Annotated in this window: 47 protein-coding genes and 4 tRNA genes (1 of these 51 cut by a window edge); 23 read left to right on the plus strand and 28 right to left on the minus strand. The window is 61.2% G+C overall.

Annotated features, from left to right (window positions below):
• Positions 1–346: the 5' portion of a MarR family winged helix-turn-helix transcriptional regulator gene (locus tag J1N02_RS02220; RefSeq protein ID WP_027606249.1), read on the minus strand. It extends 131 nt beyond the left edge of the window; 346 of the gene's 477 nt are visible here — the first part of the coding sequence; its start codon is at positions 344–346; the stop codon falls past the left edge of the window.
• Between the two features lie 145 nt (positions 347–491).
• On the opposite strand from J1N02_RS02220, the gene aceE reads away from it, so the two are divergent.
• Positions 492–3152 (plus strand): pyruvate dehydrogenase (acetyl-transferring), homodimeric type, encoded by a 2661-nt coding sequence (gene aceE / locus J1N02_RS02225; protein ID WP_421147109.1) that lies wholly within the window; start codon positions 492–494, stop codon positions 3150–3152.
• A gap of 1 nt (position 3153) precedes the next feature.
• Here the strand turns inward: aceE and J1N02_RS02230 are convergent, their stop codons facing one another.
• Entirely contained in the window at positions 3154–3936 is a 783-nt protein-coding gene (locus J1N02_RS02230) for a DUF2242 domain-containing protein (protein WP_027606248.1), read from the minus strand.
• Between the two features lie 89 nt (positions 3937–4025).
• Positions 4026–4922, minus strand: a complete 897-nt coding sequence (locus J1N02_RS02235; protein ID WP_146477089.1) for a LysR family transcriptional regulator — start codon at positions 4920–4922, stop codon at positions 4026–4028.
• Positions 4923–5040: 118 nt separating this feature from the next.
• Between J1N02_RS02235 and J1N02_RS02240 the strand changes: the two genes are divergently transcribed.
• The gene (locus tag J1N02_RS02240) at positions 5041–6246 is read left to right on the plus strand and encodes an MFS transporter (protein WP_421147110.1); all 1206 of its coding nucleotides are present in this window, start codon (positions 5041–5043) and stop codon (positions 6244–6246) included.
• Here the strand turns inward: J1N02_RS02240 and J1N02_RS02245 are convergent.
• From J1N02_RS02245 to J1N02_RS02295, 11 genes are all read right to left on the minus strand, one after another.
• The gene (locus J1N02_RS02245; protein WP_108574214.1) at positions 6193–6717 is read right to left on the minus strand and encodes a GNAT family N-acetyltransferase; all 525 of its coding nucleotides are present in this window, start codon (positions 6715–6717) and stop codon (positions 6193–6195) included. The two genes, J1N02_RS02240 and J1N02_RS02245, sit on opposite strands and share 54 nt — an antisense overlap.
• 99 nt (positions 6718–6816) lie before the next feature.
• Entirely contained in the window at positions 6817–8691 is a 1875-nt protein-coding gene (locus tag J1N02_RS02250) for a SurA N-terminal domain-containing protein (protein ID WP_027606244.1), read from the minus strand.
• A 230-nt stretch (positions 8692–8921) separates the two neighbouring features.
• Entirely contained in the window at positions 8922–9194 is a 273-nt protein-coding gene (locus J1N02_RS02255; RefSeq protein WP_003174819.1) for an HU family DNA-binding protein, read from the minus strand.
• A 149-nt stretch (positions 9195–9343) separates the two neighbouring features.
• A complete protein-coding gene (gene lon, locus J1N02_RS02260; RefSeq protein WP_027606243.1) occupies positions 9344–11740 on the minus strand; it encodes an endopeptidase La in 2397 nt (798 codons plus the stop codon).
• Positions 11741–11902: 162 nt separating this feature from the next.
• On the minus strand, positions 11903–13186 hold the full coding sequence (gene clpX, locus J1N02_RS02265; protein ID WP_003238279.1) for an ATP-dependent Clp protease ATP-binding subunit ClpX: 1284 nt from the start codon (positions 13184–13186) through the stop codon (positions 11903–11905).
• A gap of 112 nt (positions 13187–13298) precedes the next feature.
• Positions 13299–13934, minus strand: coding sequence for an ATP-dependent Clp endopeptidase proteolytic subunit ClpP (clpP, locus tag J1N02_RS02270; RefSeq protein ID WP_003174822.1), 636 nt, complete (start codon positions 13932–13934; stop codon positions 13299–13301).
• 91 nt (positions 13935–14025) lie between these two features.
• Entirely contained in the window at positions 14026–15336 is a 1311-nt protein-coding gene (gene tig, locus J1N02_RS02275; protein ID WP_027606242.1) for a trigger factor, read from the minus strand.
• Between the two features lie 397 nt (positions 15337–15733).
• A tRNA-His gene (locus tag J1N02_RS02280) sits at positions 15734–15809 on the minus strand.
• A 77-nt stretch (positions 15810–15886) separates the two neighbouring features.
• Positions 15887–15971: transfer RNA gene (locus J1N02_RS02285), tRNA-Leu, on the minus strand.
• Positions 15972–16027: 56 nt separating this feature from the next.
• Positions 16028–16103, minus strand: a tRNA-His gene (locus J1N02_RS02290).
• A 32-nt stretch (positions 16104–16135) separates the two neighbouring features.
• Positions 16136–16212 (minus strand) — tRNA-Arg (locus tag J1N02_RS02295).
• Between the two features lie 275 nt (positions 16213–16487).
• On the opposite strand from J1N02_RS02295, the gene folD reads away from it, so the two are divergent.
• Both folD and pbpG read left to right on the plus strand, forming a co-directional pair.
• Positions 16488–17342: a bifunctional methylenetetrahydrofolate dehydrogenase/methenyltetrahydrofolate cyclohydrolase FolD gene (folD, locus tag J1N02_RS02300; protein ID WP_027606241.1), complete on the plus strand. Its 855-nt coding sequence runs from the start codon at positions 16488–16490 to the stop codon at positions 17340–17342.
• A gap of 207 nt (positions 17343–17549) precedes the next feature.
• Complete coding sequence (gene pbpG, locus J1N02_RS02305; RefSeq protein WP_027606240.1) at positions 17550–18473, plus strand: D-alanyl-D-alanine endopeptidase; 924 nt, start codon at positions 17550–17552, stop codon at positions 18471–18473.
• 43 nt (positions 18474–18516) lie between these two features.
• Here pbpG and J1N02_RS02310 read toward each other — a convergent pair whose 3' ends face one another.
• Positions 18517–19179: a C39 family peptidase gene (locus tag J1N02_RS02310; protein ID WP_027606239.1), complete on the minus strand. Its 663-nt coding sequence runs from the start codon at positions 19177–19179 to the stop codon at positions 18517–18519.
• Between the two features lie 211 nt (positions 19180–19390).
• On the opposite strand from J1N02_RS02310, the gene J1N02_RS02315 reads away from it, so the two are divergent.
• Positions 19391–19552 (plus strand): hypothetical protein, encoded by a 162-nt coding sequence (locus J1N02_RS02315; protein WP_166655314.1) that lies wholly within the window; start codon positions 19391–19393, stop codon positions 19550–19552.
• On the opposite strand, the gene J1N02_RS02320 is transcribed toward J1N02_RS02315, so the two are convergent.
• On the minus strand, positions 19549–19959 hold the full coding sequence (locus J1N02_RS02320; RefSeq protein WP_065927021.1) for a hypothetical protein: 411 nt from the start codon (positions 19957–19959) through the stop codon (positions 19549–19551). The genes J1N02_RS02315 and J1N02_RS02320 overlap by 4 nt on opposite strands.
• Positions 19960–20166: 207 nt before the next feature.
• Between J1N02_RS02320 and J1N02_RS02325 the strand changes: the two genes are divergently transcribed.
• Genes J1N02_RS02325 through J1N02_RS02335 form a run of 3 tightly spaced genes read left to right on the plus strand, consistent with a single transcriptional unit; the run spans position 20167 to position 25949 of the window.
• Positions 20167–23388 (plus strand): efflux RND transporter permease subunit, encoded by a 3222-nt coding sequence (locus J1N02_RS02325; RefSeq protein ID WP_421147111.1) that lies wholly within the window; start codon positions 20167–20169, stop codon positions 23386–23388.
• Positions 23378–24547 (plus strand): efflux RND transporter periplasmic adaptor subunit, encoded by a 1170-nt coding sequence (locus J1N02_RS02330; protein ID WP_115488538.1) that lies wholly within the window; start codon positions 23378–23380, stop codon positions 24545–24547. Before J1N02_RS02325 ends, J1N02_RS02330 begins: the two co-directional genes overlap by 11 nt.
• Entirely contained in the window at positions 24531–25949 is a 1419-nt protein-coding gene (locus tag J1N02_RS02335) for an efflux transporter outer membrane subunit (protein WP_421147112.1), read from the plus strand. The genes J1N02_RS02330 and J1N02_RS02335 overlap by 17 nt, the downstream gene beginning before the upstream one ends.
• A 107-nt stretch (positions 25950–26056) precedes the next feature.
• Here the strand turns inward: J1N02_RS02335 and J1N02_RS02340 are convergent, their stop codons facing one another.
• Both J1N02_RS02340 and J1N02_RS02345 read right to left on the minus strand, forming a co-directional pair.
• Positions 26057–26509, minus strand: coding sequence for a hypothetical protein (locus J1N02_RS02340; protein WP_421147113.1), 453 nt, complete (start codon positions 26507–26509; stop codon positions 26057–26059).
• Positions 26487–26825 carry a polymorphic toxin type 44 domain-containing protein gene (locus J1N02_RS02345; protein ID WP_421147119.1) on the minus strand — a complete coding sequence of 113 codons (339 nt, stop codon included), beginning with the start codon at positions 26823–26825 and terminating at the stop codon, positions 26487–26489. Before J1N02_RS02345 ends, J1N02_RS02340 begins: the two co-directional genes overlap by 23 nt.
• A 415-nt stretch (positions 26826–27240) precedes the next feature.
• On the opposite strand from J1N02_RS02345, the gene J1N02_RS02350 reads away from it, so the two are divergent.
• The gene (locus J1N02_RS02350) at positions 27241–27699 is read left to right on the plus strand and encodes an REP-associated tyrosine transposase (RefSeq protein ID WP_115488540.1); all 459 of its coding nucleotides are present in this window, start codon (positions 27241–27243) and stop codon (positions 27697–27699) included.
• Positions 27700–27820: 121 nt separating this feature from the next.
• Here J1N02_RS02350 and J1N02_RS02355 read toward each other — a convergent pair whose 3' ends face one another.
• Both J1N02_RS02355 and J1N02_RS02360 read right to left on the minus strand, forming a co-directional pair.
• Positions 27821–29104 (minus strand): Zn-dependent hydrolase, encoded by a 1284-nt coding sequence (locus J1N02_RS02355; protein ID WP_065940161.1) that lies wholly within the window; start codon positions 29102–29104, stop codon positions 27821–27823.
• A gap of 25 nt (positions 29105–29129) precedes the next feature.
• Positions 29130–30611: an NCS1 family nucleobase:cation symporter-1 gene (locus tag J1N02_RS02360; protein ID WP_421147114.1), complete on the minus strand. Its 1482-nt coding sequence runs from the start codon at positions 30609–30611 to the stop codon at positions 29130–29132.
• A 591-nt stretch (positions 30612–31202) separates the two neighbouring features.
• Between J1N02_RS02360 and hydA the strand changes: the two genes are divergently transcribed.
• From hydA to preA, 3 genes are all read left to right on the plus strand, one after another.
• The gene (gene hydA / locus J1N02_RS02365; RefSeq protein WP_027606230.1) at positions 31203–32642 is read left to right on the plus strand and encodes a dihydropyrimidinase; all 1440 of its coding nucleotides are present in this window, start codon (positions 31203–31205) and stop codon (positions 32640–32642) included.
• 93 nt (positions 32643–32735) lie between these two features.
• Positions 32736–34103 (plus strand): NAD(P)-dependent oxidoreductase, encoded by a 1368-nt coding sequence (locus J1N02_RS02370; RefSeq protein ID WP_421147115.1) that lies wholly within the window; start codon positions 32736–32738, stop codon positions 34101–34103.
• A complete protein-coding gene (preA, locus tag J1N02_RS02375; RefSeq protein ID WP_065927011.1) occupies positions 34103–35377 on the plus strand; it encodes an NAD-dependent dihydropyrimidine dehydrogenase subunit PreA in 1275 nt (424 codons plus the stop codon). The genes J1N02_RS02370 and preA overlap by 1 nt, the downstream gene beginning before the upstream one ends.
• Before the next feature lie 95 nt (positions 35378–35472).
• Here the strand turns inward: preA and J1N02_RS02380 are convergent, their stop codons facing one another.
• The gene (locus J1N02_RS02380) at positions 35473–36093 is read right to left on the minus strand and encodes a TetR/AcrR family transcriptional regulator (RefSeq protein WP_027606227.1); all 621 of its coding nucleotides are present in this window, start codon (positions 36091–36093) and stop codon (positions 35473–35475) included.
• Between the two features lie 115 nt (positions 36094–36208).
• Between J1N02_RS02380 and copC the strand changes: the two genes are divergently transcribed.
• The 9 genes from copC (at position 36209) to J1N02_RS02425 (ending at position 44600) form a co-directional block, all read left to right on the plus strand.
• Positions 36209–36574, plus strand: a complete 366-nt coding sequence (copC, locus tag J1N02_RS02385; RefSeq protein ID WP_098479131.1) for a copper homeostasis periplasmic binding protein CopC — start codon at positions 36209–36211, stop codon at positions 36572–36574.
• Positions 36575–36577: 3 nt separating this feature from the next.
• Positions 36578–37435, plus strand: coding sequence for a copper homeostasis membrane protein CopD (gene copD / locus J1N02_RS02390; RefSeq protein WP_421147116.1), 858 nt, complete (start codon positions 36578–36580; stop codon positions 37433–37435).
• A 191-nt stretch (positions 37436–37626) separates the two neighbouring features.
• Entirely contained in the window at positions 37627–38877 is a 1251-nt protein-coding gene (locus J1N02_RS02395; RefSeq protein WP_027606224.1) for an OprD family porin, read from the plus strand.
• A gap of 221 nt (positions 38878–39098) precedes the next feature.
• Positions 39099–39917 carry an NAD-dependent epimerase/dehydratase family protein gene (locus J1N02_RS02400; RefSeq protein WP_027606223.1) on the plus strand — a complete coding sequence of 273 codons (819 nt, stop codon included), beginning with the start codon at positions 39099–39101 and terminating at the stop codon, positions 39915–39917.
• Positions 39918–39947: 30 nt separating this feature from the next.
• Positions 39948–40823, plus strand: a complete 876-nt coding sequence (locus J1N02_RS02405) for an SMP-30/gluconolactonase/LRE family protein (protein ID WP_421147117.1) — start codon at positions 39948–39950, stop codon at positions 40821–40823.
• A 51-nt stretch (positions 40824–40874) separates the two neighbouring features.
• Positions 40875–41837: a TRAP transporter substrate-binding protein gene (locus tag J1N02_RS02410; RefSeq protein ID WP_027606221.1), complete on the plus strand. Its 963-nt coding sequence runs from the start codon at positions 40875–40877 to the stop codon at positions 41835–41837.
• Positions 41838–41903: 66 nt separating this feature from the next.
• Positions 41904–42431 (plus strand): TRAP transporter small permease, encoded by a 528-nt coding sequence (locus tag J1N02_RS02415; RefSeq protein ID WP_027606220.1) that lies wholly within the window; start codon positions 41904–41906, stop codon positions 42429–42431.
• Position 42432: 1 nt separating this feature from the next.
• The gene (locus tag J1N02_RS02420) at positions 42433–43713 is read left to right on the plus strand and encodes a TRAP transporter large permease (protein WP_065940170.1); all 1281 of its coding nucleotides are present in this window, start codon (positions 42433–42435) and stop codon (positions 43711–43713) included.
• Positions 43713–44600, plus strand: a complete 888-nt coding sequence (locus tag J1N02_RS02425; RefSeq protein WP_414887543.1) for an aldose 1-epimerase — start codon at positions 43713–43715, stop codon at positions 44598–44600. Before J1N02_RS02420 ends, J1N02_RS02425 begins: the two co-directional genes overlap by 1 nt.
• A gap of 176 nt (positions 44601–44776) precedes the next feature.
• Here the strand turns inward: J1N02_RS02425 and J1N02_RS02430 are convergent, their stop codons facing one another.
• The 3 genes from J1N02_RS02430 to J1N02_RS02440 all read right to left on the minus strand — a co-directional run bounded on the left by J1N02_RS02430 (position 44777) and on the right by J1N02_RS02440 (position 48270).
• Positions 44777–45922, minus strand: coding sequence for an HlyD family secretion protein (locus J1N02_RS02430; RefSeq protein WP_368963982.1), 1146 nt, complete (start codon positions 45920–45922; stop codon positions 44777–44779).
• The gene (locus J1N02_RS02435; RefSeq protein WP_141606772.1) at positions 45919–47562 is read right to left on the minus strand and encodes an MFS transporter; all 1644 of its coding nucleotides are present in this window, start codon (positions 47560–47562) and stop codon (positions 45919–45921) included. Before J1N02_RS02435 ends, J1N02_RS02430 begins: the two co-directional genes overlap by 4 nt.
• Positions 47563–47694: 132 nt before the next feature.
• Complete coding sequence (locus J1N02_RS02440; protein ID WP_414887542.1) at positions 47695–48270, minus strand: TetR/AcrR family transcriptional regulator; 576 nt, start codon at positions 48268–48270, stop codon at positions 47695–47697.
• Positions 48271–48447: 177 nt separating this feature from the next.
• Here J1N02_RS02440 and J1N02_RS02445 point away from each other — a divergent pair, with 177 nt between their 5' ends.
• Together J1N02_RS02445 and J1N02_RS02450 are read left to right on the plus strand one after the other, a co-directional pair.
• Positions 48448–49236 (plus strand): SDR family NAD(P)-dependent oxidoreductase, encoded by a 789-nt coding sequence (locus J1N02_RS02445; RefSeq protein WP_092354632.1) that lies wholly within the window; start codon positions 48448–48450, stop codon positions 49234–49236.
• A 29-nt stretch (positions 49237–49265) separates the two neighbouring features.
• Positions 49266–50264 carry an NADP-dependent oxidoreductase gene (locus J1N02_RS02450; RefSeq protein ID WP_414887541.1) on the plus strand — a complete coding sequence of 333 codons (999 nt, stop codon included), beginning with the start codon at positions 49266–49268 and terminating at the stop codon, positions 50262–50264.
• A 202-nt stretch (positions 50265–50466) separates the two neighbouring features.
• Here the strand turns inward: J1N02_RS02450 and J1N02_RS02455 are convergent, their stop codons facing one another.
• From J1N02_RS02455 to pqqA, 4 genes are all read right to left on the minus strand, one after another.
• Entirely contained in the window at positions 50467–51945 is a 1479-nt protein-coding gene (locus J1N02_RS02455) for a DASS family sodium-coupled anion symporter (protein ID WP_414887540.1), read from the minus strand.
• Between the two features lie 71 nt (positions 51946–52016).
• The gene (locus tag J1N02_RS02460) at positions 52017–53393 is read right to left on the minus strand and encodes a hybrid sensor histidine kinase/response regulator (RefSeq protein WP_027606212.1); all 1377 of its coding nucleotides are present in this window, start codon (positions 53391–53393) and stop codon (positions 52017–52019) included.
• Positions 53377–54540, minus strand: a complete 1164-nt coding sequence (gene ercA / locus J1N02_RS02465; RefSeq protein ID WP_027606211.1) for an alcohol dehydrogenase-like regulatory protein ErcA — start codon at positions 54538–54540, stop codon at positions 53377–53379. The genes J1N02_RS02460 and ercA overlap by 17 nt, the downstream gene beginning before the upstream one ends.
• 127 nt (positions 54541–54667) lie before the next feature.
• Positions 54668–54739, minus strand: coding sequence for a pyrroloquinoline quinone precursor peptide PqqA (gene pqqA, locus J1N02_RS02470; RefSeq protein WP_010209364.1), 72 nt, complete (start codon positions 54737–54739; stop codon positions 54668–54670).
• Positions 54740–54873: the final 134 nt, after the last annotated feature.

The raw sequence follows: 54873 nt of genomic DNA on the forward strand, positions 1-54873 counted from the left end.
CCGTACTTTCGTAGATCTTCCACATTTTTTTACGCAACGCCCGGCCGGCATCGGTGATAGATGCAAAGGCCGCGCGGCCATCGCCGTCGGAGCGTGAACGCAGCACCAGGCCGTCCTTTTCCAGGCGATCTACCAGGCGCGTGAGGTTATAGCGCTCGATGGCCAGCACATCGGCCAATTCGTGCATGCGGCGGGTGCCTTCGGGGCCGCTTTCAAGGCCCCACAGTGCGTCGTACCAGGCGTAAGGCGGCAAGTCGGCGGCCGCCAGGCGGCGCTCGATTTCACGGATGACGGTTCTGTGGGCCCTGACAAAACGGAACCATACATCGGGCTCTTTCGACGACATGCAACACCATCCGGCGGATTTCAAGAAGGTTGCAATAGTAGCTCATCCCGCGCTAGATTCGGCCTTGTAGTTGCAATTGCAACAACTTTGACGACACTCCCACAAGGAGCCCGTCACTTGAAATCCGCCTACCCTGGAGCCTCACATGACCTCGAATAACGCAGTCGGACGCGACGTCGATCCACAGGAAACCCGCGAGTGGCTGGAGTCCATCGAATCGGTGCTGTCCACCGAAGGCCGCCCGCGCGCCCATTACCTGATCGATCAGTTGCTGGATTTCGACGTGGCGCGGCATGGTGACTTCTACGGGCGGGTGACCACGCCTTACGTCAACACCATCCCGGTGGAACGCCAGTTGCCCTACCCCGGCAACCTGGTCATCGAACGCCGTATCAACGCGTTTATCCGCTGGAACGCCATGGCCATGGTATTGCGTGCAGGTAAACACTCCGGTGTGGGTGGGCATATCGCCACTTATGCGTCAGCCGCTGTGCTGTACGACGTAGGTTTCGACCACTTCTTCCGTGGCCGCACCGACAACTTCGACGGCGACCTGGTGTACATCCAGGGCCACTCCTCCCCAGGCATCTACGGCCGTGCCTACCTCGAAGGCCGCATCAGCGAAGCACACCTGGATAACTTCCGCCGCGAAGCCGGTGGCGAGGGCATTTCGTCCTACCCCCACCCACGGCTGATGCCGGACTTCTGGCAATTCCCCACCGTGTCCATGGGCCTCGGGCCGATCACGGCGGCCTACCAGGCGCGCTTTATGCGCTACCTGGAGTTTCGTGACCTCAAGCAACACCAGGGCCGCAAGGTCTGGGCATTCCTCGGTGATGGCGAAATGGACCAACCGGAATCCCTGGCCGCCATTTCCCTGGCCGGACGCGAGAAACTCGACAACCTGATCTTCGTGGTCAACTGCAACCTGCAACGCCTGGACGGCCCGGTACGCGGCAATGCCAAGGTGATCCAGGAGTTCGAAAGCCTCTACCGCGCCGCCGGGTGGAATGTGATCAAAGTGATCTGGGGCGGTGGCTGGGATGCACTGCTGGAAAAAGACACCAGCGGCCTGCTGCGCCAACGCATGATGGAGTGCGTGGACGGTGACTACCAGAACTACAAATCCCAGAACGGCGCCTACGTGCGCGAACATTTCTTCGGCAAATACCCGGAGTTGCTGGCACTGGTTGCAGACCTGTCCGACGACGATATCTGGAAACTCTCACGGGGCGGCCATGACCCGGACAAGGTCTACAACGCCTATGCCGCCGCCGTGCGCCACAGCGGCCAACCGACGGTGATCCTGGCAAAGACCGTCAAGGGCTTTGGCATGGGCGAAGCCGGCGAAGGCCAGAACATCAACCACCAATTGAAGAAGATGGGCGCCGACGCCGTCAAAGCCTTCCGCGACCGCTTCGGCCTGGAAGTGCCCGATGAGCAACTCGCTGAAATTCCGTACCTCAAGCCCACCGCCGACAGCGAAGAAGCCCGTTACTTCGCCGCGCGTCGCCAGGCCCTGGGCGGCTATGTACCCGCGCGCCACACGGCGGTCGAACCGTTGCAGATCCCCGAACTGAGCGCCTTCGCCACTCAGCTCAAGGACACCGGCGAGCGCGCGATATCAACCACCATGGCCTTCGTGCGCATCCTCGGTACGCTGCTGAAAGACCCGCACCTGGGCAAGCTGATCGTGCCCATCGTACCGGACGAATCACGCACCTTCGGCATGGAAAGCCTGTTCCGACAGATCGGCATCCACTCCGCCGTCGGCCAGCTCTATACCCCACAGGACTCCGGGCAACTGAGCTATTACAAGGAGAGCAAGGACGGACAGATCATGCAGGAAGGCCTGAATGAGTCCGGCGCCATTTCCTCGTGGATCGCAGCAAGTACGTCCTACAGCAATCACGGCCTGATGACCGTGCCGTTCTATATCTTCTATTCGATGTTCGGCTTCCAGCGCGTCGGCGACCTGGCCTGGGCGGCGGGCGATGCACGGGCGCGTGGTTTCCTGCTGGGTGCCACGGCCGGGCGCACCACGCTGATGGGCGAAGGCCTGCAGCATGACGATGGCCATAGCCATATCCTGTCATCGGTGATTCCGTGCTGCGTATCCTATGACCCGACCTTTGCCTACGAACTGGCGGTGATTATTCGCGAAGGCATGCGGCGTATGTATGTCGAACAGGAGGATATTTACTACTACATCACCCTGCTCAACGAAAACTACCCGCACCCGGCGATGCCCGAAGGTGTGGAGGATGGCATTGTTAAAGGCATGTACCGCCTGAGCGGCAGCCAGCACGCCAAGGTGCAACTGATGGGCAGCGGGTCGATCCTGCGCGAAGTGATCGCAGCCGCCGACCTGCTCGCCAACGACTTTGCCGTGCAATGCGACGTTTGGAGCGTGACGAGCCTGACCGAGTTGCGCCGTGACGGACACGCGGTGGAGCGCTGGAACCTGTTGCACCCCGAGCGTGAGCCGCGCGCGAGCTACGTCGAGCGATGCCTGGCCGGGCAAACGGGACCGGTGGTGGTGGCGACGGATTACGTGAAACTGTTCGCCGATCAGATCCGTCCGTTCGTGCCGGGCCGACGCTTTGTCGCACTGGGCACTGATGGCTTCGGGCAATCAGACACCCGGGAAGCCTTGCGCGCGTTCTTTGAGGTGGACCGCCACTTCATCGCCCTGGCTGCCCTGAAGGCACTGGCGGATGACGGCGTGATCGGTCGCGACAAGGTCAGTGAAGCGATCAAGCGCTACGGGATCAACGTCGACAAGGCTGACCCCGTAGCGGTTTGATTTACTGCGCAGGCGTCGGCAGCGGCGGAATCGCTTCTGTCGGCGGCGGCAGGTCCGGCGTGGTGGCAGCGGGTGCGGGTTCGGCCTGCGGCGCAATCGGTGCAGCCTCAGGCGCGGGCACAACCGGCTCCGAGGCAGCCGGTGCGGCAGGCTCTTCCTTCGGCGCCTCGACTTTCTCTGCAGCCGGTGCGGCCTTCGGCTCCGGCACACCCAGGTCGGCCTTGGGCTGCTCGGGGATATGCTCGGCCTTCTTCACTTCCTGTGGCAGGAACACATCCACCAACGCAAAGTAACGGTCGTAGAACTTCGGCGCGGACACCGTCTCACTGGCCACCTTCACCATCGAGTCATCGGTAGAGCCGATCGGCATCGACACCGACCCCAGCACGCCCACACCCAGGCTTGCGGAGTTGTTGACCTTCTTCAGCGCATAACGATCCTGCAGGGCATTGGCGAACATCGTCGAGTGGTTCTTGCCTTTGCCATCATCGGCGCAGACCACGTTGAAGCTGATCTGCAGGTGCGTTTCGCCGGTCTGCTGGAAGCTCTTGTTACCCACGACCAGTTTCGGATCGCTGCTGGTGATGATGTAGCCCTGGCTCAGCAAGGCGCGCCGCGCGGCCTCGCACGCCGCTACATCGGTAACCGGATAATCCCGGGAAAATGTACCGGAGTCGTCGAAGTTTTCATGTTCATAAATAGCGGTCTTGGGTGACGAGCAGCCCGCGGCGCCCGCCAGCACCAGCGCCAGCCCGAGGCTACGCAAGTGGAATGATGTCGACATTGATATTCCTGAGGAAAACGGTCTGGGCGGTATTGTGCAACAGAACGAGGCCTTGGCGCGCACATTCCTGTCGGTAAAACGTCACAGGGTTACGCACCGGGGCCTGCTGGGAAAAGCCCGGCGCACATATGGTCAATAAATACGCGGAGCTTGGCCGATGTATGGCGACCGGGCCACAACATCCAGAAACTGCCCCGATGCTCCAGGTAGTCATCCAGCACCCGTTGCAAGCGCCCCTCGTCCACGGCCTGGTTGACCATGTAGTCCGGCAGGCAGGCAATGCCCAAGCCCTCGAGCACCACATGCTTGAGAGACTCGATGGTGGTACTGACCAACGGCGTACGCAACAGCGGTTCCGCAGCCCCCGGGGCAAGGCGCAACGGCCAGGGCTCAAGCTTGCCCGTGGCGCAGAACTTGTGGCGCAGGCAGGCGTGGCCATTGAGGTCCTGCGGTTGCTGCGGCGTGCCGTGTTGGGCGAAGTAGCCCGGTGTGGCGACGAGTACCAACTGGTAGTGGCCCAGGTGGCGGGCCATCAAACGCGAATCTTCCGGCTTGCCGGTGCGAATCACTGCATCGAAACCTTCCTCGATCACGTCCACCATGCGGTCGGAAAAATCCACGTCCAGCTCGATCTCCGGGTAGGCGCGCATAAAGTCACTGAGCACCGGCATCAACAAGCCGCGCACCTGCGGCACACTGATGCGCAACTTGCCCCGTGGCGTTGCAGCGGCGTCCGTCAGTTCCTGCTCGGCCGCTTCCACCTCAGCGAGAATCCGCCGCGAGCGCTCAAGGAACAGCGCACCTTCACTGGTCAAGGTGATACTGCGCGTGCTGCGGTGAAACAGCCGCACGCCCAGGCGCTCTTCCATCCGCGCAATGCTTTTGCCCACGGCCGACGACGACACCCCCAGCACGCGGCCGGCGGCGGTGAAGCTGAGCGTCTGCGCCACCTGCACAAATACCGACAGGCTGCCCAAGCTGTCCATGATCTGCCTCCAGCAATTACGGACACCGGCGTCCGATAAGTTCGGAACCTTAGCCTGTTTTTCCGCCAGTCACAGCCCCCTACTCTGCCTGCTTGCCCTTTTACCTGGATAAAACGTCATGAGCAGCAGCCCTTCACTCACCGCATCAGCCCAGCGGGATTCCTTACCCCTGGGCGGTTTACTGGCCCTGGCCAGCGCCGGCTTTATCACCATCCTCACCGAAGCCATGCCCGCCGGGCTTCTGCCGCAGATGGGCGAAGGCCTGGGCGTGTCACCCGCCCTGGTCGGCCAATTGGTTACCCTCTACGCCCTTGGCTCCCTGCTGGCAGCCATCCCGCTGACGCTGCTGACCCGCGGCTGGCGCAGGCGGCCCTTGCTGCTGCTGGCCATTGGCGGGTTTGCCTTGGTCAACAGCGTAACCGCGCTGTCCAGCCATTACGGGCTGACCCTGGTGGCACGCTTTTTTGCCGGGGTCTTCGCCGGGTTGCTGTGGGCGCTGCTGGCGGGGTATGCGAGCCGAATGGTGGCGCCACACCTGCAAGGTCGCGCCATTGCCGTGGCGATGCTGGGTGCACCGCTGGCACTGTCGTTGGGTGTACCCGCGGGTACCTTCCTCGGCACCGCCGTTGGCTGGCGCTTGAGCTTTGCGATCATGACCGGGCTGACCCTGGTACTGCTCGTCTGGGCACGCTGGCAACTGCCGGACTTTGCCGGCGAACGGGCGGATAAACGCCTGGGGCTGCGCGAGGTGCTGAACCTGCCGGGCGTTCGTCCGGTGCTATGGGTGACGTTTACCTACGTGCTGGCCCATAACATTCTGTACACCTACATCGCCCCGTTGCTGGTGCCCGCCGGGGTTGAGGCAGACGTTGACCGAGTGCTGCTGGTGTTCGGCCTCTCGGCGGTGCTGAGCATCTGGCTAGCAGGTGTATTGATTGACCGGTGGCTGCGCGCTTTGCTGCTGACCAGCTGTGCGCTGTTTGGCCTGATCGCCCTGGCGCTGGCGTTGTGGATCAATGTGCCGGCAGTCATCTATATCGCCGTGGCGTTATGGGGCCTGGCGTTCGGCGGTTTGCCGGCATTGCTGCAAACCGCACTGGCCCAATCGGCGGGCAAGTCGGCGGATGCCGCACAATCCATGCTGGTGACCGTGTGGAACCTGGGGATAGCCGGTGGCGGCCTGGCGGGTGGTGTATTGCTTCAAGGTTGGGGCGCCACGGCCTTTCCTTGGGCGGTTGTGCTTCTGATGCTGCTGGCCTGGGCCGGTGCATCACAGACGGCGCCCCAGCAGTTGGCCCGGCCACCCCGCCAAGTCGAACGTTGAAATGCGCTGGTAACCACAGGACTCATAAAAACGCACCAGATCCCCTGTCCCGCCGCCGTAGCAGTCCACACGCAAGCCCGTGACTCCTGCTGCGCGGGCCTGGTCATCGGCAAAGGCCATCATGCGCCGGCCAAGGCCGCGAACACTCGGGTCACGCGCGGCAATCAACAGGCGCACATACACCTCGGGCTCAGTCGCCGACGGTACATATGGCATGGGATCGCCCAACACCAGCGCTCCTCGGAGATGCCCCTCGGGGTCCTCGACAACCCAGGCCCCGGGCAACGCGCAGGCTTCAGCCACTTGCGCGACCCGCCGGGGCGACGCCGACCAGGGATCGGTGCCCCACTGATGGGTATTGCCCCTGCCAACGAACCAGGCGATCACCTCGTCGAACACCTGCAGCACGGCAGGAACATCCGCCACGCTGGCGCGGCGGATCAGCAAGCCATCCATTCCTTGAATCAACACGCTTGGAACTCCTGGGTCGACGATACCGAGTACCCAGTCTAGCGCACATAAAAAAGCCCCCGGTCTTTTCAGGCCGGGGGCTTCTTGTTCAAAGCGACATCAGTACTTCTTGATATCAGCCTTGGTTTCCAACTGCTTGCGGTACGCCGCGAAGTCCTGCTGGCCGACACGGGAAGCGAGGAAGCGGCGGTATTGCGCCTTTTCTTCGTCCGTTGGGGCAGCCGCTTCGTTGACGCCGTTCAAGCGCACGATCACCAGGCTGCCATCAGCCAGGGTCACGGTGGTGAAGGTCGGCTTGTCCTTGGCCGCAGGCTTGGGCATGCGGAACAGGGCTTGCAGCACGGCCGGGTCAATCGCTTCCTGGCTACGGGTAGCCGCTTCAGTGACTTTCCAGGCCTGGCCGTCGACCGGCTGGTTCAGCGGGGTCTTGCCATCACGCAGGCTGGCGATCAGCTCGTCAGCGTGAGTCTTGGCAGCCGCGCTGGCGCGCTCCTTGGCCATCTGTGTGCGAATCGCCGCAGCAACGCTTTCCAGCGGCAGTTGCGCCGGTTTGCGGTGCTCTTTGGCACGCAGCACGATGATGGTTTCCGGGTCCAGCTCGATGGCGCTGCTGTTGGCACCCTCATCCAGCACTTCCGGGCTGAACGCAGCGGTGACCACGGCGCGGTTGGCCGCAACACCGTCACCACCTTCACGGCCAAACGGCGCGGAGGTGTGTACGGTCAGCTTCAGGTCCGATGCTGGTTGGGCCAGGTCGGAGGCTTCGAATGCCGCATCTTCCAATTGCTTGGTTGCTTCGACAAAACGCTGCTCGACCTGTTGGGTCTTGAGCTCGCGGGTCAGCTTGTCTTTCAGGCTGGCGAACGTCGGCACTTGCGGTGCTTCAACGCCCAACAGCTTGATCAAGTGCCAACCGAAGGTGCTGCGCACCGGTGCAGATACCTGGTCCTTGTTCAAGGCGTACAAGGCTGCTTCAAAGTCCGGGTCGTAGACGCCAGGGCCGGCAAAGCCCAGATCGCCGCCATTGTTGGCCGAACCTGGATCCTGGGAGAACTCCTTGGCCAGGGCCTCGAACTTCTCACCCTTGGCCAGGCGCGCCTGGATTTCTTCGATCTTGGCCTTGGCTTGCGCGTCGGTGACCTTGTCGTTGACTTCAATCAGGATGTGCGCGGCACGACGCTGTTCAGCAAGGTTGGCGGTTTCTTTCTGATAGGCAGCCTGCAGTTCATCGTCCTTGACGCTGACCTGATCGAAGAAGGAAGACTTCTTCAGTTCCAGGTAGTCGATGACCACCTGGTCCGGGGTCATGAACTCCTTGGCGTGCTGGTCATAGTAAGCCTTGACCTCGTCGTCGGTGAGTTTCACCGCCGCAGGGTTGGCCTTGATATTGACGGTAGCGAAATCACGGGTCTGTTTTTCCAGACGGGCGAATGCCAGCACTTCGGCGTCGGTCACGAAACCGCTGCCGGCGATGCCTGCGCGAACCTGGCCAATCAGCATTTCCTGGGTCAGCATCTGACGGAACTGCAGACGGCTGTAGCCCAACTGACGGATCACCTGGTCAAAGCGTTCGGCGTTGAACTTGCCGTCCACCTGGAATTCCGGGGTCTGCAGGATCACCTGGTCCAGTGCAGCTTCGGAGAAGCCAAACTTGGAGTCGGCGGCGCCTTGCAGCAGCAGCTTGCGATCGATCAGGCCCTTGAGGGCCGCTTCGCGCAGCAGTTTTTCGTCCAGCAGTGAAGCATCGAAATCCTTGCCCAGCTGTTGCATCAGCTGGCGACGTTGCATGTCGACGGCCTGGCTCAGTTCAGTCTGGGTGATTTCTTCACCGTTGACCTTGGCCACGTCCTGCTTGGTGTTGGTCGAAGCCTGGAAAATGGCCTCGATACCGGTGAACGCCATCAATGCGACGATGATCCCGATAATGGTCTTGGCAATCCAGCCTTGTGAATTGTCCCTGATATTTTGCAGCATGCGTCCCCCAGAAACGGTTGAACTTCAAAAATTGGCAACCGTGGAGCGTGGGTAGAGTCCGGATAGAAGAAAGGCGCATCCGAGGATGCGCCTTCTCGTAACTGGCGGAGCGGACGGGGGGTTGAATCTACACCCCCGGCTTGGCGACCCGATGGATACTTGGGTCAGCTTTCGCTCCGCTGCCAGGCCAGACCTGCGTCCGACCCGGGTAGCAAAGGCTTGATCGAAGCTTAGTTAACCGCTTCTTTCAGGGCTTTACCGGCTTTGAAACCTGGTTTCTTGGCAGCAGCGATTTGCAGTGCTTTGCCAGTCTGTGGGTTACGGCCAGTGCGAGCTGGGCGGTCAGTCACAGAGAAAGTACCGAAGCCTACCAGTACCACGGAGTCGCCGGCCTTCAGAGCGCCAGTGACGGATTCGATTACTGCATCCAGCGCACGGCCGGCAGCAGCTTTCGGGATATCAGCGGATGCAGCGATAGCATCAATCAGTTCCGACTTGTTCACTCTAAGTCCCCTTATATATCTATTGAGTATGATTCTAAGTTTTTTGGTAAACAGCAAAAACCAGTGCTGAATGGCCTACAGACACTTAAGAGCCGCTTTATAACAAGGGCTCTAAAAAGCTGTCAAGGAAGCCCCCAGGCTTATTCACATTAATGCGTGCTAATTCTTTCCTTGGAATCAGACTCTCGTTTTTCGTCCTTTGCAACTATCTCCGGAACCACATCCGGCAAGGGCTCCGGCGCGTATTGCAGCGCAATTTGCAGGACCTCGTCAATCCATTTAACCGGTTTAATCTGAAGATCCTGCTTGATATTGTCAGGAATTTCCTTCAAGTCGCGAACATTCTCTTCAGGAATGATCACAGTCTTGATGCCCCCGCGGTGTGCAGCCAGCAATTTCTCTTTCAGGCCACCAATGGCCAATACCTGGCCACGCAGGGTGATTTCCCCGGTCATCGCGACATCGGCGCGCACCGGTATGCCGGTCAATGCCGAAACCAGGGCCGTGCACATGCCTACGCCAGCGCTCGGGCCATCCTTCGGTGTAGCCCCTTCCGGCATGTGGATGTGGGTGTCGTGCTTCTCGTGGAAGTCCAGGGGGATCCCCAGGCTCCTGGCGCGGCTGCGCACCACGGTCTGCGCGGCGGTAATGGATTCGACCATCACGTCACCGAGGGAGCCGGTCTTGATCAACTGGCCCTTGCCGGGGATCACCGCAGCTTCGATGGTCAGCAATTCGCCGCCCACCTGGGTCCACGCCAGGCCAGTCACCTGCCCTACCTGATCCTGCTGTTCTGCCAGGCCGTAACGGAATTTACGCACACCCAGGAAGTGCTCAAGAGCGTCGGCCGTGACCTTCACCGAGAAGCGTTTTTCCAGCGCGTGCTCCTTGACCGCCTTGCGGCAAATCTTCGCGATCTGGCGCTCAAGCCCCCGTACACCGGCCTCGCGAGTGTAGTAGCGCACGATGTCGCGGATCGACTCGACGTCGAATTCGATCTCGCCCTTCTTCAGCCCATTGGCCGAAATCTGCTTGGGCGCGAGGTATTTGACGGCGATATTGATCTTCTCGTCTTCGGTGTAACCCGGCAGACGAATCACCTCCATCCGGTCCAGCAATGCCGGCGGAATATTCATGGAGTTGGAGGTGCACAGGAACATTACGTCGGACAGGTCGTAGTCGACCTCCAGGTAATGGTCGTTGAAATTGTGGTTCTGCTCAGGGTCGAGCACTTCCAGCAAGGCCGATGCCGGATCGCCGCGCATGTCGCTGCCCATTTTGTCGATTTCATCGAGCAGGAACAGCGGGTTGCGCACACCCACCTTTGTCATTTTTTGAATCAATCTTCCTGGCATCGAACCGATGTAAGTCCGGCGATGACCACGAATTTCCGCCTCATCGCGCACGCCACCGAGGGCCATGCGCACGAATTTACGGTTGGTGGCATTGGCGATGGACTCGGCCAGGGAGGTTTTACCTACCCCAGGCGGGCCAACCAGGCAAAGCACCGGGCCACGAATCTTCTTCACGCGCTTCTGCACGGCGAGGTATTCGAGGATGCGTTCTTTGACCTCTTCAAGGCCATAGTGGTCGGCATCAAGGATATCTTCGGCACGGGCCAGGTCCAGGCGTACCTTGGTCTGAGCCTTCCACGGCACCTGCACCAGCCAGTCGATGTACGAGCGCACCACGGTGGCTTCGGCCGACATCGGCGACATCTGCTTGAGCTTGTTCAACTCGGCGGTGGCTTTGGTCAGGGCGTCTTTAGGCAGGCCGGCAGCATCGATGCGCTTTTTCAGCTCTTCGATTTCGTTGTGGCCTTCCTCGCTGTCGCCGAGCTCCTTCTGAATGGCCTTCATCTGCTCATTCAGGTAGTACTCGCGCTGGCTGCGCTCCATTTGTTTTTTGACACGACCCCGGATGCGCTTCTCGACCTGGAGCAGGTCGATCTCGGCATCCAGCAACGCCAGCACGTGTTCGACACGGGCCGACAGGTCAATGATTTCGAGGATGTCCTGCTTCTGCTCGATCTTCAGCGCCATGTGCGCGGCCATGGTGTCGACCAGGCGGCTTGGCTCATCGATGCTATTGAGGGAAGACAGGACTTCAGCCGGGACTTTCTTTCCCAACTGCACGTACTGCTCGAACTGCGAGAGCAGGCTGCGCACAAACACTTCGGACTCGCGCTCAGGGGCCTCGACTTCGTCGATCAGCACCACTTCGGCGCGCAGGTGGCCGTCCACCTCCATGAAACGCTCTACCGCACCGCGCTGCTCGCCTTCCACCAGCACCTTGACGGTGCCATCGGGCAGCTTGAGCAGTTGCAGGACAGTGGCAATGGTGCCGACGCGATACAGGGCATCTTCGCCTGGATCATCATCGGCAGGGTTTTTCTGGGCCAACAGCAGGATTTGCTTGTCGCCCGTCATCGCGGCCTCGAGGGCTTCGATAGACTTCTCGCGCCCCACGAACAGCGGGATAACCATGTGCGGATAGACGACGACATCACGCAACGGCAGGAGAGGCAATTCGATGGTTGTCTTCATGATTTCGCCTCTATGACAGTTGAAAAATAAGCTTGAAACCAAGATGGGGGCTGCGTGTAAAAAAAACAAGCTCAATGCTGGCAGTTACACGCAGTAAAAATCCTTATGAAAAACAAAGGAGCCCCTAGAGGCCCCTTCGTTTGTACCAAAACTGCGAAACGCTTACGCGTCTGGCGCAGCCTTGGCAGTCGGCTCACTGTTTTCGTAGATATACAGTGGCTTGGACTTGCCTTCTATAACGCTTTCGTCGATCACCACTTTACTCACCTCGGACTGCGAGGGGATTTCGTACATGGTGTCGAGCAATACACCTTCGAGGATCGAACGCAGGCCACGTGCACCGGTCTTGCGCTCCAGTGCCCGCTTGGCCACCGATTTGAGCGCGTCGGTACGGAACTCGAGGTCCACACCTTCCATCTCGAACAGCTTGGCATATTGCTTGGTCAGGGCGTTTTTCGGTTCGGTGAGGATCTGAATCAGAGCCGCCTCATCCAACTCGTCCAACGTGGCCAGGACCGGCAGACGGCCAACGAATTCCGGGATCAGACCGAACTTGACCAGATCGTCAGGCTCGACTTCACGCAGGGACTCGCCCACCTTCTTGCCTTCTTCCTTGCTGCGCACTTCTGCACTGAAACCGATGCCGCCACGGGTAGACCGTTGCTGAATAACCTTCTCCAGGCCGGAGAATGCGCCGCCACAGATAAACAGGATGTTGCGCGTATCAACCTGAAGGAATTCCTGCTGCGGGTGCTTGCGGCCGCCTTGTGGCGGTACGGAAGCAACCGTGCCTTCGATCAGTTTCAACAGGGCCTGCTGCACGCCTTCACCGGAAACGTCCCGAGTGATCGACGGGTTGTCGGACTTGCGCGAGATCTTGTCGATTTCATCGATATAGACAATACCCATCTGGGCCTTCTCTACGTCGTAGTCGCACTTCTGCAGCAGCTTCTGAATGATGTTCTCGACATCTTCGCCCACGTAGCCAGCCTCGGTGAGGGTGGTGGCGTCGGCGATGGTGAACGGAACGTTCAGCAGGCGAGCGAGGGTTTCTGCAAGCAGGGTCTTACCCGAGCCTGTAGGACCGATCAGCAGGATGTTGCTCTTGCCGAGTTCGACTTCGTCGCCTTTCTTGTCACGCTGGTTCAAGCGCTTGTAGTGGTTGTATACCGCTACGGCCAGAACCTTCTTTGCACGCTCTTGACCAATCACATACTGATCAAGGATGCCGCTGATTTCTTTAGGCGAAGGCAATTTATGCGCGCTGCTTTCGGCCTGGGCTTCCTGCACCTCCTCACGGATGATGTCATTGCACAGGTCGACGCACTCGTCGCAGATAAAGACCGAGGGGCCGGCAATCAATTTGCGCACTTCATGCTGGCTTTTGCCACAGAAGGAGCAATAGAGCAGCTTGCCGTTGTCCTCGCCGTTGCGGGTGTCAGTCATTCGTTCGATCCAAATCCGATAGGCTTGCAACACAAGATGAAGGCTTATGCGGGCTTTTTCAAGCCCGCAGATGATCGGAAAACCCGACCAGCCCTATTTTGAGCGGCTTATATTAAGCGGGGCGCTTTTCGATCACTGCGTCGATCAACCCATATTCACGTGCGGCTTCGGCGCTCATGAAGTTGTCACGGTTGGTGTCGCGCTCGATTTCTTCCAGGGTGTGCCCGCTGTGCTTGGCCATCAGCGTGTTGAGGCGTTCGCGGATGAAGAGGATTTCCTTGGCGTGGATTTCAATGTCCGACGCCTGCCCCTGGAAACCGCCCAGTGGCTGGTGAATCATCACACGCGAGTTCGGCAGGCAGTAACGCTTGCCCTCGGCACCTGCGGTCAGCAGGAACGCGCCCATGCTGCAGGCCTGGCCAATGCAGGTCGTCGATACGTTCGGCTTGATGAACTGCATGGTGTCGTAGATCGACATGCCCGCTGTCACCGAACCGCCCGGCGAGTTGATGTAGAGATGGATGTCCTTGTCCGGGTTTTCCGCTTCAAGGAACAGCAGTTGCGCACAGATCAGGTTGGCCATGTAGTCCTCTACCGGGCCCACCAGAAAGATCACTCGCTCCTTGAGCAGGCGCGAGTAGATGTCGTAGGCGCGTTCGCCACGAGCGGACTGCTCGACAACCATCGGGACCAGGCCGCCTGCGGCCTGGATATCAGAGTTCTGCTGAATATAGGAATTACGGAACATGCTCTGCAGTTACTCCCAAATAGTCATGTCTTGAAAACGCATAAGCCAGCGCGAGGCTGGCTTATGGTTGAATTTCCAACGAGTTGGACAATCAGTCGGCTTGTGCTGCTTCCGCCGGCTTGACTGCTTCTTCGTAAGAGACCGCTTTATCGGTCACCTTAGCCTTCTGCAGAACAGTATCCACAACTTGTTCTTCCAGCACAACCGAACGTACTTCGTTCAGCTGCTGGTCGTTCTTGTAGTACCAGGCCACGACCTGCTCAGGCTCCTGGTAGGCCGAAGCCATTTCCTGGATCATTTCGCGGACGCGATCTTCGTCAGGCTTGAGGTCGAACTGCTTGACCACTTCAGCCACGATCAGACCCAGCACCACACGGCGCTTGGCTTGCTCTTCGAACAGCTCGGCCGGCAGTTGGTCTGGCTTGATGTTGCCGCCGAACTGCTGGACAGCCTGTACGCGCAGGCGATCCACTTCGTTGGACAGCAGGGCCTTAGGCACTTCGATCGGGTTGGAGGCCAGCAGACCATCCATGACCTGGTTCTTGACCTTGGACTTGATAGCCTGGCGCAGCTCGCGCTCCATGTTCTTGCGAACTTCGGTGCGGAAGCCTTCGATACCTGTTTCCTTGATGCCGAACTGATTGAAGAACTCTTCGTTCAGCTCTGGCAGCTTAGGCTCGGAAACGCTGTTGACGGTCACGGTGAACTCGGCGGCTTTGCCAGCCAGGTCCAGGTTCTGGTAGTCAGCAGGGAATTCCAGGTTCAGGACACGCTCTTCGCCGGCCTTGGCGCCAACCAGGCCGTCTTCGAAGCCAGGAATCATGCGGTTGGAACCCAGCACCAGCTGAGTGCCCTTGGCGGAGCCGCCAGCGAATGCTTCGCCGTCAACCTTGCCAACGAAATCGATGTTCAGCTGGTCTTCGTTCTGGGCAGCACGGTCGACCACTTCGAAACGGGTGTTCTGCTTGCGCAGGATTTCCAGCATGTTGTCCAGGTCCGAATCAGCCACTTCGGCGCTCAGGCGCTCGATAGCGATACCGTCGAAACCGGCCACTTCGAACTCAGGGAACACTTCGAATACGGCAACGTATTCCAGGTCCTTGCCCGCTTCCAGGGACTTGGGCTCGATCGAAGGCGAACCAGCCGGGTTCAGCTTTTGCTCAACCACTGCTTCGTAGAAAGAAGCCTGGATCACGTCACCGACGGCTTCATTGCGTGCATCAGCACCAAAACGGCGCTTGATTTCGCTCATTGGCACTTTGCCTGGACGGAAACCAGCGATCTTGGCCTTTTGGGCAGTCTGCTGCAGACGCTTGTTGACCGCAGTCTCGATGCGCTCAGCCGGCACGGTGATGCTCATGCGGCGCTCGAGAGCAGTAGTATTTTCAACAGAAACTTGCATGGATATTCCTCGTTGCACAGACGTTAGCCGGCCATTTCCGACCCCAATCAAGGGCATGCATTCTAGTGGGTCAAACTCAAGAAGTCACCCTACTGGAAATACGCCCGTAAACAGCCGGCAATTTATCGGTACGAAGGCACTGTCGCGCCCCGCCCCGGTGACAAATAAAGCCAATCACGCCAGGGCTCTGCGCCGCCCCTCTATATATAGAAGGGATCGTCGCCCATCTCCCTGACGGCCTACCTCGCAATGAAGGCAGATAACAATGCAGTATCATCGAGACACATAAATACGATGAAACGCATCGCCATCGCGACCCACAACCCGCAGCCACGAAAAACCGAACCGCCAAAACCAAAAAAGGCGCCAGACTGTTAAATCTGGCGCCTTTCGAATATGGGGTGGACGAAGGGGATCGAACCCTCGACAACGGGAGTCACAATCCCGTGCTCTACCAACTGAGCTACGCCCACCATATTGCGTTAACAAAGAAACCAAACTACTTCTTTGTCTAACCCCACCCTGCATGTAAACCGAGTAAGGCCTTATTTGGTGCGGATGAAGAGACTCGAACTCTTACGCCTCGCGGCGCTGGAACCTAAATCCAGTGTGTCTACCAATTCCACCACATCCGCGCTTGAAGCTCTTAAAGCAAAGGCGCCAGACGGTTAATCTGGCGCCTTTCAAAATATGGGGTGGACGAAGGGGATCGAACCCTCGACAACGGGAGTCACAATCCCGTGCTCTACCAACTGAGCTACGCCCACCATATAGCGCTACTTGTGCCAAAGCTGCCTAATGGCGCACCCGGCAGGACTCGAACCTGCGACCATCCGCTTAGAAGGCGGATGCTCTATCCAGCTGAGCTACGGGCGCCTTATTAATCTGTACTCTTGGAGGATTACAAACTAAGTGCTTCCAGCCTTGCAGAACAACCATTCTGCTCGACCTTCTTAACCAGTGCTAGGCTGTGCCCGACAAGTGCGACGAATAGTATAGAGGGCCTGGAAACCCGTCAAATCTTTTTTGAAAAAAATTCATTTTATTTAAGGGGTTAGGCCAATTTGCGGACCAAGCGCCTTTGCCCTCACGCCGTGGCGTGCGAGAATGCGCGCACTTTTCCTCCCCCTCTCGATGGTTAATCACGCGTAATGACTGCACAACTTATCGACGGCAAATCAATCGCCGCCAGCCTGCGCCAGCAGATCGCCAAACGAGTCACCGAGCGCAGCCAGCAAGGCTTGCGCACGCCTGGCCTCGCGGTGATCCTGGTCGGCAGCGATCCTGCCTCTCAGGTTTATGTCTCGCACAAGCGTAAAGACTGTGAAGAGGTCGGCTTTCTTTCCAAGGCCTACGACCTGCCTGCCGACACCACCCAGCAGGCCCTGACCGACCTGATCGACAGCCTCAACGACGACCCGGCGATGGACGGCATCCTCCTGCAATTGCCATTGCCCGCGCACCTGGACGCGTCCAAGCTGCTCGAGCGCATCCGCCCTGACAAAGACGTCGACGGTTTCCATCCTTATAACGTTGGCCGCCTGGCGCAGCGTATCCCACTGCTGCGCCCGTGCACGCCCAAAGGCATCATGACCCTGCTGGAAAGCACCGGTGTCGACCTGTACGGCCTTGATGCCGTCGTCGTCGGCGCGTCCAACATCGTGGGCCGCCCAATGGCCATGGAGTTGCTGCTGGCCGGCTGCACCGTCACCGTGACCCACCGCTTCACCAAGGACCTGGCCGGCCACGTTGGCCGTGCCGACCTGGTCGTCGTGGCCGCCGGCAAGCCGGGCCTGGTCAAGGGCGAATGGATCAAGGAAGGCGCCATCGTCATCGACGTGGGCATCAACCGCCAGGAAGACGGCAAGCTGGTCGGCGACGTGGTGTATGAAACCGCCCTGCCCCGCGCTGGCTGGATCACCCCGGTGCCGGGTGGCGTTGGCCCGATGACCCGTGCCTGCCTGCTGGAAAACACCCTGTACGCCGCAGAAACCCTGCACGGTTAATAACCAGCCGTACTGAAAAAGCCCTGCCTTATCGCAGGGCTTTTTATTGCCCGGAAGAAAAGCTGTTTTTTCTTAGTTTTTAAGCACTTTCGTCCGGTTTTAGAAGAACATTCGACAGTCTCTCGTCCATACTCCTAAAATGTAACGCCATTTATCACAAAACCCGTTTCCCAACGGTATTTCTTACTTTTTAGCGAGTTCATCCGCGTGAAAATTCGTCTTTCCATTGTCAGCCTGTTTTTTGCGTTCACCGGCACCTTTGCACACGCTGCCGACTCCGCCCTGGCGCCGCGGGATCCCTCCAAACTGCAGATCGCTTCCGGCAGCGCCATGCTGGTGGACCTGCAGACCAACAAGGTCATCTACGCCAGCAATCCCGACGTGGTAGTGCCTATCGCCTCGGTGAGCAAGCTGATGACGGGCCTGATCGTGCTTGAAGCCAAGCAGAACATGGACGAGTACATCGACATCAACATCACCGACACGCCAGAGATGAAAGGCGTGTTCTCCCGCGTGAAGATCGGCAGCCAGATGCCGCGCAGGGAGATGTTGCTGATTGCCCTGATGTCCTCGGAAAACCGCGCCGCCGCTAGCCTGGCGCACCACTATCCGGGCGGCTACGCGGCCTTTATTGCCGCGATGAACGCCAAGGCCAAGGCCCTGGGCATGACCAGCACCCATTATGTCGAGCCCACCGGCCTGTCGATCCACAACGTGTCCACCGCCCGCGACTTGAGCAAGCTGCTGGCCTATGCGCAAAAATTTCCGATGCTGAGCCAGTTGAGCACCACCAAGGAAAAGACCGTAGCGTTCCGCAAGCCCAACTACACCCTGGGTTTCTCCAATACCGACCACCTGATCAACCGCGCCAACTGGGATATCAAGCTGACCAAGACCGGTTTCACCAACCAGGCCGGTCATTGCCTGGTGCTGGTCACCCGCATGGGTAATCGTCCCGTGTCGCTGGTGATCCTGGATGCTTTCGGCAAATTCACCCACTTTGCCGATGCCAGCCGTATCCGTAGCTGGGTCGAGACCGGCAAGGGCGGCTCGGTGCCGGACGTCGCGCTGCGCTACAAGGCTGACAAGAACCTGAAGAACCGCGCGAATGCCGCCGAAGTCCGCCGTTAAGGAACACCGAGAACGCATTTAGGAGGGGCTCGCCCCTCCCATTTTATTTGTGTTCCGCCAACACCTTGAGCGCCTGCGCTGCCGCCCGCTCCTGCCCGGCCTGGGCCGTTGCGTTCGCCGAATCCCGCCAGCGCTGCGCATCCACATTGGCCGGTAATTGGCTCGGGCGCTGGGTGACGATTGCCCAGTGCCCGGCACTGCTCCACTTCGACTCAAAGTCGCTGAAGCTCATCAGCAGGCGTCGGTCCATGCCTGAACGCAACAGCACCGTGCTTTTCTGCTGGTTGAAACCCACCACCACCACGTAGTGCGCGTCAGACAACAGGCCGCCGCCAATCCGCGCCATCACCGGGTAACCCGCCGCCACCTGCGCCAGTACCGCGGTCAGCTTGGCATCCAGCGGGTACACCATCAGCCCGTACTCACGGGCCAGCACCTGCATGTTGCGCTCCAGGTCCGCTTCACCGCCCGGCAAATGCAACGGTTTATCCAACAAGCCCGGTGTCATCACAATGCCTTGTTGCGACAGCATGCTGGCTAATGCTGTAGGACCACTCTGATAAGCCTCGCTGCGAAAGGTCGGCACACCATTGAGTTCGACACGTTCCGGCAGGCCCGGAAGTTTCGACGGCTGCCCGGAACAGGCCGCGAGCCCCAGGGCACAGGCCAGCAACAAGGATGTTTTAAGGTTCGACCGTAACCGCAATTTTTTACTCTCTTGATCAACTGCCGGTGAGGGCCCTGATCATAGGACGCTCTGCCACGCGGGTATAGCCCATAGGCTCAGTAAAGCGTCGCGGTTAGAGCAAACGAGTTGGACGAACACGACCATTGGTCAATAGCAGGCAACCGCCGGGTAGCTAGACTGTCCATTGAGAAGACTGTGTGTGCCCCCTGCGGGGCGAAAGGAGGCCAAAATGAGCCTTGCAACAACGATTTTCCTGTTGATCTGCGGTTGGCTGGCGGTAGCCGGCGCCATGTTGTGGGGGGTGTTGCGCATTACCCGCCGGCACCATCACCCCCACGTCAAACCTGAGGCACCCGCCAAGCCCCATAGAGCGGCGGTGCACCACGCCTAGCCAGGCATGCAATTGAAATCCTGAGTCGCCGCGACTTCTTTACCGTGCCCGTCCATCAGGGATGCGCGCACGGTGGTGCCCAGGCTCGACTCCACCAGGGTGTAATGCTCACCCGCCTTGAAATCCTTGTACTCGACCCGACCCTGGCAGTCCTGCTGGTTGTCGTCGCCTGCCTCTTCCTCGAACAACGTCACGTCCAGGCGGTGATCCCCGGGGGTCACCTCGAAAAAGCGCCCGTCGTCGACACGCTTGCCGTCCACACGCTCGGCCATCAGGTCGTTCGGCGCTTCTTCTTTCAAGCCGATCCAGGCTTCGCTGGGGTCCGCCTTGGGAATCGGGCCGGCACAGGCCGACAACAACAAAACAGCCCCCAGGGCGGGGATCAACAATAAAGGTTTGAGTGACATGGCAGGGCTCCAAAGAACATCAGTTAAAAGACAAGTCGTCCGATGGGGTGCAAGCTTGGGCAGCCACGCCTTGTAGAACAAATGAATCCATATGAAACGATCTTCAGCCCTTACCTAAATGTTCCTTCACCTGGCTGAAAGGCGCGTGTTAGGTGGGTCAGGCAAGACTGCCGGGGTTTGCAATCCTGCTCCCTCGGAGGTTCACGCATGCTCGGGCTGGTAAAGACCGCACTGCAAAAGCCGTACACGTTTATCGTGTTGGCCATATTCATCTGCATCATCGGGCCGATGGCGGCCCTGCGAACCCCCACCGACGTGTTTCCCGATATCGGCATCCCTGTGGTCGCCGTGGTCTGGCAGTACAACGGCCTGTCGCCGGACGCCATGGCCGGCCGGGTGATCTACACCTATGAACGCTCCCTGAGCACCACCGTCAACGACATCGAACATATCGAATCGCAATCCCTGCCCGGCATGGGCATCGTGAAGATTTTCTTCCAGCCCGGCGTCGACATCCGCACCGCCAACGCCCAAGTGACCGCCGTATCACAAACGGTGCTCAAGCAGATGCCACCGGGCATCACGCCACCGCTGATCCTCAACTACAGCGCCTCCACGGTGCCAATCCTGCAAATGGCGTTCTCCAGCCCCACGCTGTCGGAAGCCAAAATTCGCGACCTGGTGCAGAACAATATCCGCCTGCCCCTCAGCGCCCTGCCCGGCCTGGCCATGCCCACGCCGATGGGTGGCAAGCAGCGGCAGATCACCCTCGACCTCGACCCCCAGGCGCTGGCGGCCAAAGGCTTGTCGGCCCAGGATGTGGGCAATGCCCTGGCGCTGCAGAACCAGATCATCCCGGTGGGCACCGCCAAACTCGGCCCCAATGAATACACGATCCTGCTCAACAACAGCCCCAAGGCCATCGATGAGCTCAACGACCTGCCGATCAAGACCGTCGACGGCGCGCTGATCACCATCGGCCAGGTTGCCCACGTGCGCGACGGTTCGCCGCCGCAGACCAACATCGTGCGCGTCGACGGCCATCGCGCGGTGCTGATGCCGGCGTTGAAAAACGGCAGCATTTCCACCTTGTCGATCATCGACGGTATCCGCCAGATGCTGCCGCGCATCAACGAAACCCTGCCGCCGTCATTGAAGACCTCGTTGCTGGGCGACGCCTCGGTATTCGTCAAGCAATCGGTGGGCAGCGTGGCCCAGGAAGGCATCATCGCCGCGCTGCTGACCAGTGCGATGATCCTGCTGTTCCTCGGCAGCTGGCGCTCCACGATCATTATCGCGGCGTCGATTCCCCTGGCGGTACTGTCGGCCATTGCGCTGCTGGCGGTCAGCGGGCAGACCCTCAACGTCATGACCCTCGGCGGGCTGGCGTTGGCCGTAGGGATCCTGGTGGACGACGCCACGGTGACCATCGAAAACATCAACTGGCACCTGGAACAAGGCAAGGCGGTGAAGACCGCGATCCTCGACGGTGCCGCGCAAATTGTCGGCCCGGCGTTCGTCTCGCTGCTGTGCATCTGCATCGTGTTCGTGCCGATGTTCCTGCTGCAAGGCATCGCCGGTTATCTGTTCCGGCCGATGGCGCTGGCGGTGATCTTTGCCATGGCCAGCTCATTCATTCTTTCGCGCACCCTGGTGCCGACGCTGGCGATGTTCCTGCTCAAGCCACATATGCCGGAGCCAGGTGCCGGACATCACCCTGAAGACGAATTCATCAACCACCATGAGGGCGAGCAGCACAAGAAACCGCGCAATGCCGCGCTGCAAGCCGTGCTGAATTTCCAGCAAGGTTTCGAGCGTCACTTCTCGAATATCCGCGACACCTACCATGGCCTGCTGACGTTGGCCCTGGGCAATCGCAAGGGTTTTATCGTCGGCTTCCTTGCCTGTGTGCTCGCCTCATTCCTGCTGTTGCCCAGCCTGGGCCAGGACTTTTTCCCGGCGACGGATGCCGGCGCGCTGGCCCTGCATGTGCGCCTGCCGCTGGGCACGCGTATCGAAGAAAGCGCCGCCGCCTTCGACCGCATCGAAGCGCGGATCCGTGAAGTGATCCCCGCCGAAGAACTGGACACCATCGTCGATAACATTGGCATTCCGCTCAGCGGCATCGACATGGCCTACAGCAGCAGCGGTACCATCGGCCCGCAGGATGGCGACATCCAGGTCAGCCTGAAAAAGGGCCATGCGCCTACCGCGGACTACGTGAAGAAACTGCGTGAAGCGCTGCCGCAGAGTTTCCCTGGCAGCCACTTTGCGTTCCTGCCGGCGGACATCAGCAGCCAGATCCTCAACTTCGGCGCGCCGGCGCCGCTGGACGTGAAAATCTCCGGGCGCAGCGATGCAGAAAACCGCGCCTATGCCGTCGAGTTGGAACGTCGCCTGCAACACGTGCCCGGTATCGCCGACCTGCGCATCCAGCAGTCCACCGGCTACCCGTCGCTGCAGGTGAATGTCGACCGCATGCGCGCCAACGGCCTGGGCATTACCGAGCGGGACGTGACCAACAGCATGGTGGCGTCGCTGGCCGGCAGTTCGCAGACCGCGCCGACCTTCTGGCTCAACCCGGCCAACGGCGTGTCCTATTCCATTGTCGCCGCCACCCCGCAATACCGCCTCGACAGCCTGCCGTCGCTGGAAGCGCTGCCGGTCACCGGCGCCGATGGGCAGTCGCAGATCCTCGGCGGCGTAGCAACTATCTCCCGCGTGCAAAGCTCGGCGGTGGTGACCCACTACAACATCGAACCGACCCTGGACCTGTACGCCAACGTGCAGGGCCGCGACCTCGGCGGCGTAGCCCGCGACGTGCAAAAGGTGCTGGATGACACCGCGCATCTGCGCCCCAAAGGCGCGACGATCAGCCTGCACGGGCAGATCGATGCGCTGCATGAGGCCTTCAGCGGCTTGAGCCTTGGCCTGCTGGGTGCGGTGGTGCTGATCTACCTGCTGATCGTGGTCAACTTCCAGTCGTGGGCCGACCCGTTCGTCATCATCACCGCGTTGCCGGCGGCGCTCGCAGGCATCGTGTGGATGCTGTTCCTCAGCGGCACCTCCTTGTCGGTGCCGGCGCTCACCGGCGCCATCCTGTGCATGGGCGTCGCCACGGCCAACTCGATCCTGGTGGTGAGCTTCTGCCGTGAGCGCCTGGCCGAACATGGTGATGCGTTGAAAGCCGCCATGGAGGCCGGTTACACGCGCTTCCGCCCGGTGTGCATGACCGCCCTGGCGATGATCATCGGCATGTTGCCCCTGGCAATTTCCGAGGAGCAGAACGCCCCGCTCGGGCGCGCCGTCATCGGCGGTTTGATCTTCGCGACCCTCGCCACATTGTTGTTTGTTCCCGTGGTCTTCAGCCTGGTCCACGGTCGTCACCCTACTCGCGCAGTTGCAGGAGAAACCCCACATGTCGTCTGATCACAAACCCTCGCGCAAGCGTCTGATGCTCATGGGTGTCGGCGGCCTGACCCTGGCCGCCCTGTTGGTCGCCAACGGCCTGCATGCCCGCACGCTGCACGAACAATCGGTCACGGCCTGGACCGAGACCGCCGCCATCCCGCACGTGATGGTGTTCCAGCCCCGGCAGAATGTGGCCGGCGATACCTTGCGCCTGCCGGCGCACCTGGAAGCCTGGAGCAAGGCGCCGATCCACGCCCGGGTCAGCGGTTACCTGAAGGATTGGAAAGTCGATATCGGCAGCCGGGTCAAGGCCGGGCAAGTCCTCGCGGAAATCGACAGCCCCGACCTGGATCAACAGCTGGCGCAGACCCATGCACGCCTGGTGCAGGAACAGGCCAACGCACGCCTGGCCGAAACCACCGCCACGCGCTGGCAAAACCTGCTGGCCAGCCATTCGGTCTCGCGCCAGGAGGCCGATGAAAAAACCTCCAATGCCGCTGCCGCCAAGGCCAACGCCGAGGCCGCCGCTGCCGACTACGCCCGGCTGTCGGCGCTGGAAAACTACAAGACCCTTCGCGCCCCGTTCGCCGGCACCATCACCGCGCGCAACACCGATATCGGCCAGCTGATCAAGGCCGACACCGACAGCGATCCGGAACTGTTCAACATTGCCGACACCCATCAATTGCGCCTCTACGTACCGGTGCCGCAGAACTACGCAGCGGTCATCCATCCGGGCCTTGAAGCCGAGCTGACCGTGCCCGAGCACCCCGGCAAGCATTTCAAGGCGCGCCTGATCGGTGACTCCACCGCCATCGACCGCCGCTCCGGCACCCTGCTCGCCCAGTTCGTCGCCGACAACCCCGACGGCGAGCTGCTGCCCGGTGATTATGCCGAGGCCACCCTGCCGATTCCGGCCGATACCCATGGCGTGAGCATCCCGGCCAGCGCCCTGATCTTCCGCGCCCAGGGCACCCAGGTGGCGGTGTTGGACGGGCAGAACCGTGTGCACCTGCAGCCCATCCATATCGGCCTCGACCTGGGCGAACGCCTGGTGATCGACCAGGGCTTGAAACCCGCCGACCGCATCGTCGACAACCCGCCCGATGCCCTGCGCGAAGGTGATCCCGTGCAGCTCGCCGATGCCTCCGGAGGTGCGCATGCGCATAAGGCTTAAACCGCTCGCCGCATTGACGCTGCTGCTCTTGCAGGGTTGCTCGATGGCGCCGACCTACAAGGTGCCGGCGATCGACCTGCCGCCCCACTACCGCGAACAGACCAGCGATGGCCCCTGGCACAGCGCGCAGCCGTCCGACCAACTGGCACCCGAATGGTGGAAGCTCTACAACGATTCGCGCCTGAATGACCTGCAACAGCAGCTGCTCAAGGCCAACCCGGACCTGGCGGCGGCGCTGGCGCACTTTGATGCTTCCCAAGCGTATGCCAGCCAACTGCACGCAGGCCTGTTCCCGCAGATCACCGCCAGCGCGCAACCGCTGCGCCAGCGGCAATCGGATTCGCGACCGTTGCGGGGGGATACGCAACCGTCGGTGTACAACAGCAACATCGCGGGGTTTTCCTTGAGCTATGACCTGGACCTGTGGGGCAAAATCCGCAACCAGGTCGCGGCCGGCGATGCCCAGGCGCAAGCGTCCGGGGATGACCTGGCGGTGGCACGCCTGAGTTTGCAGCGTCAGTTGGCGACCTTGTACGTGCAGCTCAATGGGCTGGATGCACAGAGCCGGATTCTCACTCGCTCGCTGGATGATTTCAGCCAGGCATTGCAATTGACCCGCAGCCGCTACGAGGGCCAGATAGCCTCGGAGCTGGACCTGACCCGTGCGCAAAATCAACTGGCGCAGGCCAGGGCGCAATTGGATGAAGTGCGCGGCCAACGCAACCTCACCGAGCACGCCATCGGTGAGTTGGTGGGCGTGGCAGCCAGCGACTTTACCTTGCCGCCCGGCCAGCAACTGATCGCCCTGCCGGAAATTCCGTCACAGTTACCAAGCCACCTGTTGCAACGTCGCCCGGATATTGCAGCGGCAGAGCGCCGGGTGTTTGCGGCCAACGCAAATGTCGGCGTGGCCAAGGCGGCGTGGTACCCGGACTTCAGCTTGACCGGGTTGATTGGCGGGCAGACACAGGGCGTCGGCAATCTGCTGTCGGCGGGCAATCGGTATTGGGCGCTGGGACCGTTGGTGAACCTGCCGATCTTCGACGGTGGCCGCTTGAGCGCCAATGAACGCCAGGCCAAGGCCGAGTTTGAAGAGGCGTCGGCGCAGTACCGTAGCCAGGTGCTGAAGGCCGTGCGCGAGGTGGAAGATAACCTGGCGCAACTACGGGATTTGCAGCAGGAGGCGCAGGATGAACAGGCGGCAGCGGATGCGGCGCAGCATACGCAATCATTGGCGATGAACAGCTATCAGGCGGGGGCGGTCAGTTACCTGGATGTGGTGACCGCGCAGACGGCGGCGTTGCAGGCGCAGCGGACATTGCAGGCGGTGCAGACGCGGCAGTTGCAGGCCAGTGTAGGACTCATGACCGCACTCGGCGGCGGCTGGCAACCTGGCGCCTGACATCACCCCAGGCACAGTGATAGCGGTGGAACAGCCAGTTTATCCGTAGCTGAGCCCCCCGATTGCGGTGATTCAGCCAATCTTCACTGACTGATCCACCGCATATTTCAGCCCTCAGGCCGACTATTAAGAAAAACACTCACCACTGTGTAATCACTACCATTGGCATGCCGATACAAGGTACTGCTGTGATAGTCGGATACATCCCCCGACACCGAAACCGTAATCGAACGGCTCTCGACATCAACTTTTACCGCCCCGTCACGCGTAACCAGAAACGGATTGGCATCTCTCAATACAGCCAATATTTCACTATCGGTTCCCAAGGTGCGGTAAACGTAATATCGGTAACTGAACGGCACAGTGGCCCCTCCGCGATCATCCTTGACGCCATAGATCGAAGCGTCATCACTGATCGGCACGCGGAGTACAACCTCCGTCAATTGCGGACGGCCCGGCGAAAGCAGCCAATCACCAGCGATATACACCAAGCAAAGCGCCAGCAAGATCGTTGTGACCGTTGAATAAAGCGACTTTCTAGTAGTTCCTGAACCTGGCATACCTGATTCCTTTCTTGATCCAATATTGGTCGACTGGATCGTCACCGAAAGGCGCATCCCCCCACCAACGACCAAACTCGGGTTTATCCGTACCCGCCCTGGTTTGAGCAAGTCCCGCTGCACGTAAAAGCACTTCTTCGCTGAAACCCGCGGCAATCCCCACGGCGCCATAGTGAAAGTTTCCAAACGCTTCATATTCTTTGGAAATTTGCTTGTAGTCCCACGGGCCGCGATTGCGGACCTGAATATAAAACCAAGAGTACATAAACGCTGAACCGGCTTTCAGTACATTCTTTTTATGAAAAGCGGTGGCCATATTTTCGTCAACCGATACACCAGGCGGTGGGTATAGGGTTCGCCATTGCATGCTTCCTCTGCATTAGGTTTTTGCGCGGCAGAACCTAACACCGGATAGCCAAGATGATGAGCGAGGAGAAGAGCAAAAGAGGATTCGTACGAAGGAATAAGACATGCCTTACACCACAGCCTCAAAGCAAGATACTTCCAAGTGCAATGAGGTTGCGGCAGCGTCAGTTCTGGCCTCATCGGGGGCAAGCCCCCTCCCACACTGATCCTGCGTCAGACACATAATGTATAAGCACTGCGGACCCCATGTGGGAGGGGGCTTGCCCCCGATAGCGTCCTCCCAGACACATCCTGCCAAAAGCCTGCCCATCAACCGCCTGCTCGCCAATCTAGCCTCTCTAAGCACATCTAGAGAGGGCCAAGGAATGGCAGATTTACCCGCTTCACACCGCCTGCGCATCGGTCGATTCAGCGAACCCGACCGTATCTACCTCATCACCACCAACACCCACGAACGCATACCGATATTCAGCAATTTCCATCTCGGTCGCCTGGTGGTCTGGCAATTTCGGTTAGCCCAGTACCAAGGGCTGGCCAATTCCCTGGCATGGGTCATCATGCCGGACCATTTCCATTGGTTGCTTGAGCTGAAAAAAGGCTCGCTGGCGGACTTGATGTGCCAGGTGAAGTCAAAAAGCACCAGGACCGTCAATGGCGTGAGTGGTCGCAAGGGCCGGCTCTGGCAAGAGAGCTTTCATGACCGGGCTCTGCGCAAGGAAGATGACTTGGTGAAAATGGCCCGGTATGTGGTGGCTAATCCATTGAGAGCGGGTCTGGTCGAGCGGATTGGCGACTACCCACTGTGGGATGCCATCTGGGTTTAACGTCAAGCACAGTTCAAATGTGGGAGGGGCTTGCTCCCGATTGCGGTAGGTCAGTCAGCTTATCTGTAACTGATACACCGCTATCGGGAGCAAGCCCCCTCCCACATTTTTTACCCGCATTTCAGGCGGCGAGTTTGCCGCTGGCGATGGCTGCCGATGCAGCCACCATGGCCCGCAACAACACCGCACACCCCGCCGCCAGGTCATCCGGGGCGGCGTTCTCGATTTCGTTGTGGCTGATGCCCCCTTCACACGGCACAAAGATCATCCCCGCCGGCCCCAACTCGGCGACGAAAATCGCGTCGTGCCCTGCCCCGCTGACGATGTCCATGTTCGACAAGCCCAGCCCATTGGCCGCATCGCGCACGGCGTCCACACAGCCTTTGTCGAAGTACAGCGGCGGGAAGTCAGCCGTGGGTTCCATTTCAAAACTCAGCCCATGCCTGGCACAGGTCTCGTCGATTACCTGGCGCACCTGGGCAATCATCGAATCCAACCGTGCCGGTTCCAAGTGCCGGAAGTCCAGGGTCATGCGCACCTCGCCAGGAATGACGTTGCGTGAACCGGGATACGCCTGCAGGCAACCGACGGTCCCGCACGCATGGGGCTGGTGCCCCAAGGCCGCCGCATTGACCGCCGCCACCACCGCCGCCGCGCCTACCAGGGCGTCCTTGCGCAGGTGCATCGGCGTCGGCCCCGCATGGGCCTCGACACCGCGCAGTTTCAGGTCGAACCACTTCTGCCCGAGGGCGCCGAGCACCACGCCGATGGTCTTTTTCTCATCCTCCAGAATCGGCCCTTGTTCGATATGCGCCTCGAAATACGCACCGACCTTGTGCCCACTCTCAGGACGGGTTCCCGCGTAGCCGATCGCATTCAGCGCATCACCCACGCTGACCCCGTCCGCATCGACCTTGGCCAGGGTATCCGCCAGGGTGAATTTCCTGGCAAAGACACCCGAGCCCATCATGCACGGCGGGAAGCGCGAGCCTTCCTCGTTGGTCCACACCACCACTTCCAAGGGCGCCTCGGTTTCGATCTTGAGGTCATTGAGCGTACGCAGCACCTCCACTCCCGCCAGCACGCCAAAGCAGCCATCGAACTTGCCACCTGTGGGCTGGGTATCGATATGGCTGCCGGTCATCACCGGCGGCAGGTCGGGATTACGCCCAGGGCGGCGCGCGAAGATATTGCCGATGCCGTCGACGGTCACGGTGCAACCGGCGTCTTCGCACCACTGCACAAACAGGTCGCGGGCCTTGCGGTCGAGGTCGGTGAGGGCCAGGCGGCACACGCCGCCCTTGGGGGTGGCGCCGAGTTTGGCCAGGTCCATCAGCGACTGCCACAAGCGGTCGCGGTTGATGTGCTGGTGGGTCGATTGCAGAACGTCAAGGGCAGCGTTCATGGGGATCTCCTCAGGCGTGTATTTCTTATGAATTGACAACCACCGGGCTGGCTCCACGCCCGGCATTCAGGCCGTAATACAACAACCCGCCCAACGCCGAACCGGTAAACCAGCCGTAGCTGTAGAACCAGCTGAACGCATCACTGCCCAGGGACAGCAAGGTCAGCACCACCGGCACACCGAAGGCGATAAAACCGCTCCAGTTCCACGCCGGGTACACGTCGTCGCGGTACAGGCCGGCCAGGTCCAGTTGTTGTTTGCGGGTGATGAAGTAGTCCACCACCATGATCCCGGCAATCGGCCCCAACAGGCTCGAATAGCCCAGCAACCAGTTGGAATACACGGTTTCCAGGCTCACATCCGAGACGATCAGGCCGAGTTTTTTCAGCAGTTCGTGGCCCATCAACGCCAAGCCCACCAACCCGGTGAGGATCACCGCCGTGGTGCGGTTGATCAGCTTGGGCGCGATGTTCTGGAAGTCGTTGGTGGGCGAGACGATATTCGCGGCGGTGTTGGTGGACAACGTGGCGACGATGATCAGCGCCATGGCCACGGCCACCCACACCGGGCTCTGGATATGGCCGATCAGGGTCACTGGGTCGGATACGCTGACGCCCACCAGTTTCACCGAGGCGGCGGTCATGATCACGCCGAGGGCGGCGAACAGGAACATGGTCAGCGGCAGGCCGAAAATCTGCCCGAGGATCTGGTCCTTCTGGCTTTTGGCGTAGCGGCTGAAGTCGGGAATATTCAGCGACAAGGTGGCCCAGAACCCCACCATCGCGGTAAGGCCGGCCATGAAGTAACCGGTCAGGCTCGCGCCTTCGGGCCGCTTGGGCGGGATTGCCATCAACTCGCTGATCGACACGTTGGGCATCGCCCATACCAGCAGGCCGATGCCCACCGCCACCAGCAACGGCGCCGAGAGGGTTTCCAGACGCTTGATCGACTCGGCACCGCGCAGCACCACCCACAGATTCAGGCACCAGAAAATCATGAAGCCGATCACTTCACCAGTGCCGCCGAGGGACTTCCATCCCTCGAAAATCGAGCCCAGGAACAGATGGATCGCCAGCCCGCCGAACATGGTCTGGATCCCGAACCAGCCGCAGGCCACCAATGCCCGAATCAAACACGGCACGTTGGAACCGAGGATGCCGAAGGACGAACGCAGCAACACCGGAAACGGAATGCCGTACTTGGTGCCGGGGAAAGCGTTGAGGGTCAGCGGGATCAGCACCACGATATTGGCCAGCAAGATCGCCATCAGCGCCTCACCCACCGACAGCCCGAAATACGCGGTGAGCACACCGCCCAGGGTGTAGGTGGGCACGCAGATCGACATGCCGACCCACAGCGCGGTGATGTGCCACTTGTTCCAGGTGCGTTCGTGCACCTTGGTCGGTGCCATGTCGTGGTTGTAGCGGGGGCTGTCGAGGACGTCGGGACCGGCGTCGAGTTCGTACAGGCCGTTGCGCTCAATGACTTGCGATCTGTTCTGTTGCATGGCCGCTCCACGGTTTTTTCGAATTATTGTTGCTCACCCCGCGCTGAATGCAGGGTGGCCGGAGTACCTCGTAAACAACATGACATCACGGGCCCGGCCAGCCATCACTGCACTCAATAACCGTGCCGACAACTGCCCTTGAACCCGCACCGCTTATATAACTGGCTGATGTTAATCAGCTTTCCGATTGTGCCTAAGGTACTTGCCGCGTGACTCAGGCTAAATAACGCGCAAGTTATCCGAACTGTCAGGACTCAATCTGGTGCACCACAATTATTTTTATTTACCGACCTCGTCAAGAGGCATCTCTCAAGCGTCTGATTTGCAATAAGAAATGTTGCTCATATTGAGAACCTGTCAAGTGCGTCAAAATGGTGAGAGGCCGCTGCATTTTGGTGATTTTGTATTTTTTACCTTATAAATCAACAATTTAAATTCAATATAAGCTTATAAAAAATCTTCTTGCCCAATCGAAAAACTCGGGCTAGTTTCTATTCCTGTCACCGATGACAGGAATTAACCGACCATCGGCGCGTAGCCATACAACACTTAGAACTGGCACAAGCCGGTCAAGCCTGTGAGGAACTCGACATGTCGCTGTTGATCCGTGGCGCCACCGTTATTACCCATGATGAAAGTTACCGCGCCGATGTTTTATGCGCAGGCGGTCTGATTCGCGCCATTGGCACGGACCTGGATATCCCCGCCGGCACTGAACAACTCGACGGCAGCGGCCAATATTTGATGCCCGGCGGCATCGACCCCCATACCCATATGCAACTGCCCTTCATGGGCACGGTGGCCAGTGAAGATTTTTTCAGCGGCACGGCGGCGGGTCTGGCCGGAGGCACCACGTCGATTATCGACTTCGTGATTCCCAACCCGCAGCAATCGTTGATGGAAGCGTTCCATCAGTGGCGGGGCTGGGCGGAAAAATCCGCGGCCGACTACGGCTTCCACGTGGCGATCACCTGGTGGAGCGAGCAGGTGCGCGAGGAAATGGCCGAGCTGGTCAGCCACCACGGCATCAACAGCTTCAAGCATTTCATGGCCTACAAGAACGCGATCATGGCGGCCGACGACACCCTGGTGGCCAGCTTCGAACGCTGCCTGGAACTCGGCGCCGTACCCACCGTGCATGCGGAAAACGGCGAGCTGGTGTACCACCTGCAACGCAAGCTGATGGCCCAGGGCATCACCGGGCCGGAAGCGCACCCGCTGTCGCGCCCGTCCCAGGTGGAAGGCGAAGCGGCCAGCCGCGCTATCCGTATCGCCGAGACCATCGGCACGCCGCTGTACCTGGTGCACGTGTCCACCCGGGAAGCGCTGGATGAAATCACCTACGCCCGGGGCAAGGGCCAGGCGGTCTACGGCGAAGTGCTCGCCGGCCACCTGCTGCTGGACGACAGCGTCTACCAGCACCCCGACTGGCAAACCGCCGCCGGCTATGTGATGAGCCCGCCGTTCCGCCCGCGCGGGCATCAGGAAGCGCTGTGGCATGGCCTGCAATCCGGCAACCTGCACACCACCGCCACCGACCACTGCTGCTTCTGCGCCGAGCAAAAAGCCGTCGGGCGTGACGACTTCAGCAAGATCCCCAACGGCACCGCCGGTATCGAAGACCGCATGGCGCTGCTGTGGCACGAAGGGGTCAACAGCGGACGCCTGTCGATGCAGGAATTCGTCGCGCTGACCTCCACCAACACCGCGAAGATCTTCAACCTCTACCCGCGCAAAGGCGCGATCCGCGTGGGTGCGGATGCCGACCTGGTGCTGTGGGATCCCGAAGGCACGCGGACCATTTCCGCCAAGACTCACCATCAGAAGGTGGACTTCAACATCTTCGAAGGCAAGACCGTGCGCGGCGTGCCGAGCCACACCATCAGCCAGGGCAAGCTGGTCTGGGCCGATGGCGACCTGCGCGCCGAGCGTGGCGCCGGGCGCTATGTGGAACGGCCGGCATATCCGTCGGTGTTCGAGCAGTTGAGCAAGCGGGCGGAGCATTCCAGGCCGGTTGCTGTGAAACGCTGAGACCGCTATCGGGGGCTTGCCCCCGATGAGGCCCGAACAGGCAACAAAAATGCCCACTTAGAGGCAATCCAAAAAAACCGTGAGGCCCACACCGTGATCCAGACCCTGACCCACCTCCCCCATCCCCATGAAGACGGCGCCACCCTCGCCAGCCATTTCACCGACCTGGCGCCGCCGCTCAACGCGCGCCAGGCCCAACTGGAAGCCTCGCGCTGCCTGTATTGCTACGACGCCCCTTGCGTGAACGCATGCCCCAGCGAAATCGACATCCCGTCGTTCATCCGCAATATCCACACCGACAACGTCCAGGGCGCAGCGCAGAAAATCCTCTCGGCCAACATCCTTGGCGGCAGCTGCGCGCGAGTTTGCCCGACGGAGATCCTCTGCCAGCAAGCCTGCGTGCGTAACAACGCCGAAGAATGCGCGCCGGTGCTGATCGGTCTGTTGCAACGCTACGCCATCGATAACGCCCACTTCAGCGAACACCCGTTCCAGCGTGCCGCCCCCACCGGCAAACGCGTCGCCGTGGTCGGCGCAGGTCCCGCAGGGCTGGCCTGCGCCCATCGCGCCGCTGTGCACGGGCACGACGTGGTGATCTTCGAAGCGCAGGAAAAGGCCGGTGGCCTGAATGAATACGGAATCGCCAAGTACAAGCTGGTCGACGACTTCGCCCAGAAGGAACTGGATTTCCTCCTGCAGATCGGCGGCATCGAAATCCGCCACGGCCAGCGCCTGGGCGACAACCTCACCCTGAGCGAACTGCACCAGCAATTCGATTCGGTGTTCCTTGGCCTGGGCCTGGCGGCCAGCAAGCAACTCGGCTTACCCCATGAGGACGCACCCGGCCTGCTCGCCGCCACCGACTATATCCGCGAACTGCGCCAGGCCGATGACCTGAGCCAACTGCCCCTGGCCGACCGCTGCATCGTGCTCGGCGCCGGCAATACCGCCATCGACATGGCTGTGCAAATGGCCCGGCTCGGTGCCCGTGATGTGAACCTCGTCTACCGCCGTGGCCTGGCCGACATGGGCGCCACCCACCATGAGCAGGACATCGCCAAGGCCAATCAGGTGCGCCTGCTGACCTGGGCCCAACCCGAAGCAGTCCTGCTCGACGACCAGGGCCACGTACGCGGCATGCGCTTCGCCCGCACCCGCCTGGAAAACGGCCGCCTGCAATCCACCGGAGAAACCTTCGAACTGGCCGCCGATGCCATCTTCAAGGCCATCGGCCAGGGCTTCGACAACGACGCCTTGCACGATCCCCTGGCGCAACAGCTGCACCGCGTCGGCGAGCGTATCTTCGTCGACGAACAGCTGCGCACCAGCGTCCCTGGGGTCTACGCCGGTGGTGACTGCGTCAGCCTCGGCCAGGACCTCACCGTGCAGGCGGTGCAACACGGCAAGCTGGCCGCCGAAGCCATGCACGCCCAACTCATGCTCAATGTGGAGGCTGCGTAATGGCCGATCTCTCGATTGTGTTTGCCGGTATCAAGGCCCCCAACCCGTTCTGGCTGGCCTCCGCGCCGCCCACCGACAAAGCCTACAACGTGGTCCGCGCATTTGAAGCGGGCTGGGGCGGCGTGGTGTGGAAGACCCTGGGTGAAGACCCGGCGGCGGTCAATGTGTCATCGCGCTACTCGGCGCACTACGGCGCCAACCGTGAAGTGCTGGGCATCAACAATATCGAACTGATCACCGACCGCTCCCTGGAGATCAACCTGCGGGAAATCACCCAGGTCAAAAAGGACTGGCCCGACCGCGCGCTGATCGTGTCGCTGATGGTGCCCTGCGTAGAGGAGTCCTGGAAAAACATCCTGCCCCTGGTGGAAGCCACCGGCTGCGACGGTATCGAGCTGAACTTCGGCTGCCCCCACGGCATGCCCGAACGCGGCATGGGCGCGGCGGTGGGCCAGGTGCCGGAATACGTGGAACAGGTGACGCGCTGGTGCAAGACCTATTGCTCGCTGCCGGTGATCGTCAAGCTCACGCCGAATATCACCGACATCCGCGTGGCGGCGCGGGCGGCGTATCGCGGCGGTGCGGACGCGGTGTCGCTGATCAACACCATCAACTCCATCACCAGCGTGGACCTGGAACGCATGGTCGCCCTGCCGATGGTCGGCACCCAGAGCACCCACGGCGGTTACTGCGGCTCGGCGGTCAAGCCGATTGCCCTGAACATGGTTGCCGAAATCGCCCGTGACCCGCAGACCCAAGGCCTGCCGATCTGCGGGATCGGCGGCATCGGCAACTGGCGCGACGCCGCGGAATTCGTCGCCCTCGGTTGCGGCGCGGTGCAGGTGTGCACGGCGGCGATGCTGCATGGTTTTCGCATCGTGGAAGAGATGAAGGATGGGCTGTCGCGGTGGATGGACAGCCAGGGCTACACCAGCCTGCAAGAATTTTCCGGGCGTGCGGTGGGCAACACCACGGACTGGAAGTACCTGGACATCAACTACCAGGTGATCGCCAGGATCGACCAGGCGGCGTGCATTGGCTGTGGGCGTTGCCATATTGCCTGTGAGGACACCTCGCACCAGGCCATCGCCAGTCTGAAACAGGCGGACGGCACGCATAAATACGAAGTGATCGATGACGAGTGCGTGGGCTGCAACCTGTGCCAGATCACCTGCCCGGTGGCGGATTGCATCGAGATGGTACCGATCGACACGGGCAAGCCGTTTTTGAATTGGACGCAGGATCCGAGGAATCCGTACCGGGAAGCGGTTTAGGCCTGCAGGCCGCTATCGGGGGCCCCCTCCCACACCACACATCAAATGTGGGAGGGGGCTTGCCCCCGATGAGGCCCTAAGCCCCACCACAGTACTCAAGGCTCCAACCCAATCCCACGCAAAATCACACTGGTCACCGTCTGGATCGCCTTCTCGAACTGCATATCCGACAACGGCTGGTGATCATTCAAAATCTTCACCTGGTGATCAAAGTCGGCGTAGTGCTGGGTCGACGCCCAGATCATGTACAGCAGGCTCGACGGCTCCACCGGCAGGATGCGCTTGTCTTCCACCCACTGGCGAATTTTCGCTTCCTTCATCTTGGCCCAGTCGTACAGGCTTTCATCCAACGCCTCACCGAGTGTCGGCGCGCCGTGGATGATCTCGTTGGCCCAGACCTTGGAGCCATAGGGCCGCGTGCGCGAGCGCTGCATCTTGGCGCGGATATAGCTGCTGAGCACCACCCGGGGGTCATCGAAGGTTTCGAAGCTGAGGGCGTCCTGCTTCCACACTTCCAGCAGGTCGAACAGCACCGCGCTGTACAGCTCGCTCTTGGTGGTGAAGTAGTAATGCAGGTTGGAGCGCGGCAGTTGCACTTCTTCGGCGATATCGGCCATGGCGGTGCTGCCGTAGCCCTTTTCGGCGAAGATCTTCTCCGCCGCCAGCAGGATTTTCTCGACGTTGACCCGGCGAATTCCGCTCTTGTGATTGCCCATAAGGGCTCCCTGACAAAGACATGCCCCAAAGACTACCACCGCTCTAGATCGGGGCGACAGGCGCAGTCGAAACTTCGTACACTGCCCGCTCCTAACCATTGATGGGTATTGCACAATGTTGATCAAGAAAACCCTGACCACTGTCGCCCTGCTCGCCTCCCTGCTGGGTGCCTCCGCAGCATTTGCCCATGCTCATCTCAAAAGCGCCACGCCTGCGGCGGACAGCAGCGTCACCGCGCCCCAAGACCTGCGCCTGACCTTCAGCGAAGGCGTCGAAGCCACCTTCACCAAGGTGTCCCTGAGCAAGGACGGCATCGAAATCGCCATCAAAGGCCTGGAAACCCCGGACGCCGACAAGAAAACCCTGGTGGTGACACCGGCCGCCCCACTTGCGGCGGGCACCTACAAGGTGGTGTGGAATGCGGTGTCGGTCGACACCCACAAAAGCAACGGTGAATACAGCTTCAAGGTCGGCCAATAACCCATGGCAACGCTGCTGGTGCTGTGCCGGTTCGTGCATTTCATCGTCGTGCTGTTGATGTTCGGGGCCTGTGTATTCAGGCCCTGGCTCCTCGGCGCTGAACCGCAGCCGGTGCTGGACCGGCAATTGCTGCGCATCACCCGTGGGCTGGCATGGACGGCCCTCGCGTCGGGGCTGATCTGGCTGGGGTTGATTACCGCCAGCATGGCCGGTTCATGGCCGGCGGCACTGGAACTGTCGACCGTGCAGTTGGTGCTGGGCAAGACCTTTTTTGGCCAGGTGTGGACCTGGCACCTGATCGTCAATGGCTTGCTGGTCATCGCCCTGATAACCCCGTGGAAAACCCCGCGCCTGCCATTGCTCACACTGCTGCTGATGACCCTCGCCCCGGTCGGCCATGGCGCCATGCTCGACGGGCTGAGCGGGCAGTTGTTGATCCTCAATCAGGTGGTGCACCTGATATGCGTCGGCGCATGGCTGGGTGGGTTACTGCTGCTGGTATTGATCCTCAGGCAGTCACACCGTGTTGAGCTGGCGCCTGTCCTGCGTCGTTTCAGCGGCGTGGGTTATGGCCTGGTCAGCGGCCTGCTGGTGACCGGCCTGATCAATGTGCGCGTACTTACCGGGCAGCTGTGGCCCACGCCGTTGTTCAGTGGTTTTGCCCTGATTCTGTTGATCAAGGTGATGCTGGTGCTGGGCATGTTGGCCCTGGCATTGTTGAACCGGTTGCGCCTGGATAGCGGCGAACAGCGGTTGGGCAGCTTGAAGGCCAGCGTGATGCTGGAATGGCTGCTCGGTGTTTGTGCTGTCGCGGCCGTTTCACTCCTTGGCACTTTGCCGCCGATGGTCCTGGCGGGCTGAATGTGGAAGGGGCAAGTCGAATCGTCGCACCGCCCCTCCCACATTGACCCTGTGCGCTCTGGATCAACCCTCACCTAGTCATCGTATAACTTCTGCTTGACACCCCACGAAAACCCCGCAAATATCCGCCCTAATGTTGTACGACGACGTATAACAAATAATAAAAACAACAAATGAAAGGGAGCGTCACTGTGAGTCCATTCGCCCGCAATTCGTCCGCGCGTCTCAGTGTTATCGGCCTGTTTACCCTGCCCCTCCTCGCCCATGCCGACGGTTTCGTCGATGATGCCAAGGCCACGCTCAACCTGCGCAACGCCTACTTCAACCGCAACTTCACCAACCCGAGCAACCCCCAGGGCAAGGCCGAAGAGTGGACGCAGAGTTTTATTCTCGACGCCAAGTCCGGCTTCACCCAGGGCACCGTGGGGTTCGGCATCGATGTGCTGGGGCTGTATTCCCAGAAGCTCGATGGCGGCAAAGGCACCGGCGGTACCCAGTTGCTGCCGATCCACGATGACGGCCGCCCCGCCGACAACTTCGGGCGCCTGGGCGTGGCGCTGAAAACCAGGCTGTCGAAGACCGAATTGAAGGTCGGCGAGTGGATGCCGGTGCTGCCGATCCTGCGCTCCGACGATGGCCGCTCGCTGCCCCAGACCTTTCGCGGCGGCCAGGTGACGTCCAGCGAAATCGCCGGCCTGACCCTCTACGGCGGCCAGTTTCGCGGCAACAGCCCGCGCAACGACGCGAGCATGGAAGACATGTTCATGAACGGCAAAGCCGCGTTCACCTCCGATCGCTTCAACTTCGGCGGCGGCGAATACACCTTCAACGACAAGCGCACCCAGGTCGGCGTGTGGTACGCCGAGCTGGCCGATATCTACCAGCAGCAGTACTTCAACCTGACCCACAGCCAGCCCGTGGGCGACTGGACCCTGGGGGCCAACCTCGGTTTCTTCAACGGCAAGGAAGACGGCAGCGCCCTGGCCGGCGACCTCGACAACAAGACCGTGTTCGCCCTGCTCTCGGCCAAATACGGCGGCAACACCTTCTATGTGGGCCTGCAAAAACTCACCGGCGACAGCGTGTGGATGCGCGTCAACGGCACCAGTGGCGGCACCCTGGCCAACGACAGCTACAACGCCAGCTACGACAACGCCAAGGAAAAATCCTGGCAGGTGCGGCATGACTTCAACTTCGTGGTACTCGGCGTGCCGGGACTGACCCTGATGAACCGCTATATCAGCGGCAGTAACGTACATACCGGGGCGATCACCGATGGCAAGGAATGGGGGCGCGAATCGGAACTGGCCTACACCGTGCAGAGCGGTGCGTTGAAGAACCTCAACGTTAAGTGGCGGAATTCCACCATGCGTCGGGATTTCAGCACCAACGAGTTCGACGAAAACCGGATCTTTATCAGCTATCCAATCTCCCTGCTGTAGAACCTAGTCTCCCAGCCCCAGAAAATCCCCTGTGGGAGGGGGCTTGCTGCCGATGGCGGTGGGTCAGTAACAGATGCATTCACTGGCACGCCCTCATCGAGGGCAAGCCCCCTCCCACATTTGAATCTCACTCGTCTGGAAGAACGTTGACAACCTGGGGGATCCCTAACAATACTTCGGCACAGTCATACGACAACCTACAACAAAAATTTGGAATCCCCATGACCACGACTACCCCCGCTCCCTTCAACCGCCTGCTGCTCACCGGTGCCGCCGGCGGCCTCGGCAAAGTCCTGCGCGAACGCCTGCGTCCCTACACCCAGGTGCTGCGCCTGTCGGACATCGCCAGCATGGCCCCGCCGGTGGATGCCTCGGAAGAAGTCCAGCCCTGCGACCTCGCCGACAAACAAGCGGTGCACCACCTGGTGGAAGGCGTCGACGCCATCCTGCACTTCGGCGGTGTATCGGTGGAGCGTCCGTTTGAAGAAATCCTCGGCGCCAATATCAGCGGCACCTTCCATATCTACGAAGCCGCGCGCCGCCATGGGGTAAAACGTGTGATCTTCGCCAGTTCCAACCATGTGATCGGCTTTTACAAGCAGACCGAAACCATCGACGCCCACTCCCCACGCCGCCCCGACAGCTACTACGGCCTGTCCAAGTCCTACGGCGAAGACATGGCGAGCTTCTACTTCGACCGCTACGGCATCGAGACCGTGAGCATCCGTATCGGCTCCTCGTTCCCGGAACCGCAGAACCGCCGGATGATGCACACCTGGCTGAGCTTCGACGACCTGACCCAACTGCTGGAACGCGCGCTGTATACGCCGAACGTCGGCCACACCGTGGTCTACGGCATGTCGGATAACCTCGACACCTGGTGGGACAACCGCTACGCCGCACACCTGGGCTACGCCCCGAAAGACAGCTCCGAAGTCTTCCGTGCCCAGGTCGAAGCCCAGCCACCGGTGGCCGCCGATGACCCCGCCAAGGTCTATCAGGGCGGTGCGTTCTGCGCCGCCGGGCCGTTCGGTGACTGAGTTCACACCAACCCAAGGGAATGAGTGGCCATGACTGCTGAATTGATCGTCGACGCCCGCAATGCCGTGGGCGAATGCCCGGTGTGGGTGCCCGAAGAAAACGCCCTGTACTGGGTGGATATCCCCAACGGCGGCCTGCAAAAATGGAGCGCCGCCAGCGGCCACGTTGCCGCCTGGAAAGCCCCGCAGATGCTCGCCTGCATTGCCCGCACCACGGCGGGCAACTGGGTCGCCGGGATGGAAACCGGCTTCTTCCAACTCACACCGCACAACGACGCCAGCCTCGATACCACGCCGTTGGCCAGTGTCGAGCATCCACGCCCGGACATGCGCCTGAACGACGGCCGTTGCGACCGCCAGGGCCGTTTCTGGGCCGGCAGCATGGTGCTGAACATGGGCGCGAATGCGGCCGAAGGTATCCTCTATCGCTATGCATCGGGTTCAGCCCCCCACGCCCAGCTGGACGGTTTTATCACCCTCAACGGCCTGGCCTTCAGCCCCGATGGCCGCACGATGTATGCCTCGGATTCGCACCCGCTGGTGCAGCAGATCTGGGCCTTCGACTACGACATCGACACCGGCACGCCGTCCAACCGTCGCGTGTTCGTCGACATGCACAACTTCCTCGGCCGCCCCGACGGCGCCGCCGTGGACGCCGATGGCTGCTACTGGATCTGCGCCAACGACGCCGGCCTGATCCACCGCTTCACCCCCGATGGGCGCCTGGACCGTTCCCTGAGCGTGCCGGTGAAAAAACCCACCATGTGCGCCTTCGGCGGCAGCCGCCTGGACACCCTGTTTGTCACCTCGATCCGTGACGACCAGAGTGCCCAGTCAGTGTCCGGTGGCGTGTTCGCCCTCAACCCCGGTGTCACCGGATTGCCGGAGCCCCGCTTCATCCTCTAGCTGCATCGCTGTGCCTTGAATACAACAATAACAACACAGGAGTGACCTCCCATGGACTTCAAACGCACCTTGCTCGCCGCCGCAGTCTTTACCCTCAGCAGCGCCGCCCATGCGCTGGAAATCAAATTCGCCGACATCCACCCCGCCGGCTACCCCACCGTCGTCGCCGAAGAAAACATGGGCAAGGCCCTGACCAAGGAAAGCAACGGCGAACTGACCTTCAAGTACTTCCCCGGCGGCGTGCTGGGCTCCGAGAAGGAAGTGGTCGAACAGGCCCAGGTCGGCGCCGTGCAGATGACCCGCGTCAGCCTCGGCATCGTCGGGCCGGTGGTGCCGGACGTGAACGTGTTCAACCTGCCGTTCGTGTTCCGCGACCAGGCGCATATGCGCAAGGTCATCGATGGCGAGATCGGCGATGAAATCCTCGCCAAGATCACCGACTCCGAGTTCGGCCTGGTGGCCCTGGCCTGGATGGACGGCGGCACACGCAACCTCTACACCAAGAAGCCGGTGCGCAGGATCGAAGACCTCAAGGGCATGAAGATCCGCGTGCAAGGCAACCCGCTGTTCATCGACGCCTTCAACGCGATGGGCGCCAACGGGATTGCCATGGACACCGGCGAGATCTTCAGCGCCTTGCAGACGGGGGTGATCGACGGCGCGGAGAACAACCCGCCGACCCTGCTGGAACACAATCACTTCCAGAACGCCAAGTACTACACCCTCACCGAGCACCTGATCCTGCCCGAGCCCATCGTGATGTCGAAAATCACCTGGAACAAGCTCACCCCGGCGCAACAGGTCATGGTCAAAAACGCCGCCAAGGCCGCCCAGGCCGATGAGCGCGCGCTGTGGGACGCCAAGTCCGCCAGCAGTGAGGAAAAACTCAAAAAGGCCGGCGTCGAGTTCATCACCGTCGACAAAAAGCCCTTCTATGACGCCACCGCAGCGGTTCGCGCCAAGTACGGCGCGCCTTACGCCGACATCATCGCGCGCATCGACGCCGTTCAATAACCTCTCCTGCCTCTCGCAAAAGGCCCGGCGCGGTCTGCACCGCCGCGCCCGGTTACGGTGAACGCCATGAAGAATCTACTGCTGCGCATCAACGACCGCATCTACATGACCTGCATCTGGGTCGCCGGCCTTTCGGTTCTCGGCGTCGCGCTGATCATTCCCTGGGGCATCTTCGCCCGCTACGTCCTCGGCACCGGCTCCAGCTGGCCGGAGCCCACCGCCATCCTGCTGATGCTGGTGTTCACCTTTATCGGTGCCGCCGCCAGCTACCGCGCCGGCGCGCATATGTCGGTGGCCATGGTCACGGACCGCCTGCCGCCCGCCCAGCGCCGCATCGTCGGCATCCTGTCGCAACTGTTGATGGGCACCATCTGCCTGTTCATGGCGATCTGGGGCACCAAGCTGTGCCTGTCCACCTGGAACCAGTTCATGAGCGCCATCCCGACCCTGCGCGTGGGCATCACCTATATGCCGATCCCGATTGGCGGGCTGCTGACCCTGATCTTCGTGGTGGAAAAACTCCTGCTCGGAGACCAGAGCAACCGGCGCGTGGTGCGCTTCGACCTGGTGGAAGAAAGCGAAGGGGCTGCCTGATATGGACGCATTGATTCTGCTGGGCAGCTTTATCGCCTTGATCCTGATCGGCATGCCGGTGGCCTACGCCCTGGGCTTGTCGGCGCTGATTGGCGCATGGTGGATCGACATCCCGTTCCAGGCCCTGATGATTCAGGTGGCAGGCGGGGTGAACAAATTCTCGCTGATGGCGATACCGTTCTTCGTGCTGGCGGGGGCGATCATGGCCGAGGGCGGCATGTCGCGCCGGCTGGTGGCGTTTGCCGGGGTGCTGGTGGGGTTTGTGCGCGGTGGCCTGTCGCTGGTGAACATCATGGCTTCGACGTTCTTTGGCGCCATCTCCGGCTCGTCGGTGGCCGACACCGCCTCGGTGGGCTCGGTGCTGATCCCGGAAATGGAGCGCCGTGGCTACCCACGGGAATTTGCCACCGCCGTCACCGTCAGCGGTTCGGTGCAGGCGCTGCTGACCCCGCCCAGCCATAACTCGGTGCTCTACTCCCTGGCGGCGGGCGGCACGGTGTCCATCGCCTCGCTGTTCATGGCCGGCGTGGTGCCCGGCTTGCTGATGAGCGCGTGCCTGATGGTGCTGTGCCTGATCTTCGCGAAAAAACGCAACTACCCCAAGGGCGAAGTGATCCCGCTCAAGCAGGCGCTGAAAATCTGCGCCGACGCGCTCTGGGGCCTGATGGCCATGGTGATCATCCTCGGCGGCATCCTCTCGGGCATCTTCACCGCCACCGAGTCCGCCGCGATTGCCGTGTTGTGGGCATTCTTCGTGACCATGTTCATCTACCGCGACTACAAGTGGAGCGAGCTGCCCAAACTGATGCACCGCACGGTGCGCACCATTTCCATCGTGATGATCCTGATCGCCTTCGCGGCCAGCTTCGGCTACATCATGACCCTGATGCAGATCCCGGCGAAGATCACCACGCTGTTCCTGACCCTGTCGGACAACCGCTACGTGATCCTGATGTGCATCAACGCCATGCTGCTATTGCTCGGCACAGTGATGGACATGGCGCCGCTGATCCTGATCCTCACGCCCATCCTGCTGCCGGTAATCCTCGGTATCGGCGTCGACCCGGTGCACTTCGGCATGATCATGCTGGTCAACCTCGGCATTGGCTTGATTACGCCGCCGGTGGGCGCGGTGCTGTTCGTGGGCGCGGCGGTGGGCAAGGTGAGTATCGAGAAGACCGTGAAGGCGCTGCTGCCGTTTTATGCCGTGCTGTTCCTGGTGCTGATGGCGGTGACGTACATTCCGGCGCTGTCGTTGTGGCTGCCGAGCGTGGTGCTGTGATGATCGAACTCGAAGATAACCTGACCCACCTCACCGTGAATCCGGCCGTGGGCGGCAGCCTGGTCAACTGGACGGTGCGCGCCACCGGCCAGCCGTTGTTGCGCCATAACGATGAGCAGGCGATCCATACCGGTTTGCCGGGCAAGCTGGGGTGCTATCCATTGGTGCCCTGGTCCAACCGTATTGCCCACGGCGGTTTCGACAACCCCGACGGTTGGCTCGCGCTCACGCCCAACAGCCTCACCGATCCGCTGCCGATCCATGGCTCGGCCTGGCAACAGGCGTGGCAGGTGGTCAGCCACACGGCGGATGAAGTGGTGCTGGAGGTACTGTGCGAGACGCCGTTTGCCTATCGCGCCGAGCAGCGGATTCGCTTGAGCGATGGGATGCTGAGTATCGAGCTACGGGTGACGCACCTGGCCGAAACAGCCGCATGGCATGGCGTGGGCTTGCATCCTTACTTTCCGCGCCGGCCGGGTACCCGGTTGCAGGCCAGGGCCGCACAGGTGTGGATGAGTGACGCATCCAAGCTGCCGACGGGGTTGGCGCCGGTGCCGGGCGAGTGGGATTTCCAGGCATTGAAACCTCTGCCCGAAGGCCTGGTGGACAATGGCTTCTGCCAGTGGGATGGCTATTGCCGGATCGAACAGCCGGACCTGGGCTATACACTGGAATGCCAGGCCAGCGGCGCCGATTACTTCCTGCTGTACTGCCCGCCGGGGCTGGGGTTCTTTTGCATCGAGCCGGTGAGCCATCCGGTGAATGCTCATCACCTGGCGGGACGGCCGGGCCTGAAACTGCTGGAACACAATCAATCGGTCCAACTCAATTTCAACCTGAAATACATTCAACATGTGGGAGGGGGCTTGCCCCCGATGGCGGCCTGACAGCCGACCAGGATGTTGGCGTGGAATGAGTACATATCCGTTGCCGCGGTAACGGCCACTTAGGGTTTCGCTCTTACAGCGACTCACTTTTGAACAGCGCAAAAGTAAGCAAAACGCTTCGCCCCACCACTCGGCACCTCGCCCAGGCTCGGTGTGCCCGTAATCCGAGAGTGATGTCAGGGTGGAGAGTTTTTCAGCCGCCCAGCCGTGTCGATACTCACCACAACCGACAACCCCGGCCGCAACCGTTCGCTCTCAGCCTGATCCGGGTCCACCGTAATCCTGACCGGCACGCGCTGGGCAATCTTCACAAAGTTGCCCGTCGCGTTGTCCGCCTGCAACAGGCTGAACTCCGAGCCCGTGGCTGGGGAGATATGCTGCACCGTGCCGTGAAACCTGCGGTGGTTGAGCGCATCCACGGTGAAGGTCACCGGCTGGCCGACCTGCACATTGTCCATCTGGGTTTCCTTCATGTTGGCGATCACCCACAGCTGCTTCGGCACCAGCGCCATCAACTGCGCGCCGGAGTTGACGTAGGCCCCCAGGCGCACGCCAATCTGCCCCAGCTGCCCGTCACGGGGCGCCGTAATGCGAGTGTTGGACAGGTCGATCCGCGCCAGCTCCACCGCTGCCTCGGCACTGGCCACCGCCGCTTCCAGGGAGCCGCGATTGACGACCACTGTCTGCAAATCCTGCCGCGCAATTTCCAGGCTGGCCTGGGCCTGGGCCACCGCCGCGATGGTCTGGGCATTGGCGGCGCGGGTCACGTCCAGCTCGCGTCGGGACACCGAACCGTCGCTGATCAGCTCTTCGTTGCGGCGCAAGTCGGCAGTGCTTTTGCGCGCCTGGGCCTGGCTGTCCACCAGTGCGGCCTGGCGCAGCTTGATCGTCGCTTCGGCACTGTTGCGTTGCTGCACCACATTGGCCAGCGCGGCCTTCTGCACCGCCAGTTGCGCCAGGGCCTGGTCGAGGCGTTGCTTGTAGATGCGGTCATCCAGGCGCACCAGCAGGTCGCCGGCCTTGACGTACTGGAAGTCCTGCACCGGCACCTCGAACACATAGCCGCTGAGCTGCGGGCCGATGATGGTCACCTGGCCGCGCACCAGGGCGTTCTCGGTGGTTTCCACCGCGCTGCTGAACGGCGGCAATTGCCAGGCATACAGCACGATCAGCACGCCGACGATGGCAATCGCGGCAAAGCCCAGGGACGAGAGAATGCGCACGCGCAATGAGCGCGGCTCGGTGACCGTGGCGCCGGGCGGCGTGGTGCCTTCCGGGGTGGCGGCGATGGCGTTGGTGGTCGTGGTGGTCGGTTCGGTCATGAAGTAGCGCCGCTGGGTTGAACGGGAGTGGCTGTTTTAGTGGTGCTCATCAGCCACAGACTGCGGATAAAGATCCAGATCATGGTCAGGATCGCGACAATCGCGATCAGCATGAACACATCGTTGTAGGCCATGACATTGGCCTCGCGGGTCGCCGCCGTGGCCAGGCTGCGGATGCCCATGAGGTTCCGCAGTTCCGGGTCGGCGACGATACCGCCATAGGCCGAGCCGCCGCTCTGCACCCGCGCGGCCACACGCGGGTCGAGCAGCGTCAGATGCTCGACGATCATGCTGGAATGATACTTCTCGCGCACGATCTGGAAGGTCCCGAGCAAAGCCGCGCCGATCAGGCCGCCGAGGTTCTGGCAGATCCCGAACATCACCGAAAAGCTCACCAGGTTACGCGGGTTGGCCAGCACGTTTTTGGTCCCCAGCACCATGGTCGGCCCTAGGAAGAAGGTGCCACCGAAGCCTAGCAGGAACTGGCTGATGTACAGGTTCTGCGGACGCGTGAGGTTGCTGGAGAAACTGTCCATCACCGAGCCGGTGGCCATCAGCGCCAGGGAAATCACCAGCGGCATCAGCAGGTGCGCCGGGTTGATCGTCAGCGCACTGACCGCCAGCCCGCTGATCGCGCCGGCCAGCATCACTACGTACAGCGTATGCATCTGCTGGTAGCTCATGTTCAGCATCTGCATGAACCCCACCGCACCGGTGGACTGCTCGGACAGCACCATGCGAATCAGGATCACCGCCAACGCCAGGCGGATCATGGTGCCGCTGCCCAGCCAGCGGGTCATCAGCATCGGGTTGGCGCGGTTATGCTCGATGGCCAGGCCGGCCATGATCAGCACCAGGGAACAGGCCGAGGCCACGCCGATCCACGGCGCTTCCAGCCACCAGTCGATACGCCCCAGGGACAGCACCGCACAGAGCAAAGCGACACCGCTGGCGAGAATGGCGAAGGTGACAAAGTCGAGTTTTTCAAAGGTCTTGAAGCGGTCGCCGGGGGGCAGTTTGAGCAGGAATACACAACCCAGGCAGATCAGTGCCAGGCCCAGTTCGAACAGGTACAACCCGCGCCATTCGGCGATCTGCAGCAGGTCTTCGGAGAACAGTCGCGCCAGCGGCAACGCCAACTGCGCCGTGCCCAGCCCCAGCACCAGGGATTTCAACCGCCACTTGGCCGGGAACGCCTGGATCATGTAGTACAAGCCCAACGAACTCAGCGCCGCACCCACCATGCCATGGGCCGCCCGTACGGCGATGGCCGAGTTGAGGTCGTTGACGAACAAGTGGCCGAAGGTCACCAGCGCATACAGCACCAGGAACACCTCGGTAAACGCGCGTAGGCCGAATTGCTGGCGGAACTTCACCAGCAGCAGGTTCATGCACACGTTGGTCATCACATAGGCGGCGGGCAGCCAGGCCATTTCCGCGGTGGTCGCACCGAGGGCGCCTTGCAGGTATTGCAGGTTGGCGATGACCAGCGCGTTGCCCAGGCCACCGGTGATTGCCACCAGCACGCCGACCATCGCAAACAGCCAGCGCTTGTGCGTCGGATGCAACGGCGTCGACGGCGAGCCCGGCAGGCTCGGGCGCTCGTGGGGTTCCCAGGGGCGGGGGGTGTATTTGTCCATTCGATGACCTAGATGAGCCGACGGGGGACGTCGGTAAAACCACTACTCAGAGTAGTAAACCTGAGCGGGGTTCATCTTGCCATCTTGGGTGCATCGTTCAGCGCCTATTCAGTCACTCCTACAGCGCTTTCTTTAGTTAGTCGAGGGCAATGCTGCGATGATCTCGGCGCGGCAGGTTTCCAGTATTTCATCCGCGAGCGGCGAGTCATCCGGACACGCCCGCGACAGCATGACCGCACCGATTGCATGGGCCAGCAGGTCGATCATCTTCGCGCGTGCCTCTTGCCTGGTGACATCCACCGCCTGCGCGTACTTGTCCCCAAGGGCTGCAAGCGTATTTTCAACGCCACTGGCAAAGGTCGCCTTCAGATCACCGGGCTGGCGGGCGGCGTCACCGCACAGGGCTGCCAGGGTACACCCCGCTGCCCTGCCGTCGCGGTGATCCCTGGACACGTACAGGTCGACAAATCCCGGCACGTCGAGATCGCAGGTACTCGACAGGGATTTGGCCAGGCTGTTTTCGGCCGCTTCGGCCATCAGATCGGCCTTGGAACCAAAGTGTTTGTAGAAGCCTCCCTGGGTAAAACCCGCGGTAGCCATAAGCTCTGCCACACCCACACCGTCATAGCCACGCTCACGAAACAGCTCTGACGCCGTCTCCACAATATGAGCTCGGTTGGCGAGTGATTGCGTCTTGGTGATCTTCATTTCGCGCCCCTGCGACTCCTGAACAATGGCCTGATCATACTCTGATGTCGTTCATAATCAAAACCATTGACAGCTTTGATTATGATCGACATCATAAAACCACCCGCACCTATCCCTGCGGCTGTGTGGCGCCGATCGCCGTACCTGATCATCCTGAACACTCAAGAGCATCCATTTATGAGCACTCCCGAAACCGTACTGATCACTGGCGCCTCCACAGGCATTGGCGCGACCTACGCCGAGCGTTTTGCCCAACGTGGGCACAATCTCGTGCTGGTAGCCCGCGATAAAGGCCGGCTGGACGCACTGGCCTCGCAGCTGCGTGAGAAACACGCGGTGTCCATTGACGTGATCCAGGCCGACCTGACTCAAACCGGTGACCTGGTCCGCGTCGAAGCACGCCTGCGTGACGACGCCAGTATCGGCATCCTGGTGAACAATGCGGGCGCCGCCCTCTCCGGCAGCTTCATCGAGCAATCCATCGACAGCGTTACCAACCTGGTCGCGCTCAACACCACCGCCCTGGTGCGACTCGCCAGCGCCATCGCGCCACGCCTGGTACACGCCGGTAACGGCGCGATCATCAACATTGGCTCGGTGGTGGGGCTGGCACCGGAATTCGGCATGAGCGTCTACGGCGCAACCAAGGCGTTCGTGCTGTTTCTATCCCAGGGGCTGAGCCTCGAACTCTCGCCCAAGGGCGTCTACGTGCAAGCCGTTCTTCCAGCCGCCACCCGCACGGAAATCTGGGATCGCGCAGGCATCGACATCAATACCCTGAGCGAAATCATGAGCGTGGACGAGTTGGTCGATGCTGCGCTGGTCGGTTTTGATCGTCGCGAGCCGGTGACCATTCCGCCATTGCAAGACGCCGCCCGCTGGGATGCCCTGCAAGCCGCCCGCCAGGGTTTGCTGTCAGAGATTCGCCAGTCGGTCGTCGCCGAGCGCTATCAAGCCAAGGCGTGATTGTCACCTATAGCCATGGGAACCGAACGATGAAAGCCTTCCTGATCGACCGTTACGGCAAGCATCAAGGACGCCTTGCCGAGGTACCGGACCCGGAACCGGGCATCCACGACGTACTGGTCAAGGTACATGCCAGCAGCGTCAACCAGCTGGATTCGAAGATCAGCAAGGGTGAATTCAAACTGATCCTGCCCTACACATTCCCGCTGATCATGGGCAACGACCTGGCCGGCGTCGTCGTTCGCGTAGGGTCAGGCGTGCGCACCTTCAAGCCCGGTGACGAGGTCTACGCGCGCCCGCCCGACGCGCGCATCGGTGGCTTTGCCGAGCTGATCGCGATTGAGGAGAGTGCCCTCGCACTGAAACCCAACAACACCAGCATGGAACAAGCCGCCGCCCTGCCCCTGGTGGCACTGACCGCCTGGCAGGTGCTGGTTGAAACAGCCCGCGTGAAGAAGGGGCAAAAAGTCTTTATCCAGGCGGGCTCCGGTGGTGTCGGCAGCATTGCCATCCAGCTTGCAAAACACCTGGGGGCTTTCGTTGCCACCACGACCAGCACCGCCAACGTGGAGTGGGTCAAGGCGTTGGGAGCGGACGTGGTCATCGACTACACGCAGCAGAACGTCGAAAACCTGTTGCGTGACTACGACGTCGTCCTGAACAGCCTCGGCCCCGCCGAACTGGAAAAATCCCTGCGCATTCTCAAGCCGGGTGGGCAGCTCATCTCCATCTCGGGACCACCGACCGCCGAGTTCGCACGCGAGCAAGAGCTGTCCTGGGGACTCGGTTGGATCATGCGCCTGTTAAGCAGCGGCATACGCAGAAAAGCCCGCAGGCAGGGCGTCGACTATGGGTTCGTGTTCATGCGCGCGAGCGGTGCGCAGTTGCAGAAAATCACCGCGCTCGTCGAGTCCGGCACCATCACACCGGTGATCGACCGAACCTTCCCTCTCGAGGCAACGGCTGAGGCCTTGAGCTACGTCGAACGGGGCAGAGCCAAGGGCAAGGTGGTGATCAAGGTCCTATGACTAAGCCCACCCAACGCTCAAGCTGATGGCGATGCAGACTTTTCCCGCGTTGGGGTGCGAAGCGCCCCCAATGAAGGACGAATGGGGTGTACCCGATATTGCGCAGTGGCTGGTTTTGGGGCTGCCGAGCAGCCCAGCGCGGGACAAGCCCGCTCACCACATCCACAGTGGATCCCATGGGCATCCACAAGCGCATTTCAAATCAGATCCAACCGAGCCAGCTCCAATAAGTCGCCGCAAACACCAACATCAACCCATACCCGAACAACGTCACCAGGATCCCCACCTTGGCAAACTGCCGCGCCGTAAACGTCCCGGTCCCCAGGCACACCATGTTCTGCGGCGCATTGATCGGCAGGATAAACCCGTAGCTCATCACAAACCCCAACAGCATGGTCATGCCCAAGCGGTTGAACTCCCCCGGCAAGGTCTGCAGCACCGCAATCAATATCGGCAACAACGCCGAAGTCAGTGCCGTGGCGCTGGCAAAGCCCAGGTGGATCACAATCAGAAACGCCCCCAGGATCGCAAACACCCCCAGCGGCCCGACCTGATCCAGGCCGGTGTGCGCCACCACCTGGGACCCCAGCCATTGCCCGGCCTGGGTGGTCAGCAATGCGGTACCGAGGCTGATGCCCACGCCAAACACGATCACCGTGCCCCACGGAATGCGCGATTGCACATCTTTCCAAGTCATCACCCCGATGCCCGGCAGCAGCAGGAACACCAACCCGGCGTAGGTGGTCGAGGTGGTGTCGAACGGGTGCAGGCGCCCTTCCGTGGCCCATGCCAACAGCAGCAGCACCGACACCGTCAGCAAACGTTTCTGCGGGCCGGTCATCGGGCCGATGTCCACCAGGGACTGGGCCACGGCCTCCTTGCCACCGGGGATGCTGTCGGTTTCCGGCGGCAGCAGCTTGATCACCAGGAACAGCAACACCGCCGACATGATCACCGCCCACGGCGCACCGGCGATCAGCCAGTCGATCCACGACACGCGCTGGCCGAGCATCTTGTCCATAAAGCCCACGGTCAGCAGGTTTTGCGCGGCGGCCGTCTGGATGCCGACGTTCCAGATGCTGGTGCCCTGGGCCACCACGATCATCAGGCCGGCGGCGATGTTGGAGCGCTTGTCCACGCCAAACGCGGCGACCACGCCCATCATGATCGGCACCACACAGGCACTGCGCGCCGTGGCGCTGGGGACGACGAGGCTGAGCAGGATGGTCACCGCAATCGCCCCGAGCAGAATGCCGCGGGTGCTGGTGCCGACGCGGGTCAGGGTCACCAGGGCGATACGCCGGTCCAGGCCGGTGTGGGTCATGGCCGCCGCAATGAACAACGCGCCCGCCACCAGGGCCAGTGCCGGGTTGGAAAAGCCGGTAAGCGCCATGCTGATGGCCGGGCTGGAGCCGATCAGGTGCGTGGGGTCTTGCAGCGACGGCGCGGTGCCGAGCAAAAACGCCATGAGCGAGGTGATCATGATCGCGCTGGCTTCATAGGACACCGCCTCGGTGATCCACACCACCACGGCAAACGCGAGGATCGCCAGCATGCGCTGCCCGGCCACCGGCAGGTCGGCGGACAGCGGCAACAGCAGCACGCCGACCATCACCAGTACGCCGATCACCAGGCCCAGGGGCAACTTGAAAGAGGCTGCGGTTGTTGCGGGGGCGTTCATGGCGGGCTCCGTCGGGCTCTGAATCAGGGAGGCAGCATGGGGCAAAGCGCCGCAACAGGTGTTGACGGGTATCAACCCGAGGTCAATAACTGGCTCAACACCGCCCGCAACTTGCCGGGCTTGAGCGGTTTGTTCAGCAACGGCGCGTCCAGGCGGCGCAGCGCGCGGCGGCACTGGTCGGTGCGGTCGGCGGTGATGATCACGGCGGGGATGTTCTGCGCGAAATGCTCGCGCAGGTGCTTGACCACCGCGCAGCCCACCACGCCATGGTCGAGGTGGTAGTCGGCCAGGATCAGCTCCGGCGCCCTGCCCTGCAACGCCAGCAACGCCCCGGCCTGGTCGGTGGCGGTAATTACCTCGCAGCCCCACTGCGCCAGCAGCGCACGCATGCTGTCGAGGATGCTCACCTCGTTGTCGATCACCAGCAGGCGCCTTCCCGGCAGCGGGTTGCCCGTGGTCGGTAGCACCGGCAGCTGGCTGATCGCCAGGGGCATCTCTTCGCTGATAGGCACCTCGATACTGAACATCGAGCCGCGCCCCGGCCACGAACGGACTGCCACCGGGTAGCCGAGGATCTCGGCGATGCGCTCGACAATCGCCAGGCCCAGCCCTACGCCTTTGCGGTCCGAGGCACGGCCGACGTCGAGCTGGTTGAATTCAAGGAAGATCGCGTCGAGGCGGTCGGCCGCGATGCCGCGCCCGGTGTCCCACACTTCCAGGCGCAGGCGATCGCCACGTCGGCGCGCGCCGAGCAGGATGCAGCCCTCGTCGGTGTAGCGACAGGCGTTGCTGAGGAAGTTGCGCAGGATCCGCGTCACCAGGCGCAGGTCGGTGCGAATCGCGTAATGTCCGGTACGCGCGCGCAGGTTCAGCCCGGCCGCCAGCGCCACCGACTGGAACTCCGAGACCAGCGGCGCAAACAGCTCATCCAGGCGATACAGCGCCACATCGGGCTTGACCGCCGCCTGGTCGAGCCGCGAAATATCCAGCAGGTCGGTGAGCAAATCCTCGGCGCCTTCCAGGGCCTGGTGCGTACGTTCCACCAGCACCTGTTCGACGCTGGGCAGGTTGCGCTCGCGCAAGGTGGAGATCAGCAGTCGCGCGGCGTTGAGTGGCTGCAACAGGTCATGGCTGGCGGCGGCGAGGTATTTGTCCTTGCTGCGGTTGGCGGCCTCGGCGGCATCGCGGGCATCGCGCAGCTCCTGCTCGACTTGCTCGCGCTGGGCGATCTGCTGTTGCAGGTTGCGGTTGGCTTCCAGCAGTTCATCGGTGCGCGCCGCCACGCGCTGCTCCAATTCATCGTTGAGACGGATATAGCGGTTGCGCTCGGCCTCCAGTTCGTCGAGACGCGCGGTGAGTTCCGGGTAGTGGCTCTTGCGCGCCGAGTGATTGCCCAGGCCCAACAGACCGGCGAGGGCCTGTTGCTGGTCGTCAGAGCGCTTCGCCATACACCACCTCGACATCACGCTGGCTGGACTCGCGCGGGTTGGTGAGGATGCACGGGTCGTGCATCGCATGCTGGGACAGGAACGGAATGTCCGCCACGCGCACGCCATGCAGGCCGAGGGTTTCATGGAAGCCGATGGCGTGCTTCAGCGCAATCAGATGCTCCACCAGCCGCCCGCGAATCTGCCGATGGTTGAGCCCCCGGCAGTCAATGCCAAAGGTCTCGGCAATCACCTTGAAGCGCTCCGGCGCCGAGTTGTAGTTGAACGCCACCACGTGTTCCACCAGGACCGCGTTGCACAAGCCATGGGGCAGGTCGAGAAACCCGCCGAGGCTGTGGGACATGGCATGCACCGCGCCAAGGATCGCATTGGAGAACGCCAACCCTGCCTGCATGCTGCCGAGCATGATCTTCTCGCGCAGGGCAATATCGCCGGGGTTGGCGATCATCTGCACCAGGTTGCCGTTGATCAGGCGCATGGCCTCCAGCGCATGGGGGTCGGTCAGCGGGCCGTGGCCGGTGGACACGAATGCCTCGATCGCATGCACCAGCGCGTCGATGCCGGTACAGGCGGACAGGAACGGGTCCATGCTCGCCGTGGTTTCCGGGTCGATCAGCGACACATCCGGCACCACCGCCTTGCTGACGATGGAGAACTTCATGCGTTCCTGCTGGTTGGAAATGATCACGAACTGCGAGACATCCGCCGAGGTGCCGGCGGTGGTGGGGATCAGGATCAGCGGCGGGCTCGGCACGCGGATGGTGTCCACGCCTTCGAACTCGAGGATGCAGCGCCCATGGGCGACCACAATGCCGATGGCCTTGCCGCAGTCCATGGGGCTGCCGCCGCCGATGGCCACGATCACGTCGCAATGGTTTTCCCGGTACACCTCGGCACCGAGCATCACTTCCTCGACGCGCGGGTTGGGCGACACGGCGCTGTACAGGCAGTAGTCGATGCCGATGGCCTGCAGGCTGGCTTCCACATCGGCGACCCATCCGGCGGCGATCACACCGGGGTCGCTGACCACCAGGACCTTGCGCGCACCAAAGGTCTTGGCGTAGTTACCGACGTTGTGCCGACAGCCGGCACCGAAGATGATTTCAGGCGAGACGAATTTACGCAGGAGGCTCAGATTGGGGCTCATTGGAAAGCCTGTTGTTATTATTTTTGGGAGATGCGCTCCACACTAACCCATTCCCAGGCGTTTGCAATCAGACCAAAGGGTCATTCCCCATAGGGCACCGGCCAGCGCGAGGCTGGCCGGAGATGGATCAGCGGCTGGCGAAGTACATGGTCACTTCGAAGCCGATACGCAGGTCGGTGAAGGCGGGTTTGGTCCACATGGGGAGAGTCCTCTTGTTGTGCCGGAAGATTCCGGTAAAGGCATTAATGCATGGGGGGATGGGGGTGCGAATGCTACTTTCGAAGTAAATGCCGCACTGCATTAGTCGCGAATGTACAGGGAGCAAAATGTGGG

This window comes from Pseudomonas sp. NFX5, from assembly GCF_049132125.1.
Classification (GTDB): domain Bacteria; phylum Pseudomonadota; class Gammaproteobacteria; order Pseudomonadales; family Pseudomonadaceae; genus Aquipseudomonas; species Aquipseudomonas marginalis.

Excerpts from the sequence above, each read along its gene's own strand:
- J1N02_RS02355 (WP_065940161.1), bottom strand. The coding sequence starts at position 29,104 with ATGAACGCTGCCCTTGACGTTCTGCAATCGACCCACCAGCACATCAAC.
- J1N02_RS02455 (WP_414887540.1), bottom strand. The coding sequence starts at position 51,945 with ATGAACGCCCCCGCAACAACCGCAGCCTCTTTCAAGTTGCCCCTGGGC.
- J1N02_RS02405 (WP_421147117.1), top strand. The coding sequence starts at position 39,948 with ATGACTGCTGAATTGATCGTCGACGCCCGCAATGCCGTGGGCGAATGC.
- J1N02_RS02320 (WP_065927021.1), bottom strand. The coding sequence starts at position 19,959 with ATGTCACTCAAACCTTTATTGTTGATCCCCGCCCTGGGGGCTGTTTTG.
- clpP (WP_003174822.1), bottom strand. The coding sequence starts at position 13,934 with ATGTTCCGTAATTCCTATATTCAGCAGAACTCTGATATCCAGGCCGCA.
- J1N02_RS02330 (WP_115488538.1), top strand. The coding sequence starts at position 23,378 with ATGTCGTCTGATCACAAACCCTCGCGCAAGCGTCTGATGCTCATGGGT.
- J1N02_RS02240 (WP_421147110.1), top strand. The coding sequence starts at position 5,041 with ATGAGCAGCAGCCCTTCACTCACCGCATCAGCCCAGCGGGATTCCTTA.
- tig (WP_027606242.1), bottom strand. The coding sequence starts at position 15,336 with ATGCAAGTTTCTGTTGAAAATACTACTGCTCTCGAGCGCCGCATGAGC.
- J1N02_RS02410 (WP_027606221.1), top strand. The coding sequence starts at position 40,875 with ATGGACTTCAAACGCACCTTGCTCGCCGCCGCAGTCTTTACCCTCAGC.
- J1N02_RS02230 (WP_027606248.1), bottom strand. The coding sequence starts at position 3,936 with ATGTCGACATCATTCCACTTGCGTAGCCTCGGGCTGGCGCTGGTGCTG.
- copC (WP_098479131.1), top strand. The coding sequence starts at position 36,209 with ATGTTGATCAAGAAAACCCTGACCACTGTCGCCCTGCTCGCCTCCCTG.
- J1N02_RS02380 (WP_027606227.1), bottom strand. The coding sequence starts at position 36,093 with ATGGGCAATCACAAGAGCGGAATTCGCCGGGTCAACGTCGAGAAAATC.
- J1N02_RS02420 (WP_065940170.1), top strand. The coding sequence starts at position 42,433 with ATGGACGCATTGATTCTGCTGGGCAGCTTTATCGCCTTGATCCTGATC.
- J1N02_RS02430 (WP_368963982.1), bottom strand. The coding sequence starts at position 45,922 with ATGACCGAACCGACCACCACGACCACCAACGCCATCGCCGCCACCCCG.
- J1N02_RS02345 (WP_421147119.1), bottom strand. The coding sequence starts at position 26,825 with ATGGCCACCGCTTTTCATAAAAAGAATGTACTGAAAGCCGGTTCAGCG.
- J1N02_RS02350 (WP_115488540.1), top strand. The coding sequence starts at position 27,241 with ATGGCAGATTTACCCGCTTCACACCGCCTGCGCATCGGTCGATTCAGC.
- J1N02_RS02415 (WP_027606220.1), top strand. The coding sequence starts at position 41,904 with ATGAAGAATCTACTGCTGCGCATCAACGACCGCATCTACATGACCTGC.
- clpX (WP_003238279.1), bottom strand. The coding sequence starts at position 13,186 with ATGACTGACACCCGCAACGGCGAGGACAACGGCAAGCTGCTCTATTGC.
- J1N02_RS02445 (WP_092354632.1), top strand. The coding sequence starts at position 48,448 with ATGAGCACTCCCGAAACCGTACTGATCACTGGCGCCTCCACAGGCATT.
- J1N02_RS02460 (WP_027606212.1), bottom strand. The coding sequence starts at position 53,393 with ATGGCGAAGCGCTCTGACGACCAGCAACAGGCCCTCGCCGGTCTGTTG.
- lon (WP_027606243.1), bottom strand. The coding sequence starts at position 11,740 with ATGAAGACAACCATCGAATTGCCTCTCCTGCCGTTGCGTGATGTCGTC.
- aceE (WP_421147109.1), top strand. The coding sequence starts at position 492 with ATGACCTCGAATAACGCAGTCGGACGCGACGTCGATCCACAGGAAACC.
- ercA (WP_027606211.1), bottom strand. The coding sequence starts at position 54,540 with ATGAGCCCCAATCTGAGCCTCCTGCGTAAATTCGTCTCGCCTGAAATC.
- J1N02_RS02315 (WP_166655314.1), top strand. The coding sequence starts at position 19,391 with ATGAGCCTTGCAACAACGATTTTCCTGTTGATCTGCGGTTGGCTGGCG.
- copD (WP_421147116.1), top strand. The coding sequence starts at position 36,578 with ATGGCAACGCTGCTGGTGCTGTGCCGGTTCGTGCATTTCATCGTCGTG.
- J1N02_RS02340 (WP_421147113.1), bottom strand. The coding sequence starts at position 26,509 with ATGCCAGGTTCAGGAACTACTAGAAAGTCGCTTTATTCAACGGTCACA.
- J1N02_RS02335 (WP_421147112.1), top strand. The coding sequence starts at position 24,531 with ATGCGCATAAGGCTTAAACCGCTCGCCGCATTGACGCTGCTGCTCTTG.
- J1N02_RS02325 (WP_421147111.1), top strand. The coding sequence starts at position 20,167 with ATGCTCGGGCTGGTAAAGACCGCACTGCAAAAGCCGTACACGTTTATC.
- J1N02_RS02250 (WP_027606244.1), bottom strand. The coding sequence starts at position 8,691 with ATGCTGCAAAATATCAGGGACAATTCACAAGGCTGGATTGCCAAGACC.
- J1N02_RS02450 (WP_414887541.1), top strand. The coding sequence starts at position 49,266 with ATGAAAGCCTTCCTGATCGACCGTTACGGCAAGCATCAAGGACGCCTT.
- J1N02_RS02440 (WP_414887542.1), bottom strand. The coding sequence starts at position 48,270 with ATGAAGATCACCAAGACGCAATCACTCGCCAACCGAGCTCATATTGTG.
- J1N02_RS02435 (WP_141606772.1), bottom strand. The coding sequence starts at position 47,562 with ATGGACAAATACACCCCCCGCCCCTGGGAACCCCACGAGCGCCCGAGC.
- J1N02_RS02360 (WP_421147114.1), bottom strand. The coding sequence starts at position 30,611 with ATGCAACAGAACAGATCGCAAGTCATTGAGCGCAACGGCCTGTACGAA.
- preA (WP_065927011.1), top strand. The coding sequence starts at position 34,103 with ATGGCCGATCTCTCGATTGTGTTTGCCGGTATCAAGGCCCCCAACCCG.
- folD (WP_027606241.1), top strand. The coding sequence starts at position 16,488 with ATGACTGCACAACTTATCGACGGCAAATCAATCGCCGCCAGCCTGCGC.
- J1N02_RS02400 (WP_027606223.1), top strand. The coding sequence starts at position 39,099 with ATGACCACGACTACCCCCGCTCCCTTCAACCGCCTGCTGCTCACCGGT.
- J1N02_RS02425 (WP_414887543.1), top strand. The coding sequence starts at position 43,713 with ATGATCGAACTCGAAGATAACCTGACCCACCTCACCGTGAATCCGGCC.
- J1N02_RS02235 (WP_146477089.1), bottom strand. The coding sequence starts at position 4,922 with ATGGACAGCTTGGGCAGCCTGTCGGTATTTGTGCAGGTGGCGCAGACG.
- hydA (WP_027606230.1), top strand. The coding sequence starts at position 31,203 with ATGTCGCTGTTGATCCGTGGCGCCACCGTTATTACCCATGATGAAAGT.